Source organism: Dysgonomonas sp. Marseille-Q5470, from assembly GCF_951230145.1.
Classification (GTDB): Bacteria; Bacteroidota; Bacteroidia; order Bacteroidales; family Dysgonomonadaceae; genus Dysgonomonas.
The window spans coordinates 1-57,671 of the sequence record NZ_CATNVE010000005.1 but is presented as its reverse complement, the minus strand read 5'-3'; the positions used below and the strand labels follow the sequence as shown (position 1 = coordinate 57,671).

General features: G+C 37.8%; 58 protein-coding genes, 1 tRNA gene and 1 other RNA gene (1 of these 60 running past the window's edge). 41 read left to right on the top strand and 19 right to left on the bottom strand.

Annotated elements, in window-relative coordinates:
• Nucleotides 1-554 carry the 3' portion of a magnesium/cobalt transporter CorA gene (corA, locus tag QOX35_RS10255; RefSeq protein ID WP_135103656.1) on the top strand. It extends 391 nt beyond the left edge of the window, so only the last 554 of its 945 coding nucleotides appear in the window; its start codon lies beyond the left edge, outside the window; the stop codon is at nucleotides 552-554.
• 67 nt (nucleotides 555-621) lie between these two features.
• Here the strand turns inward: corA and QOX35_RS10250 are convergent, their stop codons facing one another.
• The 7 genes from QOX35_RS10250 to QOX35_RS10220 form a co-directional block, all read right to left on the bottom strand.
• On the bottom strand, nucleotides 622-1,551 hold the full coding sequence (locus tag QOX35_RS10250; protein ID WP_283686815.1) for a polyphosphate kinase 2 family protein: 930 nt from the start codon (nucleotides 1,549-1,551) through the stop codon (nucleotides 622-624).
• A gap of 22 nt (nucleotides 1,552-1,573) precedes the next feature.
• Nucleotides 1,574-1,870: a hypothetical protein gene (locus QOX35_RS10245; protein WP_252639231.1), complete on the bottom strand. Its 297-nt coding sequence runs from the start codon at nucleotides 1,868-1,870 to the stop codon at nucleotides 1,574-1,576.
• Between the two features lie 119 nt (nucleotides 1,871-1,989).
• Complete coding sequence (locus QOX35_RS10240; RefSeq protein WP_283686814.1) at nucleotides 1,990-2,619, bottom strand: nitroreductase family protein; 630 nt, start codon at nucleotides 2,617-2,619, stop codon at nucleotides 1,990-1,992.
• Between the two features lie 236 nt (nucleotides 2,620-2,855).
• Nucleotides 2,856-3,374 (bottom strand): gamma carbonic anhydrase family protein, encoded by a 519-nt coding sequence (locus QOX35_RS10235; protein WP_135103660.1) that lies wholly within the window; start codon nucleotides 3,372-3,374, stop codon nucleotides 2,856-2,858.
• Nucleotides 3,375-3,380: 6 nt separating this feature from the next.
• The gene (locus tag QOX35_RS10230) at nucleotides 3,381-4,796 is read right to left on the bottom strand and encodes a TlpA disulfide reductase family protein (RefSeq protein WP_283686813.1); all 1,416 of its coding nucleotides are present in this window, start codon (nucleotides 4,794-4,796) and stop codon (nucleotides 3,381-3,383) included.
• Nucleotides 4,786-6,558, bottom strand: a complete 1,773-nt coding sequence (locus tag QOX35_RS10225) for an aminopeptidase P family protein (RefSeq protein WP_283686812.1) — start codon at nucleotides 6,556-6,558, stop codon at nucleotides 4,786-4,788. The genes QOX35_RS10230 and QOX35_RS10225 overlap by 11 nt, the downstream gene beginning before the upstream one ends.
• 23 nt (nucleotides 6,559-6,581) lie before the next feature.
• Nucleotides 6,582-6,962 carry a bactofilin family protein gene (locus QOX35_RS10220; protein WP_245530986.1) on the bottom strand — a complete coding sequence of 127 codons (381 nt, stop codon included), beginning with the start codon at nucleotides 6,960-6,962 and terminating at the stop codon, nucleotides 6,582-6,584.
• A gap of 104 nt (nucleotides 6,963-7,066) precedes the next feature.
• On the opposite strand from QOX35_RS10220, the gene folB reads away from it, so the two are divergent.
• The 5 genes from folB to QOX35_RS10195 all read left to right on the top strand — a co-directional run bounded on the left by folB (nucleotide 7,067) and on the right by QOX35_RS10195 (nucleotide 12,721).
• Entirely contained in the window at nucleotides 7,067-7,420 is a 354-nt protein-coding gene (folB, locus tag QOX35_RS10215) for a dihydroneopterin aldolase (protein WP_283686811.1), read from the top strand.
• Between the two features lie 4 nt (nucleotides 7,421-7,424).
• Nucleotides 7,425-7,952, top strand: a complete 528-nt coding sequence (locus QOX35_RS10210; RefSeq protein WP_283686810.1) for an RNA methyltransferase — start codon at nucleotides 7,425-7,427, stop codon at nucleotides 7,950-7,952.
• 54 nt (nucleotides 7,953-8,006) lie between these two features.
• Nucleotides 8,007-9,527, top strand: coding sequence for a DUF4301 family protein (locus QOX35_RS10205; protein WP_283686809.1), 1,521 nt, complete (start codon nucleotides 8,007-8,009; stop codon nucleotides 9,525-9,527).
• A gap of 228 nt (nucleotides 9,528-9,755) precedes the next feature.
• A complete protein-coding gene (locus QOX35_RS10200; protein ID WP_283686808.1) occupies nucleotides 9,756-12,278 on the top strand; it encodes a T9SS type A sorting domain-containing protein in 2,523 nt (840 codons plus the stop codon).
• A 35-nt stretch (nucleotides 12,279-12,313) separates the two neighbouring features.
• Nucleotides 12,314-12,721, top strand: coding sequence for a hypothetical protein (locus tag QOX35_RS10195; RefSeq protein WP_283686807.1), 408 nt, complete (start codon nucleotides 12,314-12,316; stop codon nucleotides 12,719-12,721).
• A gap of 122 nt (nucleotides 12,722-12,843) precedes the next feature.
• On the opposite strand, the gene QOX35_RS10190 is transcribed toward QOX35_RS10195, so the two are convergent.
• Nucleotides 12,844-13,380 (bottom strand): glutathione peroxidase, encoded by a 537-nt coding sequence (locus QOX35_RS10190; protein ID WP_283686806.1) that lies wholly within the window; start codon nucleotides 13,378-13,380, stop codon nucleotides 12,844-12,846.
• Between the two features lie 172 nt (nucleotides 13,381-13,552).
• Between QOX35_RS10190 and QOX35_RS10185 the strand changes: the two genes are divergently transcribed.
• Genes QOX35_RS10185 through QOX35_RS10170 form a run of 4 tightly spaced genes read left to right on the top strand, consistent with a single transcriptional unit; the run spans nucleotide 13,553 to nucleotide 16,782 of the window.
• Nucleotides 13,553-14,401 (top strand): sulfite exporter TauE/SafE family protein, encoded by an 849-nt coding sequence (locus QOX35_RS10185; protein WP_135103670.1) that lies wholly within the window; start codon nucleotides 13,553-13,555, stop codon nucleotides 14,399-14,401.
• Between the two features lie 4 nt (nucleotides 14,402-14,405).
• Complete coding sequence (locus QOX35_RS10180) at nucleotides 14,406-14,822, top strand: DUF1634 domain-containing protein (RefSeq protein WP_283686805.1); 417 nt, start codon at nucleotides 14,406-14,408, stop codon at nucleotides 14,820-14,822.
• A 1-nt stretch (nucleotide 14,823) separates the two neighbouring features.
• Complete coding sequence (locus QOX35_RS10175; protein ID WP_283686804.1) at nucleotides 14,824-15,825, top strand: M28 family metallopeptidase; 1,002 nt, start codon at nucleotides 14,824-14,826, stop codon at nucleotides 15,823-15,825.
• A gap of 3 nt (nucleotides 15,826-15,828) precedes the next feature.
• On the top strand, nucleotides 15,829-16,782 hold the full coding sequence (locus QOX35_RS10170) for a M28 family metallopeptidase (RefSeq protein ID WP_283686803.1): 954 nt from the start codon (nucleotides 15,829-15,831) through the stop codon (nucleotides 16,780-16,782).
• Here QOX35_RS10170 and dprA read toward each other — a convergent pair whose 3' ends face one another.
• From dprA to QOX35_RS10155, 3 genes are read right to left on the bottom strand one after another with little or no spacing between them, the layout of a single operon-like run.
• Nucleotides 16,783-17,904 (bottom strand): DNA-processing protein DprA, encoded by a 1,122-nt coding sequence (dprA, locus tag QOX35_RS10165; protein ID WP_283686802.1) that lies wholly within the window; start codon nucleotides 17,902-17,904, stop codon nucleotides 16,783-16,785.
• 4 nt (nucleotides 17,905-17,908) lie between these two features.
• On the bottom strand, nucleotides 17,909-18,580 hold the full coding sequence (locus QOX35_RS10160; protein WP_135103674.1) for an ABC transporter ATP-binding protein: 672 nt from the start codon (nucleotides 18,578-18,580) through the stop codon (nucleotides 17,909-17,911).
• Nucleotides 18,581-18,585: 5 nt separating this feature from the next.
• Nucleotides 18,586-19,905 carry a UDP-glucose dehydrogenase family protein gene (locus QOX35_RS10155; RefSeq protein ID WP_283686801.1) on the bottom strand — a complete coding sequence of 440 codons (1,320 nt, stop codon included), beginning with the start codon at nucleotides 19,903-19,905 and terminating at the stop codon, nucleotides 18,586-18,588.
• A 553-nt stretch (nucleotides 19,906-20,458) separates the two neighbouring features.
• Between QOX35_RS10155 and purL the strand changes: the two genes are divergently transcribed.
• From purL to QOX35_RS10130, 5 genes are all read left to right on the top strand, one after another.
• Nucleotides 20,459-24,148, top strand: a complete 3,690-nt coding sequence (purL, locus tag QOX35_RS10150; protein ID WP_283686800.1) for a phosphoribosylformylglycinamidine synthase — start codon at nucleotides 20,459-20,461, stop codon at nucleotides 24,146-24,148.
• Nucleotides 24,149-24,303: 155 nt separating this feature from the next.
• Nucleotides 24,304-25,446 (top strand): ChaN family lipoprotein, encoded by a 1,143-nt coding sequence (locus QOX35_RS10145; RefSeq protein ID WP_283686799.1) that lies wholly within the window; start codon nucleotides 24,304-24,306, stop codon nucleotides 25,444-25,446.
• 66 nt (nucleotides 25,447-25,512) lie between these two features.
• Complete coding sequence (locus tag QOX35_RS10140) at nucleotides 25,513-25,932, top strand: acyl-CoA thioesterase (protein ID WP_283686798.1); 420 nt, start codon at nucleotides 25,513-25,515, stop codon at nucleotides 25,930-25,932.
• A 26-nt stretch (nucleotides 25,933-25,958) separates the two neighbouring features.
• Complete coding sequence (locus QOX35_RS10135) at nucleotides 25,959-26,366, top strand: acyl-CoA thioesterase (RefSeq protein WP_135103679.1); 408 nt, start codon at nucleotides 25,959-25,961, stop codon at nucleotides 26,364-26,366.
• A 6-nt stretch (nucleotides 26,367-26,372) separates the two neighbouring features.
• Nucleotides 26,373-27,086, top strand: a complete 714-nt coding sequence (locus QOX35_RS10130) for a histidine phosphatase family protein (protein ID WP_283686797.1) — start codon at nucleotides 26,373-26,375, stop codon at nucleotides 27,084-27,086.
• A gap of 6 nt (nucleotides 27,087-27,092) precedes the next feature.
• Here the strand turns inward: QOX35_RS10130 and QOX35_RS10125 are convergent, their stop codons facing one another.
• The 3 genes from QOX35_RS10125 to epsC form a co-directional block, all read right to left on the bottom strand.
• Nucleotides 27,093-27,545, bottom strand: a complete 453-nt coding sequence (locus QOX35_RS10125) for a hypothetical protein (RefSeq protein ID WP_135103681.1) — start codon at nucleotides 27,543-27,545, stop codon at nucleotides 27,093-27,095.
• Nucleotides 27,546-27,629: 84 nt separating this feature from the next.
• Nucleotides 27,630-29,111, bottom strand: a complete 1,482-nt coding sequence (locus tag QOX35_RS10120) for a TlpA family protein disulfide reductase (protein WP_283686796.1) — start codon at nucleotides 29,109-29,111, stop codon at nucleotides 27,630-27,632.
• A 24-nt stretch (nucleotides 29,112-29,135) separates the two neighbouring features.
• A complete protein-coding gene (gene epsC, locus QOX35_RS10115) occupies nucleotides 29,136-29,954 on the bottom strand; it encodes a serine O-acetyltransferase EpsC (RefSeq protein ID WP_283686795.1) in 819 nt (272 codons plus the stop codon).
• 186 nt (nucleotides 29,955-30,140) lie between these two features.
• On the opposite strand from epsC, the gene gdhA reads away from it, so the two are divergent.
• The 3 genes from gdhA (at nucleotide 30,141) to QOX35_RS10100 (ending at nucleotide 33,024) form a co-directional block, all read left to right on the top strand.
• Nucleotides 30,141-31,478, top strand: coding sequence for an NADP-specific glutamate dehydrogenase (gene gdhA / locus QOX35_RS10110; protein WP_006842266.1), 1,338 nt, complete (start codon nucleotides 30,141-30,143; stop codon nucleotides 31,476-31,478).
• A 259-nt stretch (nucleotides 31,479-31,737) separates the two neighbouring features.
• Nucleotides 31,738-32,469 (top strand): monofunctional biosynthetic peptidoglycan transglycosylase, encoded by a 732-nt coding sequence (mtgA, locus tag QOX35_RS10105; RefSeq protein ID WP_283686794.1) that lies wholly within the window; start codon nucleotides 31,738-31,740, stop codon nucleotides 32,467-32,469.
• Nucleotides 32,470-32,481: 12 nt separating this feature from the next.
• Entirely contained in the window at nucleotides 32,482-33,024 is a 543-nt protein-coding gene (locus QOX35_RS10100) for a hypothetical protein (RefSeq protein ID WP_283686793.1), read from the top strand.
• 96 nt (nucleotides 33,025-33,120) lie between these two features.
• Here QOX35_RS10100 and QOX35_RS10095 read toward each other — a convergent pair whose 3' ends face one another.
• On the bottom strand, nucleotides 33,121-34,266 hold the full coding sequence (locus QOX35_RS10095) for an aldose epimerase family protein (RefSeq protein ID WP_283686792.1): 1,146 nt from the start codon (nucleotides 34,264-34,266) through the stop codon (nucleotides 33,121-33,123).
• 16 nt (nucleotides 34,267-34,282) lie between these two features.
• The gene (locus QOX35_RS10090; protein WP_252639192.1) at nucleotides 34,283-35,275 is read right to left on the bottom strand and encodes a glycoside hydrolase family 43 protein; all 993 of its coding nucleotides are present in this window, start codon (nucleotides 35,273-35,275) and stop codon (nucleotides 34,283-34,285) included.
• A 178-nt stretch (nucleotides 35,276-35,453) separates the two neighbouring features.
• On the opposite strand from QOX35_RS10090, the gene QOX35_RS10085 reads away from it, so the two are divergent.
• The 3 genes from QOX35_RS10085 to QOX35_RS10075 are packed head-to-tail and all read left to right on the top strand — an operon-like array spanning nucleotide 35,454 to nucleotide 37,931.
• Nucleotides 35,454-36,431 (top strand): polyprenyl synthetase family protein, encoded by a 978-nt coding sequence (locus QOX35_RS10085; protein ID WP_283686791.1) that lies wholly within the window; start codon nucleotides 35,454-35,456, stop codon nucleotides 36,429-36,431.
• Nucleotides 36,432-36,448: 17 nt separating this feature from the next.
• Nucleotides 36,449-37,171 carry a hypothetical protein gene (locus QOX35_RS10080; protein ID WP_283686790.1) on the top strand — a complete coding sequence of 241 codons (723 nt, stop codon included), beginning with the start codon at nucleotides 36,449-36,451 and terminating at the stop codon, nucleotides 37,169-37,171.
• Nucleotides 37,158-37,931, top strand: a complete 774-nt coding sequence (locus tag QOX35_RS10075) for a TatD family hydrolase (RefSeq protein WP_283686789.1) — start codon at nucleotides 37,158-37,160, stop codon at nucleotides 37,929-37,931. Before QOX35_RS10080 ends, QOX35_RS10075 begins: the two co-directional genes overlap by 14 nt.
• 160 nt (nucleotides 37,932-38,091) lie before the next feature.
• Here QOX35_RS10075 and QOX35_RS10070 read toward each other — a convergent pair whose 3' ends face one another.
• The gene (locus QOX35_RS10070) at nucleotides 38,092-39,285 is read right to left on the bottom strand and encodes a saccharopine dehydrogenase family protein (protein ID WP_135103691.1); all 1,194 of its coding nucleotides are present in this window, start codon (nucleotides 39,283-39,285) and stop codon (nucleotides 38,092-38,094) included.
• A gap of 566 nt (nucleotides 39,286-39,851) precedes the next feature.
• Between QOX35_RS10070 and atpD the strand changes: the two genes are divergently transcribed.
• The 12 genes from atpD (at nucleotide 39,852) to QOX35_RS10010 (ending at nucleotide 49,489) form a co-directional block, all read left to right on the top strand.
• Nucleotides 39,852-41,366, top strand: coding sequence for a F0F1 ATP synthase subunit beta (atpD, locus tag QOX35_RS10065; protein ID WP_283686788.1), 1,515 nt, complete (start codon nucleotides 39,852-39,854; stop codon nucleotides 41,364-41,366).
• Nucleotides 41,367-41,377: 11 nt separating this feature from the next.
• Nucleotides 41,378-41,626 (top strand): ATP synthase F1 subunit epsilon, encoded by a 249-nt coding sequence (atpC, locus tag QOX35_RS10060; RefSeq protein ID WP_006842277.1) that lies wholly within the window; start codon nucleotides 41,378-41,380, stop codon nucleotides 41,624-41,626.
• A 4-nt stretch (nucleotides 41,627-41,630) separates the two neighbouring features.
• Complete coding sequence (locus QOX35_RS10055; RefSeq protein WP_135103694.1) at nucleotides 41,631-42,029, top strand: hypothetical protein; 399 nt, start codon at nucleotides 41,631-41,633, stop codon at nucleotides 42,027-42,029.
• A 1-nt stretch (nucleotide 42,030) separates the two neighbouring features.
• Nucleotides 42,031-43,131, top strand: a complete 1,101-nt coding sequence (gene atpB, locus QOX35_RS10050) for a F0F1 ATP synthase subunit A (protein WP_283686787.1) — start codon at nucleotides 42,031-42,033, stop codon at nucleotides 43,129-43,131.
• Between the two features lie 45 nt (nucleotides 43,132-43,176).
• Nucleotides 43,177-43,428 carry an ATP synthase F0 subunit C gene (gene atpE, locus QOX35_RS10045; protein WP_006842280.1) on the top strand — a complete coding sequence of 84 codons (252 nt, stop codon included), beginning with the start codon at nucleotides 43,177-43,179 and terminating at the stop codon, nucleotides 43,426-43,428.
• A gap of 14 nt (nucleotides 43,429-43,442) precedes the next feature.
• Nucleotides 43,443-43,943 carry a F0F1 ATP synthase subunit B gene (gene atpF / locus QOX35_RS10040; RefSeq protein WP_006842281.1) on the top strand — a complete coding sequence of 167 codons (501 nt, stop codon included), beginning with the start codon at nucleotides 43,443-43,445 and terminating at the stop codon, nucleotides 43,941-43,943.
• A gap of 9 nt (nucleotides 43,944-43,952) precedes the next feature.
• Nucleotides 43,953-44,507 carry a F0F1 ATP synthase subunit delta gene (locus tag QOX35_RS10035; RefSeq protein ID WP_006842282.1) on the top strand — a complete coding sequence of 185 codons (555 nt, stop codon included), beginning with the start codon at nucleotides 43,953-43,955 and terminating at the stop codon, nucleotides 44,505-44,507.
• A 70-nt stretch (nucleotides 44,508-44,577) separates the two neighbouring features.
• Nucleotides 44,578-46,164, top strand: coding sequence for a F0F1 ATP synthase subunit alpha (atpA, locus tag QOX35_RS10030; RefSeq protein WP_135103696.1), 1,587 nt, complete (start codon nucleotides 44,578-44,580; stop codon nucleotides 46,162-46,164).
• 6 nt (nucleotides 46,165-46,170) lie between these two features.
• Nucleotides 46,171-47,055: a F0F1 ATP synthase subunit gamma gene (locus QOX35_RS10025; RefSeq protein ID WP_135103697.1), complete on the top strand. Its 885-nt coding sequence runs from the start codon at nucleotides 46,171-46,173 to the stop codon at nucleotides 47,053-47,055.
• Between the two features lie 467 nt (nucleotides 47,056-47,522).
• Nucleotides 47,523-48,440: an aspartate carbamoyltransferase gene (gene pyrB / locus QOX35_RS10020; RefSeq protein WP_252639172.1), complete on the top strand. Its 918-nt coding sequence runs from the start codon at nucleotides 47,523-47,525 to the stop codon at nucleotides 48,438-48,440.
• Between the two features lie 15 nt (nucleotides 48,441-48,455).
• Complete coding sequence (locus tag QOX35_RS10015; protein WP_006842286.1) at nucleotides 48,456-48,917, top strand: aspartate carbamoyltransferase regulatory subunit; 462 nt, start codon at nucleotides 48,456-48,458, stop codon at nucleotides 48,915-48,917.
• Entirely contained in the window at nucleotides 48,914-49,489 is a 576-nt protein-coding gene (locus tag QOX35_RS10010; RefSeq protein ID WP_135103698.1) for a flavin reductase family protein, read from the top strand. Before QOX35_RS10015 ends, QOX35_RS10010 begins: the two co-directional genes overlap by 4 nt.
• A gap of 2 nt (nucleotides 49,490-49,491) precedes the next feature.
• Here QOX35_RS10010 and QOX35_RS10005 read toward each other — a convergent pair whose 3' ends face one another.
• Complete coding sequence (locus QOX35_RS10005; protein WP_283686786.1) at nucleotides 49,492-49,998, bottom strand: thermonuclease family protein; 507 nt, start codon at nucleotides 49,996-49,998, stop codon at nucleotides 49,492-49,494.
• Nucleotides 49,999-50,270: 272 nt separating this feature from the next.
• On the opposite strand from QOX35_RS10005, the gene QOX35_RS10000 reads away from it, so the two are divergent.
• Nucleotides 50,271-50,663, top strand: coding sequence for a hypothetical protein (locus QOX35_RS10000; protein WP_135103700.1), 393 nt, complete (start codon nucleotides 50,271-50,273; stop codon nucleotides 50,661-50,663).
• A gap of 77 nt (nucleotides 50,664-50,740) precedes the next feature.
• On the opposite strand, the gene QOX35_RS09995 is transcribed toward QOX35_RS10000, so the two are convergent.
• Nucleotides 50,741-50,828 (bottom strand) — tRNA-Ser (locus tag QOX35_RS09995).
• A 135-nt stretch (nucleotides 50,829-50,963) separates the two neighbouring features.
• Here QOX35_RS09995 and QOX35_RS09990 point away from each other — a divergent pair.
• From QOX35_RS09990 to ssrA, 7 genes are all read left to right on the top strand, one after another.
• Nucleotides 50,964-52,181 (top strand): site-specific integrase, encoded by a 1,218-nt coding sequence (locus QOX35_RS09990; protein WP_283686785.1) that lies wholly within the window; start codon nucleotides 50,964-50,966, stop codon nucleotides 52,179-52,181.
• Nucleotides 52,182-52,285: 104 nt separating this feature from the next.
• Nucleotides 52,286-53,920 carry a hypothetical protein gene (locus tag QOX35_RS09985; RefSeq protein WP_283686784.1) on the top strand — a complete coding sequence of 545 codons (1,635 nt, stop codon included), beginning with the start codon at nucleotides 52,286-52,288 and terminating at the stop codon, nucleotides 53,918-53,920.
• 753 nt (nucleotides 53,921-54,673) lie between these two features.
• Nucleotides 54,674-55,303 carry a PsbP-related protein gene (locus QOX35_RS09980; protein WP_283686783.1) on the top strand — a complete coding sequence of 210 codons (630 nt, stop codon included), beginning with the start codon at nucleotides 54,674-54,676 and terminating at the stop codon, nucleotides 55,301-55,303.
• A 2-nt stretch (nucleotides 55,304-55,305) separates the two neighbouring features.
• Nucleotides 55,306-55,698, top strand: coding sequence for a hypothetical protein (locus tag QOX35_RS09975; RefSeq protein ID WP_283686782.1), 393 nt, complete (start codon nucleotides 55,306-55,308; stop codon nucleotides 55,696-55,698).
• A gap of 4 nt (nucleotides 55,699-55,702) precedes the next feature.
• Nucleotides 55,703-55,879, top strand: coding sequence for a hypothetical protein (locus QOX35_RS09970; protein ID WP_283686781.1), 177 nt, complete (start codon nucleotides 55,703-55,705; stop codon nucleotides 55,877-55,879).
• Nucleotides 55,880-55,887: 8 nt separating this feature from the next.
• Nucleotides 55,888-56,430: a hypothetical protein gene (locus QOX35_RS09965; RefSeq protein WP_283686780.1), complete on the top strand. Its 543-nt coding sequence runs from the start codon at nucleotides 55,888-55,890 to the stop codon at nucleotides 56,428-56,430.
• A gap of 545 nt (nucleotides 56,431-56,975) precedes the next feature.
• Nucleotides 56,976-57,373: a transfer-messenger RNA gene (ssrA, locus tag QOX35_RS09960) on the top strand.
• Nucleotides 57,374-57,671 lie beyond the last annotated feature (298 nt).

Below are 57,671 nucleotides of genomic sequence, written 5' to 3'. Positions count from 1 at the left end.
ATCATGTGTTTGTCGCTATTTTGGAGACACGGGTAGAGCTCGATGCCGACATGATCGAACGCATGACCCAGCAGATTACTTCATTGTCTAATAGCATCAGTATAAAAGAGGCAGACGAAGAGCTTTTGATGGAAATCAAAGACTTGCAGGAAAAGACCATGATGCTCAGGGAGAATATCATCGACAAGCAGCGGGCTGTATCGAGTATGCTCAAAAGTGAACTGATGCCAAGAGAGTTGCATGCCAGAATTACGATTCTGATAAAGGACATAAACTCACTACTCGAACATATCCGCTTTAGCTTCGACAGGCTCGATTACTTACAAGATACATTCCTCGGGTTTGTTAATATCGAGCAAAATAAGATCATCAAAATGTTTACCGTGATCTCCGTTATATTTATGCCGCCTACACTTATTGCAAGTATTTATGGGATGAACTTTGGAGAGATGCCCGAACTGGAATGGAAATATGGCTACGAATTTTCTATCGGACTGATGATAGCTGCTGTTGCTGTTATTCTCTTTTATTTTAGACGACAGAAGTGGTTGTAATTATCTAATTTTAAAATGATTACCGAAATAAAAGCAGCGTTGAGATAATCAGCGCTGCCTTCTTTTTTTATTTTTTCTTGTCTTTCTTTTCCTTCTTTATCTTAGGTTTTTCTTCCTGCGTTTTTGACATGGATTTCTTCGCATTCTCTATCCCTATCTTGGCTTCGTCCGTCAGTTCGGGATAGTGAAGGTCTAGTTCCTCTATTCTGTCACTGATGATTTGACCAATGATATAGCGCATAAACCACTTGTTGTCTGCAGGGATAACGTGCCAAGGAGCTTCGTCGGTCGATGTATGTGTCAGCATATCTGAGTATGCCTCCATATAGTTGTCCCAGTATGCACGCTCTTTGAGGTCTGCTGCCGAAAATTTCCAATTTTTAGACTCATCATTCAGTCTGGCAAGAAAGCGTTTCTCCTGCTCATCGTGCGAAACATTGAGAAAGAACTTCAATACGATTGTTCCATTTTCAGTCAGATGCCTTTCAAAGTCGTTTATCTGCCTGTAACGTTTTTCCCAAAACTTATCATCGATATCTTCCGTCTTTGTGATATTGGGTAATTTTCCGTTTAATACAATCGCCGGATGAACCTTTGCTACGAGTACATCTTCGTAATGCGACCTGTTGAATATACCGATTCTTCCGCGCTCGGGTAAGCATTTGTAGATGCGCCACAGATAGTCGTGGTCGAGTTCCTCTGCCGATGGTTGCTTAAAGGCAAATACCTGACAACCTTGCGGGTTGATACCCGACATCACATGCTTGATTGTGCCATCTTTTCCCGCAGCATCCATTGCCTGAAATATGATCAGGACAGAATAGCGGTCTTGTGCATAAAGCTTATCTTGCAGTTTCGACAGTTTATCTATACTTTCTTCAAGAAGCTTTTCCCCTTTCTGTTTTGATAATCCGGCGGTGTAATCAGTTTTGAAGTTGGATACTTTATGCTTTTCTCCGGGTTTTGCAATTATCCTTTTCAGAATTTCTTTTTTCATAACTATTTAATTTATAGTTCTATTATGCTAGGAAACTTTCAATCAAAATGCAGATGCAGAAAAGCCCGAAGTTGGCGGGTATTACTGTCCATGCGCTTATCTTGTCTTTGATTAGCCTGACTGCAAGTAAAACTCCGATCAGTCCGCAAATTGTGTTCAAGACCAGTATCCATTCCGGTATCTTGTAAAGATAGAGGATATTGCCAAAGTTATAATTATATAGTAATCTGAGTTGGAAATATATCCAGCATATATTTAGTATTATCAATAATATTCCTATGATAACATTAACCAGATTACTATATTTCTTTTCTGTCATTTCCAATAATGTAAAAAGTGACAAAAGTGACAGTTTTTACCCTGTTTCTATTTGTAACCTTATTTCACCGCTTTTTGTTTAGTATCTGTATATAAAAAGATAATTATTCCCACAGAAAATTATTTGATGACTGCAATCAGGTCGCTAAGGTCTTTTCTTACTTTCGGTTGATTCTGTAGCCAGTCGAGGTTTTGATCTTTGTATCCCAGCGGAAGAATAAATGTTGCAGAAAGGTTCTGTGTTGGTAAGTCGAGGATACGGTTCAATGCATCCCTGTTAAAACCCTCGATAGGAAGTGTCTCAATGCGTTCGTTGGCTGCAACTGTACACGCCACTCCCAGTGCGATATAAGTTTGTTGAGAAAGCCAGTTCTTTAGATTACTGCCATTTTTCTCAATAAAGAATTCTATCTTTTTTCTATATTTATCGCACCACTCTTTGCTCGGATTCCGTTTTTTGTTTATCAAATCGAAATAGTCGTCAAGGTACTTTTCTGTAATTTGTGTATATGAAGCAAATACCAATAGGTGCGAACATCCTATAATTGGCTGTTGCTCGCATGCTTCATTGTATATCTTTTCTTTTAGCTCTTTGTTTTCTATAACAAATACCTTGAATGCCTGCATCCCCAGAGAGGTAGGGGTGAGGTTGATTGCTTCAAGTATTCTTTCTACTACATCTTGTGGAACTTTGGCTCCATTCATTCCTTTACATGCATGTCGCCATTTAAGATCTTCTATTAAGCTCATATTATTGTTTTAGTTTAAATAGTCTGGGGGAGGCGTGCTCGTTTTCCTTTTATGATCTTAAAAGTCTAATCTTACCGCACGATTCCTTTTATCTATACTTAGTGAATTTTGTTTGTATTTTATTTTAGGCAGAGGAATTTCATTTTCCGGCTGATTGATTGCTTCATGTAGCGTATCTCTCAGGGTGTGAAATTCCTCTGCCCATATTTAATTATAAGTATTTTCCTTAATCGGTTTTATTCTTCTTTAAACCAGCCCGAGTACATCAGGTAATTTTTCGCTATTTTCTGGTTCATTTCTTTTGCTTGTTCCGAATCTACTTTTTTTACAAACTTGGCAGGTACACCTGCATAGATACTTCCCGGCTCTACCTGTGTGCCGCTCAGTACCACCGATCCTGCTGCAATGATCGCACCTTCGCCTATCACTGCATGATCGAGAACAATAGCTCCCATACCTATCAGTGCACCGTTTTCTATTTTTGCACCATGCACCACCACGTTATGACCAATGGATACATCGTCGCCTATTTCTACTACAGACTTTTGGTACAATGTGTGCAACACACTGCCATCTTGTATGTTTACCCTGTTTCCGATGCGTATAGAGTTTACGTCGCCACGCAATACGGTGTTAAACCAAATGCTACAATCTTTACCTATTACCACATCGCCGATAATTGTAGCGTTTTCGGCCATGTATGTATTTTCTCCAATCTCAGGTGTAAACCCTCTGACTTCTTTTATTAATGCCATTATCTTTTATTTTGTATAATAATCGAAGAACTGTTCCAGTCCTTTAGAATCTATTTTCTTTGCAACTATTTTTTTGTTTTTATCCAACACAAACACCGACGGAATGTATGATGTGTCATAGTTCAACCAGTATTGTGATATATTATTCGGGTCGGCGGCGTTGATCCAGCCGGTCATCTTATTATTCTTTACAAACTTATCCCATTCTTTTTTGTCGCTTCCCTTTATGTCGATGGCTACTACCTGCAATCCTTTGTCTTTGTATTTGGTATATACCTCATTGTATATGCGAGGTGTTTCTTCTATACAGTGATTACAGTCGTGACCATAGAAATACAATATCAGGTATTCGGCTTTTATGTCGTTTGTCTCAATTGTCTTACCGTCTATTGTTGTCAGTTTTATATTGCGGGCTCTCATGCCTATGCGATTGTTTTTGATATGCTCATACATATACTGCAATCCCGACACCTGAGCACTATCTATCCACGCCAGGTTTTTGCCGAAGACGTAATCTTCGCAAAGCTTTGCCCAGATATTCTCATCGCCCATTCTGTCGCTCGAAGTGGTTGTATTTATCAGATAAGACAACATTTCTTTAAAACACACTTCATTCTCTTTTGTTCTGCTCACAAGCTTAGTTGCTGCTATCGCTAAAGAATCGGGCGTAGGATTTACCCACTGAGTCATATATGATTCTATATAGCTGGTCAGATAATTTGTTCGCCACAGACGAGGGTCGGTAAGGTTTATATTATCAAAATAATGTACTTTTCCGTACTTGTTGTTTTCTGCAAACTCTTTATCATTCTTAGGGTCGGTGTAAGGTAACGTGATCGGAGTCATACCCTTTAGGAAAGTTCCAAACCAATTCGTCTTATTTTCTTTGATAAGATTGTTTACATAGGTCTGCGCTATTTGCTCTTCGGTTGCTATTTCCTTTTCTATGCCGGCTCTTTTTTGCGGAGTAAGATCTGATGCCGATAGCTGATCTTCGAGTGTCTCTCTCAAAGCATCATTCTCTGCTACCTTGTTGAGGTAGCTCCACAGTAGGCGCGTGTCATCGTTTCCTGTTACAGTGCTTTTTAAGAAATTATCCTTGTTGATTGTTATCTGCATTTTGCTCTGTTCGCTACCAAAGAGCATGTCTGTTCTGAAGTCAGGTGCTATGTAAAGAAAATATTGTCCTTCGGGATACTTTTCTTTCGCTGTAAATACACCTTTACCTGCCGCAGAAAGTACAACGGAGTCTTTTGCGTATGTCCCGCCCCGCCAATATTGTCCCAGATAAAGTTTCTTTCCACTCTGTCCCGGATAAGTCACTTCTAAGTTGAACTTATTGTCGGGACTTTTAATAGTTTGAGCCTCCATCTCAAACGTGAAAAGGAGGCTCAATAATATAACAGTTATTTTAAATCTCATGAGTTTTTTCTTTTAACCATTGTTTTTCGTCTTCAGTCAATAGTGGAGAAAGACGATCATATACAAATTTGTGATATTCGTTAAGCCAGATGATTTCTTTCTCTGTCAACATTTCTTTTACTATAGGTGTCGTATCTATAGGGCAAAGAGTCAGCGTTTCGAAAGAATAGAAATCTCCGAATTCGGTAGTCATTTCATGCTTCGTACGAATGAGGTTTTCGATACGGATACCATATTGTCCTGCTCTGTACAGTCCCGGTTCATTGGATGTTACCATTCCCGGTTGCAGAGTTGTGGGGTTTTCATTCATTCTGATATTTTGAGGACCTTCGTGTACATTGAGGAAATGTCCGATACCATGCCCTGTTCCGTGCAGGTAGTTTAGTCCTTCATCCCACAACGCCTTACGAGCCAAGATATCTAACTGGCTTCCTCTTGTACCTTGAGGATATATAGCTGTTGCCAGATTGATATGTCCTTTCAGTACCATGGTGTAGTCCTTTTTCATCTGGTCGGTAAGCGGACCTACTGCCAGTGTACGGGTTATATCAGTTGTGCCGTCGAAATACTGAGCACCGGAGTCTACAAGCAGCAAACCTTCGGGTTTAACCGGTAGTGAGCTTTCATTGCTTACATGATAGTGAACGATTGCCCCGTTCGGACCATAGCCCGAGATTGTATCAAAGCTTTCTCCTACAAAGTTTTTCTGTTGACTTCTGTATTCCACCAGTTTTTCGGGTATCATAATTTCCGTCACATTTCCTCCGGGTACTGCTTTTTCGAGCCACATAAAGAAGTGTACCAATGCAACACCATCGCGTTCCATTGCATTGCGGATACCTTGAACCTCTGTATCGTTTTTGATACTCTTCATCAGGTCTGCCGGAGATGGCATATCGATGATGCGGCATCCGTCGGGTATCGTATTATATAGCTTGAAAGTTACTTTGTTCGCATCCAAACAAACAGGTGTCTTTAGTTTCGATACATAATCAAATACTTTATCGTATTCGGCAATTGTAACCCCTTCTGCTTTCAAGTAATCGGAAATTTCCGATGTTAGTTTTTTAGGATTGATAAACAATACTGTTTCTTCTTTCGAAACATAGGCGTAACTAACAGCTACAGGGTTGCACTTTACGTCGTTACCTCTGATATTGAAAATCCAGGCAATTGTATCTAATGATGCCACAAGCAAAGATTCTGCTCCATTTTTCTCTACAGCATCGCAAATACGTGCTATTTTTTTATGTGCCGCTTCGCCCGCATATTTTTCAGGTAGTACGAAGATTGTATTCGTAGGTATTTCGGGTCTGTCGTTCCATATTTTGCTGAACGGATCGTAATCACTGATCAGGTGCAATCCTTTCATGTTTAATTTGTGGGTAAGGTTCATGGCTTCTTTAGCTGCATACACAGTGCCATCTATACCAACGTATTCTCCTTTTCCCAGTTCGGTGGTTAGCCACTCTTCTATACTTGGGGTAGAAGGAAGTCCTTCTTTGAATAATTCGATATCAGCTCCTTCCAGTTCTTTTGCCCCTTGCAGAAAATAGCGGGAGTCTGTCCACAGCCCTGCTTTTTCGCGAGTGACTACAACTGTTCCGGCCGACCCTGTGAATCCACTGATCCATTCGCGCGAAGCCCAGTGCGAAGCCGGGTATTCACTTAGATGGGAGTCGGTGCTGGGGATGATAAAAGCATGTAAGCCTTTTTCTCCCATAAATTCGCGTAGTGCCGCAAGTCTTTTATTTATATTCATAACTATATTGTTTTGGTATTATCTTACTCATCCAAAGATCCAGTTGCGCTATTATTTAACATCGAACAGGTTCCTTCAAAATTGGCTCCGGGCTCTATCTCAATCGTACGTGTTTTAATCTCGCCGGTAAGAAGGGAACTCGCCTTCAGAACAATATTTTCGGAACATATAATGTTTCCTTTTACTTTGCCGAATAAGTCTATATTCGAACAATTTATATTGCCGATAACGCAGCCGCTCTGACCTACGATAATTTTACCACGACACTGAATATTACCTTCTATTGCGCCGTCGATACGGAAATCTTCCTCCGAAGATATATCTCCTTTTAGTTGTGTGCCCGACGCTAAAATGTTGTGTGTGCCGGATGTTGTGTAAGGTGTTGTTTCTCTTGATTTACTCATAATTTTCATTCTCTGTTTTCACAAGGTTTTATATCTTTGTAAACTCAATAACGAACAAATATAGATAAAAAACTTAGCTTTGTGCCGTTTTATTTTGACTCTTTATGAAAAGTTTTATTTTGCTTGAGAATGTTGTTTTTTATGCTTATCACGGCGTACAGCCTCATGAAACCACGGTTGGGAATGAGTTTGTGATCAATCTGAAATTAGAAGTAAACCTAACAGATGCTGCTCAATCCGATTCGTTGGAAGATACGGTCAGCTATGCAGATATATACAATGATGTGAAGGAGCAAATGCAAATTCCGTCCAAGTTATTAGAGCATGTTGCATATCGGATCGTTCGATGCCTGAAGCAGAAGTATAAAAAAATCGAACGTGTGGAAATTAAGCTTTCGAAACGAAATCCACCGATGGGTGCTCAGTTGGATTGTGCCAGTGTTGTTTTAATAGATTAAGCGAATGAGAGTAAAAAAAATAACAGAGTTGAATAGGCTTTCGGTCGAAGAGTTTAAGTCTGAACCTAAAATTCCGCTTATCATTGTATTGGATAATGTAAGAAGTCTTAATAATATCGGATCTGTGTTTCGCACTTCGGATGCATTTCTTGTTGAGGCTGTTTATCTATGCGGAATTACCGCAACTCCACCCAATGTGGAGATTCATAAAACAGCCTTGGGAGCTGAAAATTCGGTTGCATGGGCATATTACTCAGATACAGATCAGGCTGTAGAAGAGCTGAAGAAAAATGGCTACACCCTTTGTGCTGTGGAGCAAGCTCAAAATAGCATAATGCTGGATGAATTGCAACTGGATTCTGCAAAGAAATATGCGGTCGTTTTAGGAAATGAGGTAAAGGGTGTGCAGCAGGATGTTGTGAGCCGTTGCGACTGTTGTGTTGAAATCCCTCAATATGGAACAAAGCATTCCCTTAATGTTTCGGTGGCTGCCGGGATGGTAATATGGGAATTTTCTAAACAATTGAAGTAAGTTACCAATATTTTTCCTAGTTTTGCATATAAGACGTATATAACACACTATGCTATGATAACCGAATCAGATAAAAACCATCTCGCAGAAAAAGGTATTACCGAAGATCAACTGAACAAACAATTGGATAACTTTAAACAAGGATTTCCTTTCTTGGGTATTGCCGCTGCAGCGTCAGTAGAAAAAGGTATTAAGGTGATATCTCCTGAACAGGAAAAAGAATATCTGGCCGACTGGGATGAGTACAAAGCTTCATCGGGAAAACAAATTGTTAAATTTGTTCCTGCCTCGGGAGCAGCAAGTAGGATGTTCAAAGACTTGTTCGAGTTTTTAGATGCGCCTTATTCCGTACCGACTTCAGGCTTTGAAAAGAAATTTTTTGGAGAGATAGAGAAGTTTGCGTTTTATAACGATCTGGATGCCATGTGTCTGAAAAATGAAGGGCAACCGCTTGCAGCTTTGCTTTCGGAAGGAAAATATAAATCGATTGTTGAGAATTTGCTGAAGCCAAAAGGGCTTAACTACGGAAATCTGCCAAAGGGACTTCTTAAGTTTCATAAATATAGTGATACATCCCGTACTCCGGTCGAAGAGCATTTGATGGAGGGGTATCTTTATGCAAAGAATGATAAAGAAGAAGTGAATATTCACTTTACAGTATCCCCTGAGCATAGAATATTGTTTGACGACCTGATAAAGACAAAAAAACAAAAGTTTGAAAACGAACTTCATGTGAAATATGACGTTACGTTTAGCGAACAAAAAACGAGTACAGATACAATTGCGGTGGATGCCGATAATGAGCCGTTTAGGGAAAATGGAAAGTTATTATTTCGTCCGGGAGGACATGGCGCACTGATAGAAAATCTGAACGACTTAAATGCGGATATCGTTTTTATAAAAAATATAGATAATACTGTCCCCGATAAATATAAGCAGACAGAAACCAAATATAAAAAGATACTAGCGGGCGTATTGGTTGATACTCAGAGAAAAATATTTGATTATTTAAAACTTCTCGATAGCGGGAAATATACACATGATCAACTAATAGAAATTCTTTATTTTCTACAAAAAGAATTAAATATAAAAAATCCGGATACAAAATTACTCGAAGATGCAGAGCTTGTGCTTTATCTGAAAAGAAAACTCGATCGCCCTTGTCGTGTCTGTGGTATGGTGAAAAATGTGGGAGAACCGGGAGGTGGCCCTTTTCTAGCCGTAAATTCAGATGGAACGATCTCTCCTCAAATCTTGGAAAGCTCGCAAATTGATATGTCCGATCCTGCGAAACAGGAGATGTTTAAAAAAGGGACTCACTTCAATCCTGTTGATTTAGTTTGTGGGATTAAAGACTACAGAGGTAATCATTTCAATCTGAAAGACTATGTAGACTATAATACCGGATTTATATCAATCAAATCAAAAAGCGGAAAGGAACTTAAAGCTTTAGAACTTCCCGGCTTATGGAATGGTGCGATGTCTGATTGGAACACAATATTTGTTGAAGTTCCGGTCGAAACTTTCAATCCTGTAAAAACCGTAAATGATTTGTTAAGAGATTGCCATTTGTGATTTTTTTTGTCATTTATTCTGTTTTTTCAAATGTAAAAGATTGTGTATGTAATTCTTAAAAAAATATAGCCAAAGTTTTTATTTAAAGAAAAAAGGATTATCTTTGCTCGGGAATAAGAATTTTTACATTATTACAATATAGCTTTTCCTAAAGCTAGGATCGAGTATAACTGCTTGACCATTACAGACTTTTATTAGACTATTACTGACTTTATTAAAACTACAATAATGAAATTTCGATTAGGATTAGTTGTACTACTCTTCTTGCCTTTACTTATAAAAGGGCAATCTACTTCGCCAGATGTCGTGTTTTACTCGAAGGGTAAAATGTACGTTAAGTACGGAAGTGAGACTGATGGAACGCAGTCTAAGTCAACAACTTTGTATGTTAAAGGTTCTGCTGAGTTTGCTGATGGTTCAGGCATAATTCAGAATGGCCGTACAGAGTTGACCGGGGATTTTATTAATGGAAAAGATCCCGGAGTTCAAGGTAATGGTGCTGATGTTGGCGGTGAGTATGCGCATCTGTTTAAAGACCCCAATACGAGCAGCGGTGTGGTAGCTTTTGTTGGTAAGGATAATAAACAAACGATTAAAAGGTCTCCAAGTCTTTTAGCTAACAAAGGTTCTCAAAAAAAATACAATTATATAGCTTTCCCGACGTTGCATGTTGATAAAACAGTAACAGATATTAATGCTGCTGATCCTCGATTGGTAGGGTTTGTGGCTGTTGATACATCTGCTGCCGTTGTCGTGAATAAATTATTATCACCACTCAATGGTTCTAATGTTTTGGGAGGTAATAGATTTGTTGTAGAGGGAGGCTATGATGCTACGATTACGCAAAAAATGAATCTGGGGCAGGCACTTATCGTAAGTGATACCGGTTCAGACCTTCCCGGATATAGTCAGGTAAATTTAACATATTACAAATATAATGGTACCAGTGAGGATGATGGAGCTATAAATTCTTCGACTCATGAGGCTGCTACCGGAGCTAATACACTCCGTAAGACAGTAAACGGGAAAGTATGGAATTACTTGACAGGGTTTACTCCACCATTTGAAGAAATGGGTACAGACTATTTGTTTTATCATGTATTTATGAAACCAAACAAAAATAGTCTGACTTCTAATCAAGGAACTATCCTTGATCCTCTATACAAGATGAAAGCCGGATACGGGTACTTTATGAGTATGGATGTGACGGATTACGGAAGTAAGAATGTTGATGACAGATGGGCTGCTTTGAATGTCAAATCTGCCAATAGAGCAAGAGGAGGTTTTGAATTCAATCGCCGACTGATGAGATATCACTTCACTAAAATAAGTGGTAATACAATTACTGGTGGAGTTCCTAATCCAGAATCTACTGATTATTTAATGGGCTTTGCTCGCTTTTCACCGGATTTGGCAGGTACAAAATCAGGAGGTTGGAAGGGTTTGGGAGATTGGCCTGATTTTGGAAGAGATAGGATCGAATTGCTCGAAACTGAAAAGTTTAAAACGGATGCTGTAACGGTGACTCTAGAGCAAGGACTTAACTTCTTAGGGAACCCCTTCATGGCGCCAATCAGTTTGAATCCGTTATTAGGATATGATATCAAAGGAACTTCACTTGGCACAGATTTAAGTGCCGACGTTTTGGATGTGTCGCAATACTTTGGGCAAGATGTAAATACATCTGTTAAAAATGAAACTACAAAAAATGTGTTGAGGTCTAAATATTGGATTGTAAATAATGGGTTGATCAGATATGACAATAGTGACAAGCTATATCATATGCAGGTTAGCTATGATTATATTAGTACAGATGGAGTTACTGTAACAGGTGGACCGGTAGATCCGGCTGTTACAGGCAGGAATATTGTAGATCCTCTACAATTCTTAATTGCCCCTATGCAAATGTTTATTGTACAGGCTAACAAAAGCTTTGATATTTCTCTAAGCCCTGCTTTAAGAACATTTGGAACAACAAGATATTTGAAAAGTGGTGCTACTTCGAATCTATTATCAGACTTCTTTGTGGTTGAAGTTGCCAGCTCTGCGGATAAGGCGGCAGATAGAACTGCAATCGTACTGCGTGATAACGCAAAAATGACAAGTGATGATAATCTGGATACGCCGAAGAATTTCTCTAAGTCGATTACTGTACCAGATGAAAGTGATAAGATATATCCTGAAGAAGGTTCTACTTTTATCTACACAAAATCGAGTGACGGTGTAAATATGTTAGGGAATGTAGTTCCGCTAAATATTAAAGAGTTAGCATTGTATGTAACTCCTCCGGCTACGCAACAGACAATGTCTTTGAATTTTTATAACTTGGAGAATGTTACATCTGTTCAGGATGTTTGGTTGATAGACCGTTACCAGAATAATAAAACAGTGAAATTGACACCTGGCACATCTTACAATTATTCTTCAGGGCCGTCTGATCTGAAAAGTGTAGATGAAAATCGATTTATATTACGCTTTTTCGAAACTAAAGATATTCTAGAAGACGAAACTACCGAAATAACCTGCTATTACAATGAACCGGTATTGCATATTTCCGGCTTGAATGAGAAAGATGTGAATAGCGATGTGTTGATTTATGATATGCAAGGACGATTGATGGGAAAAACCAGAGTAGGTAAAAATGACTATCCATCAATGGAATATTCTAAAACATTAAACTTAGGAACATACATAGTAAAAATAGCAGGAAACAGAACTTTTACAACAAAAGTTGTGAACTTACACAACTAGCTTTTTAGAACACAGACGTACGAAAAATATAACAAATGAAAACAAAACTAGTGATATTTGTGTTTTTGATAACATGCTTTGGGCTCTCTATACCAACGATTTCAATAAATGCTGCAGAGACGGATGCGATGGATGCGCAAGTAATATCCAGCAAGTCTCCTTCTGCCGTAACCTTATCAAAGATTGAGAATTTATCAATTGCAAGCAGGACAGATAATTCTTCGATGGCTACAACACTAAATAAAGTAGGTGGTACAAGAGCTCTTACAGACTGGGGGACAGATCCGGACTTGCCCGGACAAGGAGGTGAAGTAACAGACCCGGGTCAAGTAGGAGAAGCAGCTCCGATAGGGGATATTACACTTCCTATAATTCTATTTGCGTTAGTTATTTATTTCGCTTATAGAGGAGTTACGACTTCAAAAAGAAGAAACAATCTTTAATGCATACAAGTCTATAAAGATAAAATAGGAGAGTGTTAATCAATATTCTCCTATACTAATAGCATGAAAGTCCCATTTGTCGTAAGATAAATGGGACTTTTGTATGTTTATATCAATAAAAATTACTTTTCTATCCAATTTATGATTTTATCACAAAAAGGATCTTCTCGTGGAGCGACAAAATCTACAAGTTGACCATTCTCATCAATCATAAATTTCTGAAAATTCCATTGTACCTCTGCATCCATTTTCCCGTTCTGTGATTTTTCTGTCAGCCATTTGTAGAGTGGTGCTTTTTTGTCGCCTACTACGTCTATTTTGCTCATCATAGGGAACGATACATTATAATTTAGTGTACAGAATGTTTTTATTTCTTCATTTGTACCGGGCTCTTGACCATTAAAATTATTAGCCGGAAAACCTATTACGACAAAGTTTTTGTCTTTATATTTTTCGTAAAGATCTTGTAACTTGTTATATTGAGGAGTAAGCCCACATTTAGACGCAACATTTACCACCAAAACCTTTTTACCTTTTAGGCTTGAAAGATCAAAATCTTTACCGTCAATATCTTTCACTTTAAAATCATATAAGGATACTTGCGCTATCATAACTGTAGAAATTATACTGAATAGAGTTGTTAAAATTAAATGTTTCATATTGTATTATTATTTAGTGACTGTAATTAAAACAACTAGTATATGCAGAATGTTTTGTTAATAAATATAGAATAGATGTGCTGCATCTTCATTATATTTAATAGTATTTGAAGCTGTGTTTCGTTGTATCTTTTCTAAAAAGATTACCTTTACGGCGTCAAAACAAAATAATATGGATTTTAATTTAGAGATATTTTCCCTGGTTTTATTTATCGGGGCATGTTTTGCCGGATTTATAGGTTCGCTTACAGGTTTAGGAGGAGGTGTGATTGTAATCCCTATCTTAACCCTTGGATTTGGTGTAGATATCAGATATGCAGTAGGAGCTGCATTGGTTACATCTATTGCCACATCTTCAGGAGCGGCAGCGGCATATATAAAAGAAGGGATAACCAACGTGCGCATTGGTATGTTTCTCGAAATAGCAACAACGACGGGAGCTGTTGCAGGTGCAATTGTAGCTATGTATCTTGATAAGATGTATATCGCTATAATTTTGGGGGTTGTTCTTATTTTTTCTGCGATACGTTCTGTGTCAAAGAAAGAAGATGGCATCGATTACTCTGCTCCGGGCGATAAATTGGGAGAGAAGTTGAAACTAAATGGTTCTTACCCAACCAAAGATGGGAAGGTAGAAAAATATAATGTTCATAATGTAATCGGAGGGTATTCATTGATGACGGTTGCGGGTGTTTTATCAGGGCTGCTTGGTATTGGCTCAGGATCACTGAAGGTATTGGCTATGGATACGGCAATGAAAATTCCTTTCAAGGTATCTACAACAACCAGTAATTTCATGGTTGGTGTTACAGCTGCTGCCAGTGCTGTGATCTACTTTCAACGAGGATATATCGATCCGGGATTAGCTATGCCTATTGTTGTGGGTGTCCTTTTGGGTGCATTCTTTGGCTCTAAAATACTACCTAAAGCAAATGTAAGAAATTTAAGACTGCTATTTAGTGTTGTTATTTTCTTCTTGGCTGTTTCTATGATTTATAATGCTTTAACTGGTAAAATGTAATAAGATGAAGAAAGTTTTTTCTAAAGAGTTTTGGGAAGAAAGAGACATGGAGCTTCTTATTGGCAAGTTGCTGCGATATGGAGTTATGTTAGCATGTGGTATTACCGTATTTGGAGGTCTGATCTATTTATTCCAAAATCACGGTTTGTCTATCGAGCATTATAAACCTACACCCGATGATCAGCCCTTTCCGGGAGTCTCTCAATATCTACGTGAGTTGTCAACGATTATTCCTCGAGTATTAGAGTTTGATGGTGCAGCCATCATACAATTAGGTGTTTGTGTGCTCATTGCCACGCCTATTTTGCGTGTAGCATTTTCGGTGATAGGCTTTCTTATTGAGAAAGATTATATGTATGTGGCGATAACCATCGTCGTATTATTAATTATTGTAGCCAATATGGTTTTAGGATTACACTGATATGAAGAAGACAATATTTCCTTTTTTATTATTTATATCTATTTCTTTATTTTCTCAGTCAACGAAAGAGAAAGGTTTTGCAACAATTAATAAAGAAAGCGCAAAAGCATATATTGGCTTTCTGGCAAGCGATGCTGTAGAAGGCAGAGAGGCAGGTAGGCATGGTGGACGTGTTGCCGGAGAATATGTGAAGTCTGTATTGCAAGATATGGGGCTTAAACCTCTGAATGAGGATTCTTATTTCCAGCCTTTTGAAGCATATAGTCCCGAGAGACAAAAAAGAGTGCGTTTTTCTGTTCATCCCGATTCTATTCAGAAGTATAGTCAACTTCCGGCTCATCGTAAGCTAGAGTTAAGGAATGTATTGGGGTATGTTGAAGGTAAAAATAAGAATGAATATGTTTTAATGGGTGCTCATTACGATCATTTGGGTATGGATGAATTCCTTGATGGGGATAAGATATATAATGGAGCCGATGATAATGCTTCGGGAGTTTCTGCTGTATTGCAAATAGCGAAAGCATTTCTTGCGAGTGGAGAAAAGCCCGAGCGTACAATTATTTTTGCACTATGGGATGGTGAAGAGCTGGGACTGTTAGGCTCGGAGTATTTTATGCAGACATGCCCTTTCGCATCAGATATTAAAGGATATGTTAATTTTGATATGATTGGACGAAACAATGACGAGCAGAAACCAAAGTATGTCGTGTATTTCTATACCGAAGCACATCCTCAGTTTGGAGAATGGCTGAAGAGCGATATTAAGACATACGGACTAGGTTTGGAGCCTAATTATCGCCCTTGGGATAAGCCTATTGGCGGTAGTGACAATGCTTCATTCGCAAAAAGAGATGTTCCTGTGATTTGGTATCATACAGACGGACATCCCGATTATCATCAACCGAGCGATCATGCCGATAAAATAAATTGGGATAAACTTGTCGAAATAACGAAAGCTGCTTATCTTAACCTCTGGAATTTAGCAAACTTAAAAACATATTAAATTATGAGGCTGAAACTTATCCTTGTTGCACTCTTTTTTATGCCATTTTCTTTATTTGCACAAACACCTAAAGAAAAAGGTCTGGCAGAAATAACTTTGCAAAAGGCAAAGGAGTATATAGGGGTTTTGGCTAGTGATAGTTTAGAGGGGCGTAAAGCCGGCGAATTGGGTGGTTTGAAGGCCTCAGAATATATACAAAGTACACTTCTGAAAGTCGGCGTTAAGCCTTGGAGAGATACTTATTATCAACCTTTCGAAAGTGATCGCTATCCTTCTCTAAAGATGCGCAACGTATTGGGATATATCCCGGGTAAGTATCAGGATGAGGTTGTGATAGTTGGTGCACATTACGATCATATAGGTGTAAAAGCAAACAAAACGAATGACAGTATATACAACGGAGCCGATGATAATGCTTCGGGTACATCGGCGATTTTGCAGATAGCAAAAGCTTTTGTGGCTTCGGGCGAAAAACCATTGCGCACTGTGATTTTTGCTTTGTGGGATGGGGAGGAATTGGGCTTATTGGGTTCATCTTATTTTGTTGAAGATTACTCCAAGAACATAACTTTTCCTTTACTCACTGCTCCTAAAATAAGAGGCTATATCAATTGCGATATGATTGGTAGAAATAAGACGGAGGCTGATTATAATTATGTAGCATGTTTTTTCTCTCCTGAGAAACCTGTGTTTAAAGAATGGTTGCAGAACGATATTGCCGCATATAATTTGAATCTGGTTCCCGATTTTCGCTCTATGGATGATTCTCCCGGAGGAAGCGATCATATTCCTTTTTCGATGAGGAAGATACCTGTTATATTTTACAATACCGATTTGCATGAAGATTATCATAAGCCGACCGATCATGCTGATAAAATTAATTATGAGAAAGTGGTAGATATTACTAAAGCCACCTATCTTAATTTGTGGAATATGGCTAATCTAAAGGATTTCTAGTTACGATATCGTATATAAGTTTCCCGGGAGTGTTCTTATCATTCCTTTCATCTCCATCTCCAATAATGTAGAAAACAGTGAGTATGCCGGAACACCAAGCTCTCTGGCTAACTGATCGATATGTATAGATTCTTTTTCTGATAATTTATTAACGATGGCTTGTTCATCATCTGTCAATATGGTGAAAAGACTTTGTTGGATAGGTGCTTTCTTCTTTTTGGGCGATTCGTTATCCCAACCCATTTGTTGCAGGAAATATTCTGTTGATCGGAATAGATCGGCTTTGTGTGACGAGATAAGCTTGTTACATCCTTGAGAATATTTATCAGTCATTTTTCCCGGAACGGCAAACACATCTTTACAATATGAATTCGCAATTTCCGCCGTAATCAACGACCCCCCTTTTACGTCAGACTCAACAACAATAACAGCATCGGCAATGCCTGCTACTATCCGGTTTCTTTTTACAAAATTGTATCGGTCGGGTTCTGTATTGCTTGGGAATTCAGAAAGCAGCCCTCCTTTAGCGACCATTTCTCGAGCTATTTGCTTGTGTACGTGCGGGTATATTCTATCTAAGCCATGAGCCAGTATCCCGATTGTCGGCAAATTATGTTTCAGAGCGGCTCTATGTGCATTAATATCTATTCCGTAAGCAAGTCCGCTTACAATTAAGGTGTTAGGTAGCAGGTGCGCAATTTCTTCCAGAAAAGTATCGCAAAAACTGTTGCCATAATTTGTGGAGTTTCTTGTTCCTACTATGCTTATTATCTTCTCTGTGTTGAAATCGATATCTCCCTCAAAATAAAATAAGATAGGAGCGTCTGCGCACTCTTTCAGTCGTTTAGGGTAGTTCGTCTGATTGATGAAGTAAGTTTTGAGCTTGTTCTTCTCTATAAAAGAGAGTTCTTTTTCTGCTTTTATAAGAACTTCAGGATTGAGTATGCCATCAACCAGCTTATGAGAGATTCCTGTTTTTGCGATCAGAGTTTTTCTATTTGTTTTGAATATAGCTTCCTCGTCACCCATAATCTGTAAAAGATTGCGAGCAGTAATATCACCCACTCCCGGAATGAGGGTGAGGGCAATCTGATAAATACGTTTATCAGAGGAAAGGTTCATTTCTTTAAATAGATTCTTTTAAAGGGTCAAAGATCTGACCATCTTTCATATGTACGGTTCTGTCTGTTATAGAAGCCAGATTTTCGTCGTGAGTTACTATAATGAATGTTTGTCCTAATGTATCGCGAAGCTTAAAAAATAATTGATGTAGTTCTTCTTTATTCTCTGTATCGAGGCTACCCGACGGCTCATCAGCCAAGATAATCGCGGGATTATTAATTAAGGCACGTGCTACAGCAACACGTTGCTTTTCGCCTCCCGATAGTTCATTTGGTTTATGTCCAAGTCTATCGGCTAAGCCCAGCATGTCGAGTAATTCTTTTGCTTTTTGCTTTGCCTGAGAATCCTTAACCTTTCCTATCAGTGCAGGTATCATTACATTTTCCAACGCTGTAAATTCGGGTAAAAGCTGATGGAACTGAAATACAAATCCAATGTTTTTGTTTCTGAAATCAGACAGTTGGCTATCTCTTAGTGAGTTCAGTTTTTGTCCATTAATGTATACTGTACCACTGTCAGCCTTATCCAGTGTCCCTATAATTTGCAGAAGGGTCGTCTTTCCGGCTCCACTAGCACCTACAATCGATATTATCTCCCCTTTTTCTACATGAAGATCTATGCCTTTGAGAACTTTAAGCGAGCCAAAACTTTTAGTTATTCCTTCTACAGTAATCATTTGTTTTATTTTATACCAATACCGAAATAGTCAAATCCTATTTCGTTCATCTCTTGTTTGTTGTATATATTTCTTCCATCAAAAACGACAGGTTTCTTCATGGTTTTCTTTATTACTTCCCATGTAGGTAAGCGAAACTCGTTCCATTCGGTAACCATTAATATCGCATCCGCTTCTAATGTAGCATCGTAGATATCTTTTGCGTATGTAATACTGTCGCCTAGAATTCGTTTAGCCTCTTCCATTGCTACAGGGTCATAAGCTTTAACTTTTCCTCCTGCTTCTAAAATCTTATCAATGATAACTAGCGATGGCGCTTCACGCATATCATCCGTTTTGGGTTTAAATGCTAATCCCCATACGGCAATAGTTTTTCCTTTTATATCGTTATCATAGTATTTCATTAGTTTCTCGAAGAGAATTTTCTTCTGGAACTCATTCACTTCTTCAACCGCCTCAAGGATTTTCATTTCATAGCCCAGATTTTGAGCTGTATGTATAAGTGCTTTTACATCTTTTGGAAAGCAGCTTCCACCATATCCGCATCCGGCATATAAAAACTTAGAACCGATGCGCACATCTGCTCCGATTCCTTTTCGTACCATATTGATGTCAGCACCTACAATTTCGCACATATTAGCAATATCGTTCATAAAACTGATTCGGGTAGCCAACATAGCATTCGCTGCATATTTTATCATCTCGGCCGAAGGAATATCGGTATATATAATGCGGTAGTTGTTCAATGTGAAAGGTTTATACAGTCTTTCCATTAATTGCTTGGCTTCGTCAGACTCAACACCAACTACAACACGGTCTGGTTGCATAAAATCTGTAATGGCTGCACCTTCTTTTAAGAATTCAGGATTTGAAGCCACATCGAATTTCAGATCCGTTAAACCTCTTTTGTCTAATTCTTCCTGAATGGTTTTCTTTATCAGCTTGGCTGTGCCTACAGGTACTGTACTTTTGGTTACAATAACCATATATTTGTTTAGTTCTTGTCCAATAGTACGTGCTACATCAAGCACATATTTCAGGTCTGCACTCCCATCTTCATCGGGAGGTGTGCCTACTGCTGAGAATACAATATCAACCTCGTTGAGGATAGAGCTAAGCTCGGTCGTGAAATTTAGGCGTCCCGCTTTATGATTGCGTTCTACCATTTCGTCAAGTCCCGGCTCGAAAATAGGAATGATACCATTCTTTAGTTTATCTATCTTGTTCTGATCGATATCAATACAAAAAACTTCTGTTCCCATTTCAGCAAAGCAGGTTCCCGTGACAAGACCTACATAACCTGTACCAACAATCGCGATTTTCATGCCTGAATTAAATATTATAAATAACTAAATATTTGTAGTGCTTAATTTTGAAATACAAATATAGTATTAATCTTTTATCTTAAATCTATATTTGGCTCTGTCTGTTAAAAGAAATATGTAGCACTCAGCTTTAGGGTTCTGTTGTATAAAGGATATTGGTCATATACAATATTATATAAACCGTGGTGGTAATTGAGAGCAAACTGATAATTGTTGTGTTCTATTCCGAGTAATATCTTTCCCATACCGACTATCAGTTCCTGCTATTAATCTCATAATATCTTACCGACGTATAGATCAAAACCCAAATATCAAGCGATAATCGTCTTTAATAGCCCATTTTTCTCCGAAGTTAAACGTTAAGTTTGCATAGAACCGTCTTCGTTTTAAGGTTCTATCATTAAGCCTTCGCTTTACTGCAAAGGTTTAATATGTATATTATAAAGCTGTAATAAAAGGCGTTTGCTATTTTTCCTTTTTCTTTCTATATATTGTCAGTTTTCATTACCTTTGTATGCCTATTATAAGTCAATCATTAACTTGAAATAAAAATATGGTTTCTTTCTTTCAAACCCCTTCCGGGAACATTATTGCTGTTCAAACAAGCTCCACCCTCAACGATGATTTTATCCAACGCCTGACATGGGCATTCAGTGGTGCAACTATGCTTGATTCTGATGAAGTTTCAGGCTTTTTTGTTGGTCCCCGCCGCGAGATGATAACCCCATGGAGCACAAATGCTGTGGAAATTACCCAGAATATGGGAATAGAGGGAATCGTGCGTATCGAAGAATTTTTTCCTGTCGCAGGTACCGATGCAGAGCATGATTCTATGCTCCAACGTATATATAATGGACTTAATCAGCGTATTTTTACAATAGATAAGACGCCGGAACCTATTATAGAAATAGATGATATCGAAGCATATAACCAGCAGGAAGGTTTAGCCTTAAGCGAAGATGAGGTTGAATATCTGAACAGTGTAAGCCAACGATTGGGGCGCAAGTTGACAGATAGCGAGGTTTTTGGATTCTCTCAGGTGAATTCAGAGCATTGCCGCCACAAAATATTTAATGGAACATTTATCATTGATGGTGAAGAAAAAGAAAGTTCTTTATTTAAACTGATAAAAAAGACATCTCAAACCAATCCGAACAAATTAGTTTCGGCATATAAAGATAATGTAGCCTTCAATATGGGGCCTCAAATAGAACAGTTTGCTCCTACAGAAGGTGACAAGCCAAGTTATTTTGAGGTAACACCGATCAAATCGGTTATCTCACTGAAAGCCGAGACGCATAATTTCCCTACAACCGTAGAGCCGTTCAATGGCGCGGCTACCGGCTCGGGAGGAGAAATACGTGACCGTCTGGGCGGAGGTAAAGCTTCCTTGCCTATTGCAGGAACAGCTGTTTACATGACTTCTTACCCAAGAACCAAAAAAGGAAAAGCATGGGAGGAAGCAATTGAAGAAAGACCTTGGCTATATCAGACTCCCGAGGAGATATTGATAAAAGCATCTAACGGTGCTTCTGACTTCGGTAATAAATTTGGTCAGCCGCTCATTTGTGGGTCATTGCTTACATTCGAGCATGAAGAAAACAGAAAGAAATTTGCTTTCGATAAAGTAATTATGCTAGCCGGAGGGGTAGGATATGCCAACAAGCGCGATGCGCTCAAAGGCGAACCTAAACCTGGAGAAAAGGTAGTAATACTGGGAGGTGATAATTATCGTATCGGTATGGGCGGTGGAGCTGTTTCTTCTGTTGATACAGGTCAGTACTCAAGCGGAATAGAACTGAATGCCGTACAGCGAGCAAATCCCGAAATGCAAAAGCGTGCAGCTAATGTTATTCGTGCTTTAGCAGAATCGAAAGAAAATCCGATCGTGTCTATTCACGATCATGGAGCAGGAGGGCATTTGAATTGCTTATCGGAACTCATAGAAGCTACGGGAGGAAAGATAGATGTATCTAAATTACCTGTGGGAGACCCTACTTTGTCTTCGAAAGAGATTGTAGGAAATGAAAGTCAGGAACGTATGGGCTTGCTTATCCCCGAAGAAGCTGTAGACAAAATAGAACGGATTGCTCAACGTGAGCGTTCACCGATGTACGTAGTAGGTGAAACCACTAACGATATGAAGTTGGTGTTTGAACAAGCTGACGGAAAACGTCCGATAGACTTGAAGTTGGAAGACTTTTTTGGTAAAGCGCCTAAAACAATAATGCGCGACGATACCCTTGAAGAAGAATATACGAATCCGGAATATGATCTCTCAAGGCTTGAAGACTATATAAAAAATGTACTACAACTAGAGGCTGTTGCTTCTAAAGACTGGTTAACAAACAAGGTTGACCGTTCGGTGACAGGTAAAGTTGCACGCCAGCAAACTCAAGGTGAAATTCAGTTGCCATTGAGTGATCTTGGGGCTGTGGCTTTAGATTATAAAGGAAAAGCAGGAATTGCAACATCTATAGGACATGCGCCTCAGGCTGCGATGGTAGACCCGGCAGCAGGTTCGGTGCTTGCTATTGCCGAATCGCTTACAAATATAATATTTGCACCTATCGAAGATGGGTTGAAGGGTGTTTCTTTGAGTGCTAACTGGATGTGGCCTTGCAAAAATCCGGGAGAAGATGCACGCTTATACAAAGCCGTAGAAGCATGCTCTGAGTTTGCTTGCGAACTGGGAGTAAATATTCCTACTGGTAAGGACTCTCTTTCGATGACACAGAAATACGGAGACGAAAAAGTATATTCACCGGGTACTGTGATCATTTCGGCAGCAGGTGAAGTAAAAAATATACGCAAGATTGTTTCTCCTATATTGGCATATATAAAGGGAACATACCTCTATTATATAGATTTCTCTTTCGATACCTTCAAACTTGGAGGTTCTGCTTTTGCTCAGACTATGAATAAGCTGGGAGAGGAAGTGCCAACCGTTCAGGATACTGAATATTTCAAAAATGCATTTAACGCTGTTCAGGAGTTAATAGACAGGGGATTGATACTTGCAGGACATGATATCTCAGCCGGAGGTCTTGTTACCGCAATGCTTGAAATGTGTTTTGCAAATCCTCAGGGAGGTCTTGAATCTCGCTTAGATAAGCTGCATCATGCAGATATAATAAAAGTATTGTTCTCCGAAAATCCGGGTATTCTTATTCAGGTAAAACATCATCATCTGGTAGAAAAAATCCTTGATGATTATGGTATTGGTTTTGCTATTATTGCCAGACCAATAGAGGAGAGAAAACTGGTAATTCAGAAAGATGCGTTTGTTCAAGAATTTGATATAGACGAGCTGCGTGATGTATGGTTCGAATCTTCATACTTGCTCGATAAAAAGCAAAGCGGAGAGAAATTAGCCACAGAGCGTTTCCAAAACTATAAAAATCAGCCATTACAGTTTAACTATAATCCATCTTTTACAGGCAAATTTGCTCAGTTTGGTATCGATCCGGACAGAGTAAAACCTACCGGACTAAAAGCGGCCATTATCAGAGAGAAAGGAACTAATGGAGAACGTGAGATGGCATATTCCTTGTATCTTGCAGGGTTTGATGTGAAGGACGTACATATGACAGACTTAGCTTCTGGTAGAGAAACGCTTGAGGATATCAATCTGATTGTATTCTGCGGAGGATTCTCTAATTCGGATGTACTTGGTTCGGCTAAAGGTTGGGCAGGAAGTTTCATGTACAACGAAAAAGCGAAAGAAACTCTTCGCAAATATTATCAGCGTAAAGATACATTGAGCCTTGGTGTGTGCAACGGTTGTCAGTTGATGATGGAGCTTGGGCTGGTATATCCAGACCATGATGTGAAACCTAAGATGGAACATAATGCTTCTCATAAGTTTGAATCTACTTATGTGAGCGTAGAAGTTCCACAAAACGAATCGGTAATGTTTGGTTCTCTATCGGGCAGTAAGCTTGGTATATGGGTAGCGCATGGTGAAGGACGTTTCTCGATGCCAAAGGCTGAATCGGAATACAATGTTATAGCTAAATATATTTACAGCGAATATCCGGGTAACCCTAATGGTTCCGATTATGATATTGCAGGTGTTGTTTCTAAGGATGGGCGTCACTTGGCTATTATGCCTCACCTTGAACGCTCTTTATTCCCTTGGCAATGTGCATATCTGCCATTCGAACATCGTAGAGATGATTTTACTCCTTGGATAGAAGCATTTGTAAATGCAAGAGAGTGGGTGAAAAACGTAAAGAAGTAAACTTATAAAATAAATTGATAGAGGCTGTTACGGAAGTAGCAGCCTTTGTTTTTTTTGCAATCGTTTGCGAAGATAAAGAATTATTATTTATATCCTCTTGGATATGATGTGTATGTTAAATGACTAGTTTTACTTAAACTAATTCAGTATATGTCATGAAAAACAAATGCCTCTTTCTTTTTGCTCTTGTTCTTTTTTCTTCATTCTTGAAGAGCCAGACCTTATATAATTCAGAATATAATTATATCCAAGAAAAAGGAATGAATCCTTCGCAGTATCTTGTCTCTAAGTTTCAGCGTTATGATCTGGTTTTGCTTGGCGAAGATCATGCTGTCAAAGATCATTTGGACTTTGTGAAAGATTTAATCCCCCGACTGTATGAAAACGGAGTGACGAATCTTTGTATGGAATTTGGAGCTTTTGAGATGCAAAACAAATTAGACTCTTTAATGAATGCAGAGGAGTATAATGAGCAACTTGCCCGGGATATGATGTTTTACTATAATGTAGGGTGGGCATATAAAGAGTATACAGATATATATAGAAAGGTTTGGGAGTTTAATAAGACATTGCCTGCCGACAAGAAGAAGTTCAGGATCGTTAATCTCAGTTATCAGTATGATTGGACTAAATATAGTTTTCCCCGAACTCCTGAAAATATGAGTAAGGTGTTTTATCTGGGAACTCCGGATGATTTCAGAACTAAGATTATAGAAAAAGAAATAATTGCTAAGCAGGAAAAGGCTCTTGTCTATATGGGATCGGTACATGTTTTTACGAAGTATTATTTGCCGATACTAAAAATGAATAATGATAATTTTTGCGATTATGACACCGGTTTTGTCGGAAATAGGCTTTATCGGAAATATCCTCAAAAAATATTTAATATAATGTTGCACTTTCCTTTCCAAGCTAAAGACAAATCAAAAGTTAATTGGGTATCTCCTGCAGATGGTGCGATTGAAGCCATTATGGCTATGAATAATGATAAGCCTGTCGGGTTTGATCTGAAGGATACGCTATTAGGCAAACTATCCGATAATAGTTTTTTCAGTATGTGTTACAATGATTTTCGCATGGAAGATTTCTTTGATGGCTATATATTTATAAGTCCATTCAGAAACTTGCAGGGCTGTACTATAGATTCTTTATACTTTGAGAATAAAGATTGGGCAGAAATCAAAAAGCATATGCCCGATCCCGATTGGCGTACTGCAAAAGATGTAGACGAATATATTAAGCAAATAAGTGAATATGTAGATGTTAAGAAAAGATACTCGGATGTAATAGAGAAATAGCAGTATCGTGATTTTTAATGCCAAGAGAATAATATTAACTTTGTATTGAGAAATATAAGATTAATAATGGCAAATATAAAAGATTCCTTATTCGAACAGGCAATGAAGGTGCGCGACTATGAATGCGATGCACAGGGTATTGTCAATAATGCGAATTACCAACATTACTATGAAGTTGTGCGCCATGAATTTTTGGAAGAGCATAATCTTAATTTTTATGAGCTGCATCAGCAAGGTGTAGATGCAGTAGTAGTGAGTGTATATATACGCTACAAGCACTCTTTGCGTGGTAGCAACGACTTTCTTTGTACCGTTGATTCTATCGAAAGAGAAGGAATTCGATATATTTTCAATCAGAAAATAGTTCGTTTAAGGGATAATAAAGTTTGTTCTACAGCTCGGTTTGAGATTGCCTGTATGATGAATGGTAAAGTAGGAAAGCCTCAAATTTTTGATGAGATTTTGGGTAAATATATTGTACAGTAGATAACGCAATATTAGCTGATACGCTTATGGCACTCACATTTGAAAACAAAATGAAAGTTCGCGACTATGAATGCGATTCGCAAGGTGTGGTTAATAATGCTATTTATTTGCATTATTTTGAGGCTACACGTCACGAGTTGATGGAGAAGTGTGGACTGCGTTTGCGTGATCTTACCGAAGCGAATATACTACCTGTGGTGCGTAATGTAAATATTAGCTACAGGAATTCTTTGCGGGGATCGGAAGAATTTGTGTGTAGTGTTAAGATCATGCGCAAAGGTCTTCGGTATCTTTTTCATCAACAAATTATCCGTGTGGGCGACAACACTTTGTGTGCCGACGCTGTTATAGAGGTAGTTTGTTTGATGAATGGTAAAGTGGCAAAGCCGGATATGTTTGACAAGGCTTTTGCTGATTATATAAATTGGGAATAAGAAAAAATGAATTCGAAAATAACATTATATGTTGCCCGTCACGGCAAAACGTTGATGAATACTCTTGATAGAGTTCAAGGGTGGTGTGATTCTCCTCTTACTGATGAGGGGATTGATGTAGCCCGTTATTTGGGACATGGTCTCAATGATGTGGTATTTAGAACCGCATATTGTAGTGATCTTCGCAGAACAAGACAAACCGTAGAGGTTATCCTGGAAGCCAAAGGGCAAAAAGATATACCTGTATATGAACTGTCCGGACTGCGTGAGGCGTGCTTTGGTGGTTTCGAAGCCGATTTCAATCATACGATGTGGAATAGTGCGGCTCTTTATCTACATTACACATCTGTAGATGTAATGTATAAAGATATATTAGCAAAGAAAATCAATTACAGAGATGTGTTGAATGCCATAAAGAAAATTGATAGGCTGGGCATGGCGGAAAATTTTTCTCAGGTAGAACAACGTACTCAGGCTAGTTTGAAAGAGATTGCCGAAAAGGAGATGCGAAAAGGAGATGGTAATGTCCTTGTTATATCACACGGAATGAGTATATTGTCAATGCTTCTCAGTTTGGGCGGCGACAGATTATTTACCAAGCCATTGGATAATGCAGCGGTATGTAAAGTCACTTATCAGAATGGTGAATTTACAGTAGAGTCGATGGCCGATATGAGTTATGTAGAAAAAGGGAAACTGATGATAGGAGTAGAGGTGTAAAAACTTCTACTCATTCAATAACTTATTAAGGAAGTCGTCGAATTCACGATCAAACTTTTCCATCAGGTCGTTGTCTAACTTGATTGTCGAATCTTCGTTTATCAGCAACAACTCTTCTATTACCTCAAGATTGTCGTCGGCATAATTTACAGAAAAAGGCTTGTATAAATCTAAAGATGAAAACATTTCTTCTTTATCCAAGTCTTCTGTAACTTCTCGTAGAATAGAAATAACCTTATCGTCGCTCAACTCTTCAACTTTATCTACCCAGTCGAATATAACGATTTCAGCGACTTTGTTCTCTTCATCATCATAGAATGCAACTTCACCACTTTCTTTATCTACAGTAATAAATACATCGGTGAGTGAGCTGCCTTGATAATCTTTTGATAGGGTATCTATTGCCTCTACAAAAGTGCTTTTGATCAGTGATGACGGACTTTTATGAACTTCTTCCATTGGCTTTTTTTCAGCTACAAAGTTATTTTATACGAAAGTACGAAAAATATTCTATTATTCTATTTCTTTGGATTTCAAAATGTATTACAATAATTCATTTATCCACTTTCTCATTTTGTTCGGCTCCATCGAGTTACTCTTATGTTTCAGTGCTCCTGATTTATCATAAATGAGATAGGTAGGAACTCCTATTAATTGTAAATCATTTTTGAGATAATCCCATGTTTTTTCGTCCAGATAATAATGTTCACCTCCTATTTGCGAAACTTTTTCTTCCCAAGTCTTCCGTACAGAAGTATGATTTGTTATATATACAAATACAACATCTTTTCCTGTTAGTTCTTTTTTTACAGGCTCTATTTGTTTCATGTTTTTCAAACATGGACCACACCATGTTGCCCAAAAGTCAATGAAAACAACTTTGCCTTCATATTTTTGTAATATTGTGCTTATCAACAGTTCTTTTGAAACTTTGGGTGTTTCATTAATCTTAAAATCTTTCGAAGAGCTATCGGATTGAATGAGTTTTATTACTTTACTGTTCTCCGTAAATAACATCTCAGAGAAAGCTTCTTCTTTGTAATAAGATTTTATATCTTTTTTTTGCGATTCGCTCAGAGGTTTTAACTCATTCAATTGCTTTGTATATGCATTTAAAATTAACATCTTGTCGAAAAAAGAATGATCATCATCAATAATATATTTTACGATCGAGTCTGTTTTATCTTTCCATATCTCAAGAGAGTACATCTCAATAGGAGGTATTCCAATGTTATTGATATTTAGTAAGTTCTGTATTAATATTTGATAAGAAGGCGAATATAGATAATATGGGTTGTTCAACTTTAAGTCTTTCAATATAGAATAATACGAAATATCAGGCTCAGTTGGCGTGTAATTACTCTCGCCTTCATGTAACTTATATTTATTCTTTATTGTTTGAGAGTAGTTTAAAATATAAAAATTAGAAAAAAGAGCTTTTAACTCACAGCCCATAATAAGCTTCAAGTTTTCAGATAAGTCATTTCTTTCTTCCAACTTTTCTAGGATGTTAGATAATGCTTTCTTACTAATTTGTGCATATTCGTTAGGGGTAATATTGTAATCATTTACATCTACACCAAAATCTTTACTCATACATATTTCCAGCAGCTTGCCTCCCATATCCATATAATTAAACGGAGGACTTAGGCTGTTTTCTATACTGACGTGCTTTTCGCCATTATTATCAAAAGAAATATTAAGTTTTGTATTTTCATTTGGTAACAGATATATAAGCCCACTGTAAATAGGAGATTCTATAACGCAGAGGCTAACTGTAAATATAGGTATGTTGAAACTAAATGTACCGTCGTCCTCAATTGGTATTTCAGAGCCAATATTGTCGAAGCCTATTCTATTTATTCGGATATTAAGTGTTTCAGTTTTTTGTTCTTTTGGTATATTTCCGAGTATCTTTCCTGAAAGAGTTCCTACCCCGTATTTAAATTCAGGGATGGGGAGCTGTGCATGAATCATACAAGCGTATAAAACCAAAAAAGCAATTAAAACAATAAGCTTTTTCATTGTATTAATATTGGCTGCTTTGAACTATATATTAAAATCCAGAAAATGTTCACCTGTTTTTAGGGTATTGTGTATCCTGATTTCTGCATTTTGCTGTACTAATGAATATGGTACCACACTCTTTGTCAGCCAAGCATTACCTCCGATGGTAGAGTCGTGTCCTACAACGGTATTACCTCCCAAGATTGTAGCTCCTGCATATATAACCACATTGTTTTCGATGGTCGGATGCCTTTTTTCGTTCGCCAATCCTTTAGTCACAAATAAAGCTCCGAGAGTAACGCCTTGATATATTTTTACATTATCGCCGATGATTGTTGTTTCGCCGATAACGATCCCTGTGCCATGGTCTATATAAAAAGCTTTTCCTATCTCTGCTCCGGGGTTGATGTCTATTCCCACTTTCGAGTGTGCATATTCTGAAAATAAGCGAGGGATAATCGGCGTTTTCATCTTGTAGAACTCATGCGATATACGGTAAACTACCTGCGCAAAAAAACCGGGATAAGTTAATATTACCTCTTCTATCGATTTTGCAGCCGGATCGTTTTTGTAATATACTTCCGCTTCGTCATATAGTTGGTCTTGTAGTTCCGGCAGGTGAGAAATGAATTTTCCGACTGTTTCTTCTGCTTGAGCCCTATCCAGCAAAGCCGAAATATTCTCCACCATAATGGAGTAAAAGTAATACAGTTTTTTCTCTCTTGATTTCTCTTGATCGCAAATTGGGAATAGTATACGGTGTATCAATGTGTTCAAAGCATCTTCCAGTTCTATTCTGTTAATTGGTAAATGTTTTGATTCTGCTCTTAATTTATTCGCTATTTCGTAAATATTAGTCATGATTTTCAGTGTTGTGGAAAACAAAAATAAGAATTAAAACAATATCTCTGGAAATTTGATAATGTTAAATTATTATATGTTATAAATCATGCTATTATAGATGAATTTTTTAAAAATAAATTGATATAAATAGCTTCTTTATTTATATTTTTGTATAGTAAAATAACCGACATAATCCTTTATATTATGAATATTAATGACATTTTATCATCTTTAGAGGCAAGACATCCAGGAGAATCCGAATTCTTGCAAGCAGTAAAAGAGGTGCTTGTATCCATCGAAGATGTTTATAACCAACACCCCGAATTTGAAAAGAACCGGATTATAGAACGTCTGGTAGAGCCAGACCGCATATTCACATTTAAGGTGCCTTGGGTAGACGACCGTGGCGATATTCAGGTGAATATCGGCTATCGGGTACAATTCAATAATGCAATTGGTCCTTATAAAGGAGGTTTAAGATTTCACGCTTCGGTAAACCTTTCTTCACTCAAATTCTTAGGGTTTGAGCAGACGTTTAAGAATGCACTTACTACTTTGCCGATGGGTGGAGGTAAGGGAGGATCAGACTTTAGTCCGAGAGGAAAGTCAAATGCCGAAATTATGCGTTTCTGTCAGGCTTTTATCCTTGAGCTTTGGCGCAATATTGGCCCTGATACAGATGTTCCTGCCGGAGATATAGGTGTGGGTACTCGCGAGATAGGCTATATGTATGGTATGTACAAAAAGCTGGCACGTGAAAATACCGGTACTTTTACCGGAAAAGGATTAGAATACGGAGGTTCATTGGTACGTCCTGAGGCAACAGGATTTGGCGCTCTCTATTTTGTGAATGAGATGCTTAAAGCAAAAAATATAGACATTAAAGGCAAGACTGTCGCTGTTTCGGGTTTTGGAAATGTAGCGTGGGGTGCAACACTCAAAGCTACTGAGCTGGGCGCAAAAGTGGTGACCATCTCCGGGCCTGACGGTTATATATATGATGCAGACGGAGTGAGTGGTGAAAAGATAGAGTATATGCTTGAGTTGCGCGACTCGGGTAATGACATTGTAGCACCTTATGCAGAGAAATTTCCGAATGCAGTATTCCATGCAGGCAAAAAACCTTGGGGTGAAAAAGTGGATATCGCTTTACCTTGCGCTATACAAAATGAGCTGAATCTTCAGGATGCTCAGGCTTTGATAGCTAATGGGGTAACATGTGTAGCCGAAGTGTCTAATATGGGTTGTACGGCAGAAGCTGTAGACTTTTTCATCGAGCAGCATGCACTCTTTGCTCCGGGTAAGGCTGTGAATGCAGGCGGCGTTGCTACATCGGGTTTAGAAATGAGTCAGAATGCAATGCATATACAATGGGGTGCCGAAGAGGTTGACCAACGTTTGCATGGTATTATGAAAAATATACATGGACAATGTCTCAAATTTGGAAAAGACAACGGTGAATATATTAATTATGTGAAAGGAGCCAACGTTGCCGGATTTATGAAAGTAGCCCGGGCAATGATAGCACAAGGAGTTATATAATAACTGATTTTGTAAATCAATCGTTTGAAGAGCCTTTTAAATTCATGTAATTTAAGAGGCTTTTTAATTTGTAGTTGGAAACTGTATTATTCAGAACGCTTTCGATATTATTTGTAACTAAGAGGGCGGGAATTCTTTGTTATACTTCGTATGGTAAGGTAAAATAGCATTAAAAAATATATTCTTAATTACTTCCTCAATTATTGAATTTTTACTTACTTTGCAGTTCAAAGTGAGGCATTTATACTAAATTTCGTATATGGTAAAGAAACTGTTGAAATGGGCTAAAAGAATTGTAATATTTCTTTTTCTGTTCAGTATATTTCAAGTCGTTTTATTCAAATTTGTTCCTGTATACTATACTCCGTTGATGGTATGGAACAATATGGGGCAATTATTCTCAGGAGAAGCTGTCGTTTGCCATCACAAATGGGTTTCGATAGATAAGATTTCAGGTTACCTGCCGCTTGCCGTAGTAGCTTCTGAAGACAACTTATTCCTCGACCATTCAGGATTCGATTTCGATCAGATAGAAAAGGCTCTGAATGAGGCTGAAAAAGGAAAACGACAGAGGGGTGCAAGTACAATCAGCCAGCAAACAGCGAAGAATGTTTTCCTTTGGTCGGGTCATTCATATATTCGCAAAGGACTGGAAGTATATTACACATTCCTTATAGAACATATCTGGGGAAAAGAACGTATTATGGAGGTCTATCTCAATTCTATCGAGATGGGTAAAAATATATATGGTGCTGAGGCTGTCGCTCAGGTGAATTTCAAGAAATCGGCAAAAGCTCTTACAGCAGGAGAATCTGCGCTGATAGCGGCAACGCTTCCTAATCCTATCCGATTTAATTCGGCAAAACCATCTGCTTATATACAAAGGCGTCAGGCAAAAATATTAGATTTGATGTGGAAAGTAAAGCCTGTAGAATTTGACAAAGAGGAAACGAAAGAAGTAAAGAAAAGCGTCAAGAAAAGGAAGAAATAAAGAACCTGCCCTATGAAAGTAAACGAAGCTATACAAATACAAGAGAAGAAATTGATCCTAAAAATTAGAGTATTAGTTCTCTTCTATATATTTGCTTTGTTCTTTTGGGGGATAACAGCATTTCCGATAGAGACGGAACTGAAAATTATATGCGGTCTGCTTGGTATATCTTTGGATGTGTCTCCCGATGTGTATACAGGATTTACAGGATGGATTGCTACAGTAACGAATGGCGTGATTGACACAAATCATAATTACCCATTTCTTTCTTATGGTACAGACTGGCTGGCATTCTCTCACCTTGTTATAGCTGTGGCTTTTGTTGGTCTTTACGTCAAACCTGTACGAAATATTTGGATTGTATATTTTGCAATGATAGCTTGTGCAGGAGTTATTCCCTTAGCTTTAATTTGTGGCACAATACGAGGGCTTCCTCTTTGGTGGAGATTAATCGACTGCTCTTTTTGTGTGTTTGGATTAATACCGCTATATTTCTTGCATGTATATATAAAGAGGCTTGAAAAGCTCATCGACTATACGCCTACAAAATATTGATGAGAAATTAATTGTATATCAACAGTAATGAGCTGATTAATATAAAAAAAGAGAAAGATCAAATCTTTCTCTTTTTTATTCTTTAAGCTCAATCTCTTATTTCTTTACAGAGAATTTATAGATTGTTTCGCTGGTATATTTTTCACCCGGACGTAGAGTTGCCGAAGGCCAGTCTTTTTTATTCGGAGTATCAGGATATTTTTGAGTTTCTAGACAAACGGCAGCACGGTATTGATTCGCTTTGCCTTTTTTCCCTTTGTCTTTACCATCCATAAAGTTGCCCGCATAGAATTGCAGCCCCGGTTCGGTAGTATATGTTTCCAATACTATTCCTGTTTTAGGCGATTCTAGTGTGGCTGCTACTTTATTGATGTCTCCACCTGTATTTAATACCCAGTTGTGGTCATACCCTTTGCCGTTTTTCAACTGTACAAAGTCATAATTGTCTATTCTTGCACCAATAGCAGTCGGTGTGCGGAAATCCATATCTGTTCCCTCTACAGGAAGTATCTCGCCTGTAGTCATAAATGTAGAGTCTACCGGAGTGTATTTGTCAGCATTCAGCATGAGTAACCAATCTGTATTTTTTGAGTCCGGATCTCCATCCATATTGAAGTATGTATGGTTTGTCAGATTTACCACTGTTGGTTTATCTGTTTCAGCTTCGTACTTGATGTCAATAGCGTTGTCATCTTTCAATGTATAAGTGATTTTGGTCTTTAAGTTTCCCGGAAAACCTTCCTCGCCATCTTTCGAAAGATAAGTCAGTTCGATTGTTTTATCATCTATTTGATTTGCATCGAATACTACAGTATGAAAACCTTTGTCGCCGCCGTGTAGCGTGTGACCAAAGTTGTTTTTAGGCAAGTCATATTTTACACCGTCAAGTTCGAAAGTTCCGTTTCCGATTCTGTTTCCGTAGCGACCTATTGCCGCTCCGTAATTATTTCCGGGTACATTAATATAATCTTGTATAGAGTCGAAGCCGATTACGACATCTTTCTTATTGCCATCTTTGTCCGGCACAAGTACAGAAACAATGCGTCCTCCGTAATTGGTGACACATACTTCCATTCCGTTTGTGTTTTTTAAGACAAACAGGCCTACTTTTTTACCATTTACTTCTGTTTCAAAATTCTTTTTGTCGAGTCCCGACTCAGTCAATTTGCTTACGGGAGCTTTTTCTGTACAACTAACAGCCAACAGTAATACTGTTAATACAGCTAAACACGTTTTCTTCATAACTTAGATTTAATTATTATTTAAGAGGATTTGCTTTTACTCCTTCGTTGGTGATAACCACAGGTTTTATATATCCGTTTTCGTCAAACTGCATTTCATCTATACAGGTAACTCTGTGGTTTCCGTCTGTCTCGGTGAGAGGGCGACGATGATATACGATATACCATTTGTCCGATTTCGGTTCATGTATCACAGAGTGGTGTCCTGCTCCTGTAGCCACTTTCGGATCTTGCTGTAGAATTTTGCCTATGCGTTTGAATGGGCCGAACGGACTGTCAGCGATGGCGTAAGCTACGCTATAGTCAGGGCCTGTCCATCCACCTTCCGACCACATAAAGTAATATTTATTGTTATGTATAAACATAAATGGACCTTCAACATAGTTTTCGGGTGTTACTTCTTTATAGATTGTTCCATCTTCGAATGGAACTAAGCCTGTGAAGTCATCATTCAATTTGGCTACATTACAATGTTTCCAGCCACCATAATAGATATAGTAGCTACCGTCCTTATCTTTAAACACAAACTGATCGATAGGCTGTGCTCCATTATAGAATTTGTCGATCAGAGGTTTGCCAAGGTAGTCCTTGAATGGTCCTTCCGGTTTGTCGGCAACGGCTACACCAATACCGCCGTACTCGTTATCACTTTGTATATCATTCCCTCCAAAGAAAAGAAAATACTTGTTGTCTTTTTTGAGAATTGCCGGAGCCCACATGGCTCGTTTAACCCATTTGACAGATGCTGTGTCGATTATCCGTTCGTGTTTAGTCCAGTTTACGAGGTCTGGCGATGAAAAGGCATCCATAAAGACTTGCTCGTCATATGGTGCAGAATAAGTCGGGTATACCCAATATTTGTCATCAAAGATTATGCCTTCAGGGTCGGCATACCATCCTTCGACAATTGGGTTTCCTGCAGTAACTTTTTGTTCAGGGTTGGCTTGCTTGGGCGTACAAGCCTGCATGATAGAGAGACATGCAAAAATAAGTAAATAATTGTTTTTCATTTAATAATACATTTTTTATTACCGAACCATAAAAATAGGACTTTTTTGATTAGATAGATTCAGTTTTTATAATATTTTGATTTTTCTAGCTAAAAAGTTATCTTTGTTGAGATCAAGATAAGCAAAATTTATCGCACGAAAAATCACGGTGTCCAACCTCTAAAATCCAGACGAAATCATGGCTTCTTTATATACTTTTGATGAGATATTGAGTATAGTAAATACAGAGATAAAAAAGATAGAATACAGTTCTGCTCCTAAGTCTCTTTTCGAGCCGATATCTTATATCCTTTCATTAGGAGGAAAGCGTGTTCGTCCGGCATTAGCCCTGATGTCTTACAACCTGTATAAGGAGGATGTGGAACGTGTAATCCCAATTGCTTTGGGTATAGAGATATTTCATAATTTCACATTGCTTCACGATGATTTGATGGATAGAGCCGATATACGTAGGGGAAATCCAACGGTGCACATCAAATGGAATGACAATACTGCTGTATTATCCGGCGATGCTATGTTGATAGAGGCATATAAGGAGATAGCAAAGATAGACTCCCAATATTTAAAGCCTGTTTTAGATTTATTTTCTACTACTGCAACCGAAATATGTTGCGGGCAGCAATATGATATGGAGTTTGAACAACGTATGGATGTAACTATCGCTGAATATTTGGAGATGATACGTTTGAAGACTGCCGTGCTCTTGGCTTGCTCGCTAAAGGAAGGTGCTATCGTTGCCGGAGCCTCGGCTGAGGATGCTGAAAATCTATATAATTATGGTATTCATGTAGGACTCGGTTTTCAGCTTATGGACGACCTGCTTGATGTTTACGGAGATAGTTCCAACTTTGGAAAGAAGATAGGAGGAGATATTCTTTGTAATAAGAAAACCTTCTTGTTTATCAATGCTCTATTGAGCGAAGAAGTGAAAGATGATCTGATTAGCTGGGTTAATAAAGAGAATTATGATGTTGCGGAGAAAATAAAAGCTGTGACAGCCATATATAATAAACTGAATTTGAAACAGAAGTCAGAAGATCTTATAAATGATTACTATAAGCAGGCAGTGACATGTCTGGACAAAGTAAGTATAGATGCCTCACGGAAAAAAGAGCTTTATAAATTAGCCGAAAGTCTCATGACAAGAATTTCATAACACAAAACATTACAACTATGCCTTACAGACGCTTACCCAATACTGATAATGCTCGGATAAGGGCTTTGAAAACGGCAATAGAAAAGAGCAATACATTTTTTAGTCAGAATGTAATTACTCTGGATATTTACAAACTACAACATTTACTACGCAACTTTGAAACAGCTCAGGTGAGATATCGAGATAGCCTCGAAGTACAGGCTACCGCTAATCGTAAATTTCAGCGATTAGTAAAAAACGCAAGATTGTATATATCACATTTTATACAAGTTTTCAACTTCAGTGTTATCCGCAATGAGATAAAAAAAGAAGTGAAACAATTATACGGGATTGATCCGAGCGATTTTACTGTGCCCGATCTTACTAGCAACGATTCGCTACTCTTTTGGGGTGAAAATATAATAAAAGGTGAGCAGACACGTATCTCGCAAGGAGGAACGCCGATCTATAATCCTACAATTGCCCGGGTGAACGTAGCATTTTCGTTATTTAAAGATGCATATTTTGCACAAAAAACATATCAAAATACGACTTCCCGCCAGCTGGAAAGCTTAAGTCAGCAACGCGAGGATATAGACGCTACTTTGACTTTGGTGTGGAATCAGATAGAGAAAGCCTTTGCCGGTTTGCCGCCAAAAGAACGCTTGGAGAGGTGCAAGGAGTACGGAGTTGTATATTATTTGAGAAAAGAAGAAAAAGAAAAATTTGAGAACCAGACAGATCGAAATGAGAATTATTGATACGCACTCACATATTTATTCTGAAGAATTTGACAACGATATAGATGATGTTATTAAACGGGCAAAACAAGCCGGAGTAGAGAAAATATTGCTACCTAACATCGATGCTTCTTCTATAGATCGCTTACACAGTATATCTGATCGATATGCAGGCTACTGTATACCAATGATGGGGTTGCATCCTACCAGTGTAGGTGAAAACTGGAAAGTGGAGTTAGATATTATCCGAAAAGAGCTTCATAAACGCACATATATTGCAATTGGAGAAATCGGGATTGATCTTTATTGGGATAAAACCTTTGAGGAGCAGCAGAGGCTGGTTTTTGAAGAACAACTGCATTGGAGTATCGAATATGATTTGCCAGTAGCGATACATTCAAGGGATGCAATAGCCGAATGTATATCCTGCATTAAGAATGTCGGCGAACAGCACCTAAGAGGAGTATTTCATAGTTTTGGTGGAACGGTAGAAGAGCTTGACGGGATTCTTTCGTTGAGGAATTTTATGTTAGGTATCAACGGTGTTGCCACGTTTAAGAATTCTACATTGCCAACCGTTCTTAAAGAAACGGATTTGTCTTCTATAATCATCGAAACAGATTCACCTTATTTGGCTCCCGTTCCTTACAGAGGAAAAAGGAATGAGTCTTCTTATACATTGAATGTTGTAACCAAGCTAGCCGAAATATATGGCTTGCCAGCCGAAGAGGTTGGACAAATAACAACAGAAAATGCTGAAAAGCTTTTTGCTCTTAAATAATTGCCTCTTGATATAAGTCTACCTTTTGGTGTAAAATAAAACTATTATATAGATATGTTAATCCAAACAATCTTGATATAAGTCTACCTTTTGGTGTAAAATAAAACAGCCCTACCGAGAAATTAATCTTTGTAGGGCTGTAAGTTTAATATCGTTGTTATTACATTTCCAAATCTATATCAAACAATTCGTGCCAAGGCAAACCCTGTTTGTTTAGTTGCTCCATAAACGGATCGGGATTAAATTCTTCAACATTGAATACACCCGGTTTGCGCCACAGGCCTTTCATAAACATAATACCGCCTATGGTAGCCGGAACTCCTGTGGTATAGCTCACGCCCTGTGTGCCTGTTTCCTTGTAAGCATCTTCGTGCGAACAGTTGTTGTACACATAGTAGGTGCGTTCTTTTCCATCTTTGATTCCTTTTATACGGCATCCGATAGAAGTCTGCCCTTTATAGTTTTCTCCAAGTTCGCCCGGATCAGGCAACACGGCTTTCAGGAATTGGATTGGAACAATCTCAACACCATTGTAAATAATAGGGTCGATACGCGACATACCGATATTTTGAATTACACGAAGGTGAGTAAGATACTCTTGTCCGAATGTCATCCAAAAGCGAGCTCTTTTGAGGGTAGGGTAATTCTTTACCAGAGATTCCAGTTCCTCATGATAGATAACATACGATTCTTTTGGCCCAATTTCAGGATAATTCAATGGCTTGTGTATTTCGTGTGGTTCGGTTTCTACCCATTCTCCGTTTTCCCAGTATTTGCCTTTTTGGGTTACTTCGCGAATATTGATTTCCGGGTTGAAGTTTGTCGCAAAAGCTTTTCCATGATCTCCGGCATTACAGTCTACAATGTCAAGATAATGTATTTCATCGAAATGATGTTTAGCTGCATAAGCAGTAAATACACTTGTTACACCGGGATCAAAACCACAACCTAATATTGCTGTAAGTCCGGCTTCTTTAAATTTATCCTGATATGCCCACTGCCATTTATATTCGAATTTAGCTTCCTCTTTCGGCTCGTAATTAGCAGTATCAAGATAGTTTACCCCACACGCCAGACATGCGTCCATAATGGTAAGATCCTGATAAGGTAATGCCACATTGATCACAAGTTCAGGTTTAAAGGAATTGAATAATCTTTTCAGATCTTCCACGTTGTCAGCATCTACCTGTGCTGTTTGTATCTTGTTGCCGCCTATGGCCGCAGCAATAGCATCGCATTTCGATTTTGTACGGCTGGCAAGCATTATTTCGGTAAACACATCCATGTTTTGTGCGACTTTATGTGCAACTACGGTTCCGACTCCTCCGGCTCCGATAATTAATACTTTTCCCATGTCTCTATTTTTATTTATTGATAATTATTTTGTACAACCTGTAATTTGTCTGTTTCAAAGTTCAAAGATATTCTAAAAATAATCATTAGGATATTTCTTTTCTTGAAAACGATCATATTCTTCTTTATAAATGTCAATATTTCGGTTAAGAATATCTATAAACTCTTTCTTTGTTCTAAAACCATACTGGATATCATAGCCTCTTGGCTCTATTGTATCAATGCCCTGTATCTATCGCTGGCATTTGTTCAAGACTTTATTATTTATGGTTAAATTAGGTTAAAAAAAATAAGTTTACTTATAAAATCTGCCAACAAAAATACTATTAAATATTAATATTGCTTATATTTGTCTTCGGCAATTGATAGAGGGGTCTGGTACCATATTGATTTCGCATAGATACCTCAAGCTTTTATTAATTCACACAAAATCCCTGTAGATAAGGAGGTTTTTGAAATATTTATAGGATTATATCATTATAGTTCTTCTTACCTTATTTAGTTAATAAGGCTTTATTTGTTGAAGCAAAAGAAATTAGAAATAAACAATAATAAATACAAAAGCTTATGTCACAATTAGTCGGGCACATATCCCAGGTTATCGGGCCGGTGGTGGATGTATTTTTTGATACAGCCAATCCATCCCTAAACCTGCCGCAGATCAATGATGCCCTTGAAGTTAAAAGACCTGATGGTCGCTCTTTGATTCTCGAAGTAAAGCAACACATAGGCGAAGACACAGTGCGTGCCGTAGCTATGGACAGTACAGACGGATTAAGCCGTGGGCTTGAAGCGATTCCTCTGGGATCGCCCATTCGAATGCCTATCGGTGACCATGTAAAAGGACGTCTGATGAACGTTGTAGGTAACTCTATTGACGGTATGAAGCCTTTGAGCAATCAAGGTGGTGCGCCTATCCATAGAGAACCGCCTAAGTTTGAAGAACTGCAAACAACGCGCGAGGTGTTATTCACCGGAATCAAAGTCGTGGACTTATTAGCTCCATACGCAAAAGGAGGTAAGGTGGGTCTATTTGGCGGAGCCGGTGTGGGTAAGACTGTATTGATTATGGAGCTTATCAACAATATTGCAAAAAAACATAATGGATATTCTGTATTTGCCGGAGTAGGAGAGCGTACCCGTGAAGGAAACGACTTGCTGAGGGAAATGATAGAATCAAACGTTATCCGTTATGGAGAAGAGTTCAAGAAAAGCATGGAAGAAGGTAACTGGGATTTGTCGAAAGTTGACTACGACGAACTTCAGAAATCACAGATCTCGCTTGTTTTCGGTCAGATGAACGAACCGCCGGGAGCCCGTGCCGATGTTGCCCTTTCGGGGTTGACTATAGCCGAGTCTTTCCGTGACTCGAAAGCTGAAGGTCCTAAAGATATCTTATTCTTTATCGATAATATATTCCGTTTCACTCAGGCAGGATCTGAGGTGTCGGCCTTGTTGGGACGTATGCCGTCCGCCGTAGGGTATCAACCTACATTGGCAACAGAGATGGGTGCCATGCAGGAACGTATTACCTCTACACAAAACGGTTCCATCACTTCTGTGCAAGCCGTGTATGTGCCTGCCGATGACTTAACAGACCCGGCTCCGGCAACAACATTCTCTCACTTGGATGCCACAACGGTTCTCGATCGTAAGATTACCGAAATGGGAATTTATCCGGCGGTAGACCCTCTAGGTTCCAGCTCTCGAAGCTTAGACCCTAACGTTGTAGGTCAGGAACATTACGATACAGCTCAACGTGTGAAGCAAATATTGCAGCGCAACAAAGAGCTTCAGGATATTATTGCAATTCTCGGGATGGAAGAGCTTTCGGATACCGACAAGCAGACAGTAAACCGTGCGAGACGTATTCAACGATTTTTGTCTCAACCGTTTAATGTTGCAGAACAATTTACAGGTGTTCCGGGGGTAATTGTTGATATTCAGGATACAATCAAGGGCTTCCAACGGATTCTGGACGGTGAAGTTGATCACCTCCCTGAACAAGCATTCTTGAACGTGGGTACAATAGAAGATGCAATGGCTAAAGGCGAGAAGATTCTTGCGCAAGTTGCAGGATAAAGAATTTACATATGAAAAAATCAGAACTTCAACTAAATATTATTTCACCTGAGGCTAAGCTATTCTCCGGAATGGTTGCTTCGGTTGTAATTCCGGGGATTCAAGGCAGCTTCGGGGTTTATCCCGACCATGCTCCTTTGATCTCGGCCTTGCAAAAGGGGGTTATTACCTATACCGAAAACGGTGTAGAAAAATCTCTCGAAGTAGGCGGTGGCATGGTGGAAGTGAATAATGGGGTTGTGACAATCTGTGTATCTTAAAGGGATGGATGTAAAAGTAAAATTAATTCTTTCTATTACCCTGTTTGGGATTGTCACAGGAGCTCTTATACAGGCTTTGCTCAACTATCAGTTTCCTGAGTTTTATCCCAAATGGTACGAAGGTATTCTGGCTTTCTTTATAATACTGGAATCATTGGTTGTCTTGTATGCAGACTCATCGAGCCGCAAAGCGACACAAAGGCAGATGCTAAATGTATACATGCTGACTAAAGTAGTTAAGGTATTCGCCTCGCTTATTTTCATCGCAACCTATGCCGTGGTAATAAAAGAAAATATTAAAAGCTTCGTCCTTATTTTTATGATTTTCTATCTTCTTTTTCTGGCCTTCGAGGCATATTTGTTTCTAAGGATAGAAAAACGGTTAAAGAAAAAACAACAATAGTATGAAACACTATTTAAAATACATTTTAACTTCAGTTCTTTTACTTACTGTAATAGGCTTTCAACCTCTGGCAGCAGAAAATGCACATGAGGCTCAGTCCGAAAAAGAATTGAATGTTAAAGAACTTATTCTCGATCACCTTGCTGATGCATACGAGTGGCATTTAACTTCGTTTGGCGATACACATATTTCTATACCGTTGCCAATCATCGTGAAAGGAGAGACTTCTGGTTGGCATGTTTTTATGTCATCTGAGTTCCATCATGGGCATGAGGCATACGAAGGTTTTTATATCGCACAAGAAGGTAAATACAGAGGTAAGATTGTAGAAAAAAACGCTTCGGGTGAAGAAATACGTCCTTGGGATATTTCCTTGACGAAGAATGCAACCAGTTTGATAATCAGTTCTACACTTCTTATAATCATAATCCTTAGCGTATCCAAATGGTACAGAAGACAAGCCAAGACGGGAGAGAAGAAAGCTCCGAAAGGCTTTGTCGGATTTATGGAAATGTTTATAATGAGTGTGCAGGACGATATTATTAAGCCGTGTGTAGGAAAAAATTATAGAAAATTTTCTCCCTATCTGCTTACTGTTTTCTTCTTCATCTTGTTCAACAACCTATTGGGATTGATACCTCTCTTTCCGGGAGGTGCAAATGTGACAGGTAATATTGCAGTCACTTTAGTGCTTGCCGTGTTTACATTCTTCACCGTAAACCTTTTCGGATCCAAAGAATACTGGAAAGAAGTCTTTTGGCCTGATGTGCCTACCTGGCTCAAGGTGCCGATACCTATCATGCCAGCGATAGAACTGGTGGGGGTATTTACCAAGCCTTTTGCATTGATGATTCGTCTCTTTGCTAATATCCTTGCAGGGCACTCGATTGTACTCGGTCTTACCTGCTTGATATTCGTTACGGCAAACCTAGGAGCGGTGATCAATAGTTCGATGACTGTTGTATCTGTATTGCTGACTATATTTATCAGTCTGGTAGAAATATTAGTTGCATATATTCAGGCTTATGTATTTACTATGCTGTCGGCCGTATTTATCGGATTGGCACAGATAGAGCCACATCATCATGCAGAGAAACATTAATATTAAAAGTAAATTAACAATTAAATAATTTTAAACTAAAGAATTATGTTACTATCAACTTTATTACAAGCAGCAGAAGCTGCAACAAGCTTAACAGGTTTTGGTGCTGCACTGGGTGCAGGATTAGCTGTAATCGGAGCAGGTATCGGTATTGGTAAAATCGGTAGTTCTGCTATGGAAGGGATAGCCCGTCAGCCGGATGCAGCAGGAGATATTCGTACATCTATGATTATCGCCGCAGCTCTAGTAGAAGGGGTAGCTTTGTTTGCTGTTGTAGTTTGCGGATTTATTCTATAAATTAGTAAATAGATATGAATTTACTATTACCTGAATCCGGCCTTCTTTTTTGGATGCTCCTATCTTTTATAGTAGTTTTCTTCGTTCTGGCCAAATTTGGTTTCCCTGTGATAACCAAAATGGTGGAAGAACGCAAAAACTATATACAAGATTCGTTGGACGCAGCCCAGAAAGCCAATGAGCAATTGGCTTCGATAAAAGAAAAAAGTGATGAGATACTTTCATCAGCTAAGGCAGAACAGGTGAAGATCTTGAAAGAGGCGGCTGATACACGCGATCGTATTATAAACGAAGCACGTGAACAAGCCAAGATAGCCGGGGCAAAGGAAATGGAAGAAATAAGAAAGCAGATCCAAATGGAAAAAGATCAGGCTATACGCGACATTCGTCGTCAGGTAGCTGAACTATCTGTGGATGTTGCCGAAAAAGTTCTTCGAGATACCTTGAAAGACCCTAAAGAACAAATGTCAATGATTGATCGCCTAGTGGATGAAGCTATGGTATCTAAATCTTAATCAACTGTTATGAATGAAGGGATGATTTCTAAGCGATATGCTAAAGCTCTGTTGCTATATGCAGTGGATCAGAAAGCGGAGGATGTATTGTTTGCCGAAATGAAAAAGGTAGCATCGTCATTTGTCCGCGAACCCCGTTTGCGTATGGCAATGGATAATCCTACGTTGAATGCCGAAGATAAGCTTGCGTTGGTAAAGGCTGCTGTGGGCGCAAAACCGAGTAACGAGTATATTCGTTTTGCCGAGCTGGTAGTGAAAAAAAGACGTGAAATGTATCTTCGAAATATTGCGCTCAGTTACATCGATTTGTATTGTGAAGCCAAGCACATCAATACCGGGAAGCTTGTTACTGCTACCCCTGTGGATGATGCTACAAAACAGAAGATGAAAAGCTTACTACAGAAGATTAAACCGGGGACGCTTGATTTTGAAACAAGTGTAGATCCGGATATCGAAGGAGGCTTTATTCTGTATATCGACACATACAGGTTGGATGCGAGCGTAAAAAGTCAGTTGAAGCGTATCAAGCAAAAGTTTGTCGCCGAAAACAGTAAGATTGGATAATAGATACTCTACCTATTTGAAAAGAGCTATCCACGTATAGCTTTATAGTAACTTATAATTTGAATAAAATATGTCTGAAAATATAAAAGCAAGCGAAGTCTCCGATGTGCTGAAAATGCAGCTAGAGAATATCAGTAGCCGCGTACAGTTCGAGGAGGTGGGTACAGTTCTCTATGTAGGAGACGGTGTTGTTCGCATATACGGACTTAAAAATGCAGAGGCAAACGAACTTCTTGAGTTCGACAACGGTATTATGGCTGTTGTGATGAACCTGGAAGAAGACAATGTCGGTGCTGTATTGTTAGGCCCGTCAGACCAGATCAAGGAAGGATTTACCGTAAAACGTACAGGCCGTATTGCATCCATCAACGTGGGTGAAGGCATGTTAGGGCGTGTAATCAATCCTCTGGGCGAGCCTTTGGACGGAAAAGGCCCGATTGCCGGCGAACTGCTGGAAATGCCACTGGAACGTAAAGCTCCGGGGGTAATATACCGTCAGCCTGTAACCCAGCCTCTACAGACCGGATTGAAATCTGTAGATGCTATGATCCCCATCGGACGGGGGCAGCGTGAGCTTATCATCGGTGACCGCCAGACAGGTAAAACTGCAATTGCGATAGACACCATTATCAATCAAAGAAGCAATTATGATGCCGGAGACCCTGTATACTGTATTTATGTAGCTATCGGTCAGAAAGCCTCTACAGTTGCCAATATAGTAGAAACACTAAAAGAAAAAGGTGCACTTGACTATACGGTTGTAGTTTCGGCTACAGCAGCCGAGCCGGCAGCAGTTCAGTACTTTGCTGCGTTTGCAGGTGCAGCTATCGGAGAATATTTCCGCGACACAGGACGTCATGCCCTTGTGGTATATGATGATTTGTCGAAACAGGCGGTTGCATATCGTGAAGTATCCTTGATTCTTCGTCGTCCACCGGGACGTGAAGCCTATCCGGGTGATATCTTCTACTTGCACTCACGTTTGTTGGAGCGTGCGGCTAAAATTATTAACCAGCAGGAAGTTGCCGAACAGATGAACGACCTACCGGCAAGCCTTAAAGGAAAGGTAAAAGCGGGAGGTTCTCTTACTGCCCTTCCTATTATCGAAACTCAGGCAGGTGACGTATCTGCTTATATTCCTACCAACGTTATTTCTATTACCGACGGACAAATATTCCTTGATATAGACCTCTTCAATGCGGGTATGCGTCCTGCCATCGATGTGGGTATATCTGTATCTCGTGTGGGAGGTTCGGCTCAGGTAAAAGCGATGAAAAAAGTTGCCGGAACATTGAAGATTGACCAGGCTCAGTATCGTGAATTGGAAGCATTTACCCAGTTTGGTGGCGATATGGACCCCGTTACGGCAATGACTATCGATAAAGGTAAGAAGAATACAGTATTGCTGGTTCAGCCTCAGTATGCGCCGGTACCTGTTGAAAAACAGATCGCCATACTGTATTGCGGAACAAATGGCTTGCTTCGTCAAGTGCCGGAAGATAAAATACATGAGTTCGAAACCGAATTTCTGAGAACATTGGAAATGCAATATCAAGCTGATGTGCTGGATGTCCTGAAAAAAGGAGTCATCAACGAAGATGTGGAAACTAAAATCAGGAAAGTAGCCGCGGATATTGCTTCTCAGTACAAAAAATAATGAATTATGGCATCTCTTAAGGAAATAAAAAATAGAATTGGCTCTGTAAAAAGTACCAAGAAGATTACTTCTGCAATGAAGATGATAGCTTCATCTAAGTTGCACAAGGCGCAAAATGCAATCAGCAACTTCTTGCCTTATCAGCAGAAGTTGGATGTCATTCTGACTAATCTTCTGTCTTCTGATACAAGCTATGAGTCTCCTTTTATCCAAAAAAGAGAAACAAAGAGAGTCGCTATAGTTGGTTTTGCTTCCAATTCTTCGCTTTGTGGTGCATACAACTCGAATGTAATAAAAGAGTTTAGTACCGTTTACGCTAAAAAGAAAGAAGAGATAGGAGCAGGGAATATCTTGGTATATCCTATCGGTAAAAAATTGGCCGACGCCCTAAAGAAACAAGGAATAGCGGCGCAGGGCGATTACAGGGATATGGCTGATAAGCCTACCTTCTTAGCCGTACAGGATCTTGCCAAAGAACTAATAAAGAAATATATTGATGGAGAAATAGATGAGGTGATCTTAATTTATCATCATTTCATATCTACCGGATCGCAGAAACTAAAGAAGACACAATTCCTTCCTTTCGATTTGGAAAGTGCTAAGCCCGAAGGTCAGCAAGACGAAAATATGTTTGCAGACTATATCTTGGAGCCATCGAAGGAGGAAATTCTCGATTCTTTAATTCCTACCGTGCTTTATTCACGCTTATATGCTGCCTTGCTCGACGCTAATGCTTCGGAACATGCTGCACGTATGATTGCTATGCAAATAGCATCAGACAATGCGGACGAATTGGTACAGGATCTGACTATTCAATACAACAAGTCGCGTCAACAAGCTGTTACAAACGAATTGTTGGATATTATCGGTGGTGCTTCGGCATTGCAGTGATAGGAGAAAATTCTTTATAAAATATAGCCCCGGACTTTTATAGTTTGGGGTTTATTTTTTTCGTTTTTTTGATTCGTAAAAAATTGTATCTCAAAAAAAGTGACTACCTTTGTTGTAATATATAGAGAATTATGATGGAAAAAATAGCTTATATGCAACAGTATTATTTTCACGACAGTGGTTCCTGTATTTCCAATGAATTATTATTGATATAGATAGTATCCTCGAAGAAGTATTCTTTTTCGGGGATTTTTTTTGAAATAAATTGTCTTATATAGAGATCTTTGCGGTAGTTGACTGATAATAGAAAAGTAACAATAAAAAGCAGCTGTAAAACTGTCACTTTTGTCACCTCTTGGTATATATGGTGTTGTTTATGAGTTGTTTGTGCTTTAGTGGAATGTGTCACTTTTTTCTGTTATCTTTTTGTTGAATATGAATTTTACTCTTACAAAATATAAATAGTTATGTGCAATAAAAGCTTGGTTTCAATTACAGATTATTCGAAGGAAGATATTCTGAGAATACTTAATCTGACTAAAAAATTTGACGAGCAACCTAATCGTAGGTTATTGGAAGGCAAAGTGTGTGCTACACTTTTTTTTGAGCCGTCAACACGGACACGCCTTAGTTTTGAGACTGCAGTAAACCGCTTGGGCGGGCGCATCATAGGCTTTTCTGATGCGGCTACTACCAGCTCATCGAAAGGAGAGACGCTGAAAGATACCATACTGATGGTAAACAACTATGCGGATATTATAATCATGCGACACCATTTGGAAGGGGCTGCACGTTATGCTTCGGAGATTTCTTCTATACCTATCATTAATGCCGGAGACGGAGCCAATCAGCACCCTACGCAGACAATGCTTGATATCTATTCTATATTTAAGACACAAGGTACTCTCGAGAATCTGACAATAACGATTGTTGGTGACCTGAAATATGGTCGTACTGTGCACTCCCTGATCATTGGAATGTCACACTTTAATCCAACCTTTATATTCGTTGCACCCGAAGAACTGCACCTTCCCGATCCGTATAAAGCCTTCTGTGATGAACATGGAATAAAGTATTCGGAACACACAGATTTTGATTCAGAGGTGATAGACAAAGCGGATATCCTGTATATGACACGTGTACAGAGAGAACGTTTTACCGACCTGATGGAATATGAAAAGGTAAAGAATGTGTACATTCTCAAAAATGATATGTTGGCAGGAGCAAAAGATAATCTGAAAATATTGCATCCCCTACCTCGTGTAAACGAGATACAGCAGGATGTGGATGATAGCCCTAAGGCTTATTACTTCGAACAGGCTAAGAACGGGATGTTTACCCGTGAGGCTGTGATATGTGATGCGTTGGGAATAGAAGTTGAATAAATAAAATATCAAGATATGAATGAACGTAGAAAAGCAATGCAGGTAGCAGCATTATGCAACGGAACAGCCATAGATCATATTCCTCCCAGTGTAGTGTTTAAAGTAGTATCATTGTTGGAGCTCGAAAAGCTGGATAATCCTATTACAATCGGAAATAATCTGGAAAGTAAGAAGATGGCTTCGAAGGGAATTATCAAGATCACAGGTAAATATTTTGAAGAAAGTGTGATCAATAAGATTGCGATCATAGCACCGAATGTAGTCCTCAATATCATAAAGGATTACGAGGTTGTAGAAAAGAAGAGGGTGGTTTTACCTAAAGTAATCAATGGAATTGTAAAGTGTAACAACCCGAAGTGTATTACAAACAATGAGCCTATGACTACACGTTTTGAAGTCATTGACTGTAATAACACAGAGCTGCGCTGTCACTATTGTAACATTAAAATTCAGAAAGACGAGATTATCCTGAAATGAAGCAAGATTGGAAGCCGGGAACATTGATATATCCTTTGCCTGCCGCCATGATAAGTTGTGGCAGCACTCCTGAAGAATATAATATTATAACTCTGAGTTGGCTCGGTACTATCTGTACCAATCCCCCGATGTGCTATATTTCGGTAAGACCCGAAAGGCATTCGTATGAGATTATAAAGCGGGATATGGAGTTTGTAATAAATATAACAACAGAAGATTTGGCTTTTGCAACCGACTGGTGTGGAGTGAGATCGGGTAAGGATTTCAGTAAATTTGACGAAATGAAACTTACTCCGGGGAAGGCATCAATTGTTCAGGTTCCCATCATCGAAGAATCTCCGTTAAACATCGAGTGTAGAGTGCGGGAGATACTCAGTTTAGGTTCGCATGATATGTTTATCGCCGATGTGGTAAATGTAAAAGCTGATGAAAAGTATATTGATCCGGAAACCGGAAAATTTAGTCTCGAAAGCGCAAAACCGATTGCATATTCTCATGGTCAGTACTATGGCTTAGGAGAAAAGATAGGAGGCTTCGGCTGGACTGTCAGAAAAAAGAAAGAGGAACTGTAAACTCAGTTCCTCGCTTCTCTATCTGACTTTTCGGATCTTTGCTTTTTTCTATATTCATAGGGAGGTGTTGGGTTTTTCAAACTCCAGATATTCAACTTCTGTTGTCGGGCAGTCTTCTCCAATTCTTCGAGTACCGGGTCTTCAACATAATGATTGTAGTACCATGCTAAACCTTCTTTGACCATCTCCTGATTTAAATTCAACTCGTCGAGATAAACGATACCTAAAAATCTATCATATTGATCGATACCTTTTTTATCGACTTTTACGGTTTTCCCGTAGCATAGGTCATTTAAGTAGGTTCTGGCTTTGCTGCTGAAGTCTTGTCCTTTTTCGGGAGCATCAATACCATAGAGTCGCACTTTTATTCGTTCCTTGCTATCTGTCAGAATTGTCATTGTATCTCCATCTGCAACACTGACTACCTTTCCTTTTATTGTTTCGGCGGGTTCAGTGGAAGGCGGGTTACAGGAGATAAAGAGTAATAGTATGAATATAAATTTTCTCATTCGTTATAAAAGTTCATTTTTATCTTTAAATAGGATTAGCATATTATAAACTAGAGATCTAAATTAACTAAAAAGAGACAGAAAGAAATAGGGATTTCTAATATATTGTCTTTATTGCTTTTATCGATAAGCGAGTAGATAGATAAATAATTCAATGACTAAGCCTTATAAAATAAGTTCTCAGAGTTGTTAAAATATATAGGCAGAAATAAACGAAAAATAAAAATGATTTCATAGATTTGTCTAAATCTATCAATATAAAATTACATATTATGAAAAAATTAGTTGTATTCGCATCTGTTGTCTTTTTGTTTTCGTCTTGTGCTACAATATTTACTCCATCTAAGCAAAGCATAACGTTTTCGGGGATTGAAGGTACAAAAATTTATGATGCAAGTAATAATGTGAAATTAGCAGAAATAGGAAGTGACAAAACTGCGACTATCTCCGTTAAAAAGAAAATGAGCGACAAGCAACTTTTGGCTAAAAAAGAAGGATATAAGACATTGCCTTTTATTTTAGAGTCTACTTTCAATACGACCTCTCTATGGAATATCCTATTCTGGCCTGGTTTTATTGTAGATTTAGGAACAGGACAAATGAACAAATGGGATAATACAACAGTTAATCTTGAGCTTGAAAAAGATGATTCAGCATCCAAGTAAATAGGAATCTATAAAAATAGAAAAAGGACTGAATTTTATTTTAGTCCTTTTTTATTCTTGATAATCATTGTTTTAAGCGGAGAGGAAGAGATTCGAACTCTCGATACCCTTTAGGGGTATACACGCTTTCCAGGCGTGCCTCTTCAACCACTCGAGCACCTCTCCTTCTTATTTTAATTGGTTGTGGGTGCAAAGGTAAGAGATTTTTTCGTACTGACAAATCAATGGAAAAATAAGCTATTGTTTCAACTTATTTAGACACTTTCAAGCAAGCTATGTGTACAAAAGTGTGCACATAAAATGAAAACAATTATTGCTCTAACTTGCGATGCAAGAAGACCTTTAGCAAATGGAACAGTCCCTCTAGTTGTAAAATTAACGAAGAATAATAAAAGGAAATATCTTCGAACAGGAATTACACTAAAACCTCAGCATTGGGACTTTATTAAAAACAAGCCTAAAACTAATTGCCCTAACAGAGAATATATAGAAGCGATTATAACAGAAAAGTTAAAAGAGTATCAACAACAGATTTTAGAGTTTAAGACAATAGCGAAAGATTATTCTTTAACAACATTAGTCGAAAAAGTTGAAAAGCCAACGAAAAAAATAACTGTAGAAGAGTATTTAAAAACAATAATATCAAATCTAACAAATGAAAGTAAGATAGGAAATGCTGAACATTACAAAGCACTACACAATTCATTAAAGCAGTTTTCATGTGTAAATATATTATTCTCTGATATTGATATTTCCTATTTGAATAAGTATGAAGCATATTTAAGGAGCAAAGGCAATAGAGGAAATACTATAAGTATTAGGATGCGTACCTTGCGAGCCACGTATAACAAAGCTATCAAAGAAAATATCGTTAAAGCAGATTATTACCCCTTCAACAATTATAGTATCTCACGGCTAAAGGAAGAAACCGTAAAGAGGGCTATTTCTAAGACTGATATACAAAGAATAATAGATTTTGATATTACGACAATACCAAAACATCAACATTCATTATTACAGTTGGGCAAAGATTTATTTTTGTTCAGTTACTATGGCTGTGGCATCAATATGATTGACATTGCATTTTTAAAGAAAAAGAATATAACTAATGGTCGAGTAATCTATAAACGATATAAGACCCAGAAACATATAAGTTTCACACTCCAACCTCACACAATGGAGATTATAGATAAGTATATGCAAAAAGATATAGACTATATATTTCCAATATTGGATAATAGAATACATCTTACTTTGCAGCAAAAATATAGGAGGGTAAAGAAAGTAACTTATGTAGTGAACAAGTCATTGAAGAAGATAGGCAATGCGTTAAATCTGTCAATACCTATCACATCGTATGTGGCAAGACATTCATTTGCCAGTGTATTGAAAAAATCTGGCGTGAATATAGCCTTGATAAGTGAAACATTAGGTCATTCAGACTTAAAGACTACTCAAATCTACCTCGATAGTTTCGATAATGAACAGATAGACGAGGCAATGAAGAATCTCCTTTAAAAAGATATTAGTAATGTGGGGAGTAATATTTGTTATAGATAAAAATATTCACTTCTCATATTTTATTACTTTTGTTAAAACGTCAAATCGTTTTTACCAGCATAATGGATAAGATTCGTTGGATTAAGAATTTATTAGGTTTAGGTAAGAATAGTTATAATGAGATTCCTCTAAAGGGTTTAAAGACAAGCAAGATAGTTGTTACTCTTGCCACATCAGGACACTATGCCATGTTAGCAGGTAATTTTGACCTTGAAGCACATTTACAGCAGTACCCACCATTAGAATATGGCTTTAATGAAACAAAATATAATTTACGTTTTGATCCTGATAAAATCGTTTACATTTTAGGTTTATTAAGCTCTATTCCCGCCAGAAATAAAGATTTGATAAGAGAGGATGGATTTGTGCCCATCAATACAATTATGCTCAATCAAAAAGTGACAGATTATAGATTTTATCTTGACTATTTAGTACTTACGGGTGTTATAGAATGTGACCCTTATTACTTACCAAAAGTTCATTCAAGGGGCTATAAATGGGCTGAAAAATATAACAACTCAAAACCAAGAATACATTATTACAGAAAAGCATTTGATAAAAAAGGCAACCTAAAAACGGTTAACCCAATATATGTAAAGAAAGATAAAACAGGAAATGACGAAAATACTATACAAAACTATCCCTACTTGACATATTGGTACGAGCAAAAGAAAATAAATATTGACTATGCTAAAGCAGAACTGTATGCAGACTTACTTTTGAACAAGAAAATTGAGTTAGGCAAAGATAGTTGGGATTTAAATAAAGATACAGGTAAAAAGAAAGACCCTAAAGATCAATATAAGGCTATGTTATATAACCTTGAAGCCATCAAAATCCATGATTTTAAAGCCCAAATTGACAATAATGTGCATCGCTTACATTCTGTGTTAACCAATATGCAAAAAGACTATAGAAGCTTCCTAACATACGATAAACAACAAATAATAGCCATTGATATTAACAATAGCCAGCCATATCTTGCTTGCTTATTATTCAATCCAGAATTTTGGAGCGAAAATTCAACCCTACCAATAAATATCCATACTCTACCTAATAATATAAAACAACCTTTTCTATATATTGATTCAACTGGAAAGTCCCTCTCCATTATGGTGGGAAATTTACTTCAAGGGTTACAGGTTAATACTTTTGATGAATATAAAGATATTGTTGCATCAGGGCAAATGTATGAAACGATAGTAAAATGGGTTAAAGATGAAAAAAATATTGAAATTAATAGAGGTGTAGCCAAAGTCGCAATGTTCCAAATTTTATTTTCAAGCAACTGGAATAATCCCAAAGATGAAAATTACTGGCTAACTAAATATTATAAAGAGAAATTTCCATCAGTAATGAACGTATTCAAAATAATAAAAAGGACTATTCCAGAACTAAACGAAGAAAAGCCATATGCGCGCTTGGCATGCCTATTACAGGCAATTGAGAGTAAGGTTATACTCCATAGATGCTGCAAAAGAATATGGGCTGAAACAGACCGACAAGTGCCTGTTTTTACAATACATGATTCAATTGCAACTACCGTAGGCAATGAAGGATATATATTTAATATTATGATGGGCGAATTGGCTAAGTGTATTGGTATAGAGCCAAAACTAAAACCTGAATGCTGGAACTATCAAAGTAAAGATTTAGACCAAGAAATCATAAAAAAAATTACTCCAAACCTCAACTAATCGTACAAAAATCGTAATACTATCCAATAGATTAAATTATATGTTCTATTGGATTTTTTTTTGTATTTGAATACAAGATTATTAATATCCCCTTCTTTTTTAGGTAATAAGTGTATACCATCATACACGTATGAACCTATATATTTAACAAAATATACTGTGTGCTTGTGAGCCATGTAGACATAAACTCACCCCCGCCATGTTATGATAAGAGGGGTTAGCCCCCATGATGTATAATTAATGCTGTGTAATTATGACAAATAACGCATTAAATGGCTTAATTTGGTTGCTAATTGGTATCGTAGTGATCCTTATAAAGTTTCTTTTGGCTTATATCAAGTCTAGGAATCGAAGGTCATAACTGAATTGAAAGAATTTTCTCTTTCATTATGATAGGAAAAAAATAGTCCACGCCAGATGTTAAGATTTTTATTATTCATTAAATGATTTGATAGTCATCAAGAATTTATATTTTTGTATAAACTATAATCGTTGCCTATGGATAAATAGAAAATTCGAAACATATTATATAGTGCATTTGCATTATTATTTGTTGGTTCAAGAAATCACCACTTTTTAGACAAGCCACAACAATAATAAGTAAATGTTCATGCTATTGGCGTGGACTTCTTGTTATGGCTTGGGTGTTGTGGTGATACCTTTGAACTTAGTAAGGTAGTACCACGCCTCTTTTTGTGGTGCAGAGGGTTGCTGAAAACTCTTAGAGTAAGCCAAACATAATTCAATTATTTTATGAATATTTATTTCAGATATTATTGGTCGTTAGCTGTCATTATCTTATTTACTCAATGTAACAACTCTCCAAACTCTTCAAGAGAGAATTTTAAGCCCAAATTTCCACAGCAAGATTTTATTGCTGATACATCATCTGAACCTGTCTACGATGAAAATGCCATAGTAGATGAGAGTGATTACAATATTTTTTCTAAAACAGGCTTTGGGGCTTTTTCAATTGCATACCCTAAAAATTGGACTTTGGTAGAAAATCCTAATAAATATATCTGTGCTACATTTACTGAAATAAATTCAGAATATGAGTTTAAAAATAATATCAATATTATTGTTTCTAATAATGCAAAAAGTGTAGACGCTCTTTTTACGCAAAAATCAGAGAAACAAATGAGAGAAGTATTTTCAGATTATAAAATCAAATCAAAAACGAGAGTAGAGTTCAAGAATAGAGAATGTCTAATAATCTTATCTGAATTTACTTCAAACGAGACACCTGTAATTCAACAACAATTTTTCTTTAAAAGTAATGATAGCACAGCCTATATAGTAACTTTTACGTATAGATCTATCTCATACGCAGAAGAAAAAGAAGCAATCAACCAGATTATTAATTCATTTAAATTCAGATAATAATGGAATTACTACATGTATTATTATCAAGTTCAGGAGAAGGTATTGCTGTAGGTCTTATGAATGGAGCTATAATAGCAATCGTATTAGGTGTTATTTATTATTTGAAGGATAAAAGAGAAAAAAAAAGAGACCTTGAGTTTAAAAATACAATGATCAAAAATATGTATACATCTATTGAGGCAGAGTTTGATAAGTCAATAATAGGATTTGTCAAAAGTGACAAATATAATGAGAGTCAATCTAAAGAAAAAGAAATAGAACAAATAATCGCTAATACATCAGATGCGTTAAAAGAAAATTTTACAACCCCATCTCGATTAATCAGCTATTATGAAATATATTGTATCATTGATGAAATAGCTTTAAAAATAAAGCGCAGATATATTGAATAGCAGTATGGATGATAATGCAAAGAAAGAAGATGGTGTAGGGTGTTTAACCGTTGCAACAATAGGACTCGTTATTATAATTGTTATCGCAGCACTTAGTGACTTTGTAGAAAAGAATACAGGAGCATTGATTGTCTTATCTGTTTTAGTAATCATTTGGATGATAAAGAAATCAGGCTCATAACACACACAATGGCAGACTGTATAATTATAAATGAAGTAAAAGTCCAATTACAAGGAGAACCCTTTGACCAATACATAGAGACTGAAAAATCAGTTATAAAATTGAGCAAACCTTATTTGGCAGGTTGGAAGCTAATTAACAATACATTATATCTAATCGAGTTATTTGGCTGGGTTGAAGGAAAGACAAAAGCTTATTTATCTACTTATTTCGACAATGAAGCAGAAGTTAAGGCATATTGGTTTACTGGAGAATTAATGATACAGCTAAGACCATACCATCTTAAGCATAAACCTTTTGGAATTGACAAAGATGAAACTAAGTATAAGAAAGAGGTATATATACAATTTACAAATGGAAATTTATCTCAGATTAGATTAAAAGAATATGAGATTGACAAAGAAACTTTTAATAGAAGCTTCTTGTGCGAATGTGAAATATCTTTTGACGAATTAGAACATGAGGTTATATGTCATTGTACAGTGGAAGAACAAAATTTATCACCAATTATTCATCATTTTTGTATAGAAGAAGATGAATTACTATTTTAAAGAGAAATAATTAACAAAAAACGTGCATCTGACCTTTATTATACATAGAGGTTGGATGTATAAAATAAATCAAATTAGTATTAATCAACGCATAGCGTGCACAAAAGTGTGTACAATATTACGATTGAAACAAATTTAAGTAAAAATATTGCTGGTAAGTTATTGATCTAATATTATTTACGAAGTAGTATTTTTATATAGAAGCTTACTTTCCAGGCGTGCCTCTTCAACCACTCGAGCACCTCTCCTTTGTCCTCCGGTTGTAGCGTGTGCAAAGATAAAGGATATTTTTGAATTGACAAGAAGAGAGAAATTATTAGTCGTTTAGGGGGAGATGATTTTAGAGGACTTTGAAGTGTTTAAAGTAGTATACCTTTTATTTACAATACGTGAAATTGTAATAGCTTTGGCTTGATATGTTGTATATCCTAAAAAAGAGTTATCTTTGTATCGGATATTGTTTAGACAAATGTTTCGCATTATTTGTTACTCGATATCTAAAGTTTGATATTAAAGCGTTATATATCAAGCGAAAATAAACCAACGGGGCTGACTGGCTTTGACAGCGAGATGAAGTGGTTTGTAAGCATGCAGTGCGTAGTCGGCTGGCACTATAATCTCAGACGTCACAAATTTAACTGGCAATAACAATTACGCTCTTGCTGCTTAATCGAAGTATAGTAGATTCTAGCTTAATCCTTGCACAGGTGTAAGGACAAGACATCACTCGGAAGCTGTGGCTTCGAAGCGTGCCGATCAGGTGGTGCAGACAAATCGGAGATAGGATAGGAGAGGCTTTGGCTCTTATCTGAAATAAAAAAGCTAAGGTTTGAGTTGGTGGCTTCGGTCTTGCTCATTCACGAAAACTTAAGCGAAGATAAGCATGTAGAAAGCAAATTAGTTCCTTGTTTGGACGAGGGTTCAAGTCCCTCCAGCTCCACTTTTAAGATTTTAGAAAATCTAATTAAAACCTAAAAGACTTATAAATCAATGAAGTATTTGATTTGTAGGTCTTTTTTAGTTTGCTACATATTGTTTGATATTCTGAAATATGTTACATATATTTGAAATTATGTAGCACGAGAAAAATAAAAAGTAGCAAACATGGAAATAATGTAAATAATACTTGAAAAGTATACCACCAGAATAATTCAAAAGTATACCACCTATGGGAGTAAAATAGGATGATTTAACATTCATTTGGTTGTTAAGATTCTTTATTTTATTAACAAATACTAACA

Coding starts and splice junctions, on each gene's coding strand:
- folB (WP_283686811.1), top strand. CDS start 7,067: ATGAAAAGTTTTATTTTGCTTGAGAATGTTGTTTTTTATGCTTATCAC.
- QOX35_RS10155 (WP_283686801.1), bottom strand. CDS start 19,905: ATGAAAATCGCGATTGTTGGTACAGGTTATGTAGGTCTTGTCACGGGA.
- QOX35_RS10090 (WP_252639192.1), bottom strand. CDS start 35,275: ATGAAAAACAATTATTTACTTATTTTTGCATGTCTCTCTATCATGCAG.
- QOX35_RS09965 (WP_283686780.1), top strand. CDS start 55,888: ATGGCAGACTGTATAATTATAAATGAAGTAAAAGTCCAATTACAAGGA.
- QOX35_RS10210 (WP_283686810.1), top strand. CDS start 7,425: ATGAGAGTAAAAAAAATAACAGAGTTGAATAGGCTTTCGGTCGAAGAG.
- atpE (WP_006842280.1), top strand. CDS start 43,177: ATGTTACTATCAACTTTATTACAAGCAGCAGAAGCTGCAACAAGCTTA.
- QOX35_RS10100 (WP_283686793.1), top strand. CDS start 32,482: ATGAAAGTAAACGAAGCTATACAAATACAAGAGAAGAAATTGATCCTA.
- atpF (WP_006842281.1), top strand. CDS start 43,443: ATGAATTTACTATTACCTGAATCCGGCCTTCTTTTTTGGATGCTCCTA.
- purL (WP_283686800.1), top strand. CDS start 20,459: ATGGTTTCTTTCTTTCAAACCCCTTCCGGGAACATTATTGCTGTTCAA.
- epsC (WP_283686795.1), bottom strand. CDS start 29,954: ATGACTAATATTTACGAAATAGCGAATAAATTAAGAGCAGAATCAAAA.
- pyrB (WP_252639172.1), top strand. CDS start 47,523: ATGTGCAATAAAAGCTTGGTTTCAATTACAGATTATTCGAAGGAAGAT.
- QOX35_RS09970 (WP_283686781.1), top strand. CDS start 55,703: ATGGATGATAATGCAAAGAAAGAAGATGGTGTAGGGTGTTTAACCGTT.
- QOX35_RS10225 (WP_283686812.1), bottom strand. CDS start 6,558: ATGAATATAAATAAAAGACTTGCGGCACTACGCGAATTTATGGGAGAA.
- QOX35_RS10205 (WP_283686809.1), top strand. CDS start 8,007: ATGATAACCGAATCAGATAAAAACCATCTCGCAGAAAAAGGTATTACC.
- atpA (WP_135103696.1), top strand. CDS start 44,578: ATGTCTGAAAATATAAAAGCAAGCGAAGTCTCCGATGTGCTGAAAATG.
- QOX35_RS10200 (WP_283686808.1), top strand. CDS start 9,756: ATGAAATTTCGATTAGGATTAGTTGTACTACTCTTCTTGCCTTTACTT.
- atpD (WP_283686788.1), top strand. CDS start 39,852: ATGTCACAATTAGTCGGGCACATATCCCAGGTTATCGGGCCGGTGGTG.
- QOX35_RS10245 (WP_252639231.1), bottom strand. CDS start 1,870: ATGACAGAAAAGAAATATAGTAATCTGGTTAATGTTATCATAGGAATA.
- QOX35_RS10120 (WP_283686796.1), bottom strand. CDS start 29,111: ATGAAAAAGCTTATTGTTTTAATTGCTTTTTTGGTTTTATACGCTTGT.
- gdhA (WP_006842266.1), top strand. CDS start 30,141: ATGAATATTAATGACATTTTATCATCTTTAGAGGCAAGACATCCAGGA.
- QOX35_RS10175 (WP_283686804.1), top strand. CDS start 14,824: ATGAAGAAGACAATATTTCCTTTTTTATTATTTATATCTATTTCTTTA.
- QOX35_RS10250 (WP_283686815.1), bottom strand. CDS start 1,551: ATGAAAAAAGAAATTCTGAAAAGGATAATTGCAAAACCCGGAGAAAAG.
- QOX35_RS09975 (WP_283686782.1), top strand. CDS start 55,306: ATGGAATTACTACATGTATTATTATCAAGTTCAGGAGAAGGTATTGCT.
- QOX35_RS10140 (WP_283686798.1), top strand. CDS start 25,513: ATGGCAAATATAAAAGATTCCTTATTCGAACAGGCAATGAAGGTGCGC.
- mtgA (WP_283686794.1), top strand. CDS start 31,738: ATGGTAAAGAAACTGTTGAAATGGGCTAAAAGAATTGTAATATTTCTT.
- QOX35_RS10220 (WP_245530986.1), bottom strand. CDS start 6,962: ATGAGTAAATCAAGAGAAACAACACCTTACACAACATCCGGCACACAC.
- QOX35_RS09980 (WP_283686783.1), top strand. CDS start 54,674: ATGAATATTTATTTCAGATATTATTGGTCGTTAGCTGTCATTATCTTA.
- QOX35_RS10190 (WP_283686806.1), bottom strand. CDS start 13,380: ATGAAACATTTAATTTTAACAACTCTATTCAGTATAATTTCTACAGTT.
- atpB (WP_283686787.1), top strand. CDS start 42,031: ATGAAACACTATTTAAAATACATTTTAACTTCAGTTCTTTTACTTACT.
- QOX35_RS10055 (WP_135103694.1), top strand. CDS start 41,631: ATGGATGTAAAAGTAAAATTAATTCTTTCTATTACCCTGTTTGGGATT.
- QOX35_RS10005 (WP_283686786.1), bottom strand. CDS start 49,998: ATGAGAAAATTTATATTCATACTATTACTCTTTATCTCCTGTAACCCG.
- QOX35_RS10230 (WP_283686813.1), bottom strand. CDS start 4,796: ATGAGATTTAAAATAACTGTTATATTATTGAGCCTCCTTTTCACGTTT.
- QOX35_RS10195 (WP_283686807.1), top strand. CDS start 12,314: ATGAAAACAAAACTAGTGATATTTGTGTTTTTGATAACATGCTTTGGG.
- QOX35_RS10240 (WP_283686814.1), bottom strand. CDS start 2,619: ATGAGCTTAATAGAAGATCTTAAATGGCGACATGCATGTAAAGGAATG.
- QOX35_RS10015 (WP_006842286.1), top strand. CDS start 48,456: ATGAATGAACGTAGAAAAGCAATGCAGGTAGCAGCATTATGCAACGGA.
- QOX35_RS10085 (WP_283686791.1), top strand. CDS start 35,454: ATGGCTTCTTTATATACTTTTGATGAGATATTGAGTATAGTAAATACA.
- QOX35_RS09985 (WP_283686784.1), top strand. CDS start 52,286: ATGGATAAGATTCGTTGGATTAAGAATTTATTAGGTTTAGGTAAGAAT.
- QOX35_RS09990 (WP_283686785.1), top strand. CDS start 50,964: ATGAAAACAATTATTGCTCTAACTTGCGATGCAAGAAGACCTTTAGCA.
- QOX35_RS10035 (WP_006842282.1), top strand. CDS start 43,953: ATGAATGAAGGGATGATTTCTAAGCGATATGCTAAAGCTCTGTTGCTA.
- QOX35_RS10160 (WP_135103674.1), bottom strand. CDS start 18,580: ATGATTACTGTAGAAGGAATAACTAAAAGTTTTGGCTCGCTTAAAGTT.
- QOX35_RS10125 (WP_135103681.1), bottom strand. CDS start 27,545: ATGGAAGAAGTTCATAAAAGTCCGTCATCACTGATCAAAAGCACTTTT.
- QOX35_RS10170 (WP_283686803.1), top strand. CDS start 15,829: ATGAGGCTGAAACTTATCCTTGTTGCACTCTTTTTTATGCCATTTTCT.
- QOX35_RS10235 (WP_135103660.1), bottom strand. CDS start 3,374: ATGGCATTAATAAAAGAAGTCAGAGGGTTTACACCTGAGATTGGAGAA.
- dprA (WP_283686802.1), bottom strand. CDS start 17,904: ATGAACCTTTCCTCTGATAAACGTATTTATCAGATTGCCCTCACCCTC.
- atpC (WP_006842277.1), top strand. CDS start 41,378: ATGAAAAAATCAGAACTTCAACTAAATATTATTTCACCTGAGGCTAAG.
- QOX35_RS10180 (WP_283686805.1), top strand. CDS start 14,406: ATGAAGAAAGTTTTTTCTAAAGAGTTTTGGGAAGAAAGAGACATGGAG.
- QOX35_RS10130 (WP_283686797.1), top strand. CDS start 26,373: ATGAATTCGAAAATAACATTATATGTTGCCCGTCACGGCAAAACGTTG.
- QOX35_RS10025 (WP_135103697.1), top strand. CDS start 46,171: ATGGCATCTCTTAAGGAAATAAAAAATAGAATTGGCTCTGTAAAAAGT.
- QOX35_RS10145 (WP_283686799.1), top strand. CDS start 24,304: ATGAAAAACAAATGCCTCTTTCTTTTTGCTCTTGTTCTTTTTTCTTCA.
- QOX35_RS10000 (WP_135103700.1), top strand. CDS start 50,271: ATGAAAAAATTAGTTGTATTCGCATCTGTTGTCTTTTTGTTTTCGTCT.
- QOX35_RS10185 (WP_135103670.1), top strand. CDS start 13,553: ATGGATTTTAATTTAGAGATATTTTCCCTGGTTTTATTTATCGGGGCA.
- QOX35_RS10095 (WP_283686792.1), bottom strand. CDS start 34,266: ATGAAGAAAACGTGTTTAGCTGTATTAACAGTATTACTGTTGGCTGTT.
- QOX35_RS10075 (WP_283686789.1), top strand. CDS start 37,158: ATGAGAATTATTGATACGCACTCACATATTTATTCTGAAGAATTTGAC.
- QOX35_RS10080 (WP_283686790.1), top strand. CDS start 36,449: ATGCCTTACAGACGCTTACCCAATACTGATAATGCTCGGATAAGGGCT.
- QOX35_RS10070 (WP_135103691.1), bottom strand. CDS start 39,285: ATGGGAAAAGTATTAATTATCGGAGCCGGAGGAGTCGGAACCGTAGTT.
- QOX35_RS10010 (WP_135103698.1), top strand. CDS start 48,914: ATGAAGCAAGATTGGAAGCCGGGAACATTGATATATCCTTTGCCTGCC.
- QOX35_RS10135 (WP_135103679.1), top strand. CDS start 25,959: ATGGCACTCACATTTGAAAACAAAATGAAAGTTCGCGACTATGAATGC.